This window comes from Pannonibacter indicus, from assembly GCF_001418225.1.
In the GTDB taxonomy this organism is placed as follows: Bacteria; Pseudomonadota; Alphaproteobacteria; order Rhizobiales; family Stappiaceae; genus Pannonibacter; species Pannonibacter indicus.
Map to the genome: position 1 here is coordinate 1 of NZ_LIPT01000011.1, position 57,671 is coordinate 57,671.

46 protein-coding genes, 2 tRNA genes and 1 pseudogene (1 of these 49 running past the window's edge) are annotated in these 57,671 nt (G+C 63.1%); 23 read left to right on the forward strand and 26 right to left on the reverse strand.

Translation table 11 applies throughout. From position 1 onward, the window contains the following. Positions 1 to 16: 16 nt before the first annotated feature. The 10 genes and pseudogenes from ASC48_RS14465 to ASC48_RS14510 form a co-directional block, all read right to left on the reverse strand. Positions 17 to 226 (reverse strand): annotated as a pseudogene (locus ASC48_RS14465) (transposase); the annotation flags it as partial. Further along, positions 166 to 963: an alpha/beta fold hydrolase gene (locus tag ASC48_RS19995; protein ID WP_244270069.1), complete on the reverse strand. Its 798-nt coding sequence runs from the start codon at positions 961 to 963 to the stop codon at positions 166 to 168. The pseudogene ASC48_RS14465 and the gene ASC48_RS19995, both read right to left, overlap by 61 nt. A 338-nt stretch (positions 964 to 1,301) precedes the next feature. Then, a tRNA-Val gene (locus ASC48_RS14475) sits at positions 1,302 to 1,377 on the reverse strand. 504 nt (positions 1,378 to 1,881) lie between these two features. Further along, a complete protein-coding gene (locus tag ASC48_RS14480; protein WP_019964686.1) occupies positions 1,882 to 2,157 on the reverse strand; it encodes an HU family DNA-binding protein in 276 nt (91 codons plus the stop codon). A gap of 185 nt (positions 2,158 to 2,342) precedes the next feature. Beyond that, positions 2,343 to 4,781 carry an endopeptidase La gene (gene lon, locus ASC48_RS14485; protein WP_409841296.1) on the reverse strand — a complete coding sequence of 813 codons (2,439 nt, stop codon included), beginning with the start codon at positions 4,779 to 4,781 and terminating at the stop codon, positions 2,343 to 2,345. A gap of 345 nt (positions 4,782 to 5,126) precedes the next feature. Further along, positions 5,127 to 6,392 carry an ATP-dependent Clp protease ATP-binding subunit ClpX gene (clpX, locus tag ASC48_RS14490; RefSeq protein WP_019964688.1) on the reverse strand — a complete coding sequence of 422 codons (1,266 nt, stop codon included), beginning with the start codon at positions 6,390 to 6,392 and terminating at the stop codon, positions 5,127 to 5,129. Between the two features lie 226 nt (positions 6,393 to 6,618). Beyond that, positions 6,619 to 7,254 (reverse strand): ATP-dependent Clp endopeptidase proteolytic subunit ClpP, encoded by a 636-nt coding sequence (clpP, locus tag ASC48_RS14495; RefSeq protein ID WP_055456450.1) that lies wholly within the window; start codon positions 7,252 to 7,254, stop codon positions 6,619 to 6,621. Positions 7,255 to 7,479: 225 nt separating this feature from the next. Continuing rightward, positions 7,480 to 8,844: a trigger factor gene (gene tig / locus ASC48_RS14500; RefSeq protein WP_055456451.1), complete on the reverse strand. Its 1,365-nt coding sequence runs from the start codon at positions 8,842 to 8,844 to the stop codon at positions 7,480 to 7,482. 171 nt (positions 8,845 to 9,015) lie between these two features. Continuing rightward, positions 9,016 to 9,100: transfer RNA gene (locus ASC48_RS14505), tRNA-Leu, on the reverse strand. Between the two features lie 200 nt (positions 9,101 to 9,300). Continuing rightward, complete coding sequence (locus ASC48_RS14510; RefSeq protein WP_055456452.1) at positions 9,301 to 10,842, reverse strand: NAD(P)H-hydrate dehydratase; 1,542 nt, start codon at positions 10,840 to 10,842, stop codon at positions 9,301 to 9,303. A 362-nt stretch (positions 10,843 to 11,204) separates the two neighbouring features. On the opposite strand from ASC48_RS14510, the gene ASC48_RS14515 reads away from it, so the two are divergent. From ASC48_RS14515 to tyrS, 3 genes are all read left to right on the forward strand, one after another. After that, positions 11,205 to 11,543, forward strand: a complete 339-nt coding sequence (locus tag ASC48_RS14515) for a P-II family nitrogen regulator (protein WP_019964692.1) — start codon at positions 11,205 to 11,207, stop codon at positions 11,541 to 11,543. Between the two features lie 132 nt (positions 11,544 to 11,675). Next, positions 11,676 to 13,085 (forward strand): type I glutamate--ammonia ligase, encoded by a 1,410-nt coding sequence (gene glnA, locus ASC48_RS14520; RefSeq protein ID WP_055456453.1) that lies wholly within the window; start codon positions 11,676 to 11,678, stop codon positions 13,083 to 13,085. A gap of 177 nt (positions 13,086 to 13,262) precedes the next feature. After that, positions 13,263 to 14,516 carry a tyrosine--tRNA ligase gene (tyrS, locus tag ASC48_RS14525; protein WP_055456454.1) on the forward strand — a complete coding sequence of 418 codons (1,254 nt, stop codon included), beginning with the start codon at positions 13,263 to 13,265 and terminating at the stop codon, positions 14,514 to 14,516. Positions 14,517 to 14,616: 100 nt separating this feature from the next. On the opposite strand, the gene ASC48_RS14530 is transcribed toward tyrS, so the two are convergent. After that, positions 14,617 to 17,853 carry a YhdP family protein gene (locus tag ASC48_RS14530; protein WP_055456455.1) on the reverse strand — a complete coding sequence of 1,079 codons (3,237 nt, stop codon included), beginning with the start codon at positions 17,851 to 17,853 and terminating at the stop codon, positions 14,617 to 14,619. Between the two features lie 220 nt (positions 17,854 to 18,073). On the opposite strand from ASC48_RS14530, the gene ASC48_RS14535 reads away from it, so the two are divergent. The 3 genes from ASC48_RS14535 (at position 18,074) to ASC48_RS14545 (ending at position 20,921) form a co-directional block, all read left to right on the forward strand. Next, positions 18,074 to 18,541, forward strand: coding sequence for a peroxiredoxin (locus ASC48_RS14535; RefSeq protein WP_055456456.1), 468 nt, complete (start codon positions 18,074 to 18,076; stop codon positions 18,539 to 18,541). A gap of 69 nt (positions 18,542 to 18,610) precedes the next feature. Further along, the gene (locus ASC48_RS14540; RefSeq protein WP_055456457.1) at positions 18,611 to 19,447 is read left to right on the forward strand and encodes a ferritin-like domain-containing protein; all 837 of its coding nucleotides are present in this window, start codon (positions 18,611 to 18,613) and stop codon (positions 19,445 to 19,447) included. A 118-nt stretch (positions 19,448 to 19,565) separates the two neighbouring features. Beyond that, a complete protein-coding gene (locus ASC48_RS14545; RefSeq protein WP_072242643.1) occupies positions 19,566 to 20,921 on the forward strand; it encodes a M23 family metallopeptidase in 1,356 nt (451 codons plus the stop codon). Between the two features lie 84 nt (positions 20,922 to 21,005). Here the strand turns inward: ASC48_RS14545 and prfB are convergent. The 3 genes from prfB to ASC48_RS14560 form a co-directional block, all read right to left on the reverse strand. Further along, positions 21,006 to 22,137, reverse strand: a protein-coding gene (gene prfB, locus ASC48_RS14550) for a peptide chain release factor 2 (protein ID WP_141658972.1) whose coding sequence is annotated in 2 segments (ribosomal slippage) — positions 21,006 to 22,067 and positions 22,069 to 22,137 — 1,131 coding nt in all. Because the reading frame shifts where the segments join, the coding sequence is not laid out codon by codon here. Positions 22,138 to 22,276: 139 nt separating this feature from the next. After that, positions 22,277 to 24,727, reverse strand: a complete 2,451-nt coding sequence (locus tag ASC48_RS14555) for a penicillin-binding protein 1A (RefSeq protein ID WP_055456460.1) — start codon at positions 24,725 to 24,727, stop codon at positions 22,277 to 22,279. A 172-nt stretch (positions 24,728 to 24,899) separates the two neighbouring features. Next, the gene (locus tag ASC48_RS14560; RefSeq protein WP_244270070.1) at positions 24,900 to 26,231 is read right to left on the reverse strand and encodes an N-acetylmuramoyl-L-alanine amidase; all 1,332 of its coding nucleotides are present in this window, start codon (positions 26,229 to 26,231) and stop codon (positions 24,900 to 24,902) included. 878 nt (positions 26,232 to 27,109) lie between these two features. Between ASC48_RS14560 and ASC48_RS14565 the strand changes: the two genes are divergently transcribed. Beyond that, a complete protein-coding gene (locus tag ASC48_RS14565; protein WP_055456462.1) occupies positions 27,110 to 29,743 on the forward strand; it encodes an Rne/Rng family ribonuclease in 2,634 nt (877 codons plus the stop codon). A gap of 90 nt (positions 29,744 to 29,833) precedes the next feature. Here ASC48_RS14565 and ASC48_RS14570 read toward each other — a convergent pair whose 3' ends face one another. After that, the gene (locus ASC48_RS14570; RefSeq protein ID WP_208975746.1) at positions 29,834 to 30,946 is read right to left on the reverse strand and encodes an aminotransferase class I/II-fold pyridoxal phosphate-dependent enzyme; all 1,113 of its coding nucleotides are present in this window, start codon (positions 30,944 to 30,946) and stop codon (positions 29,834 to 29,836) included. 246 nt (positions 30,947 to 31,192) lie between these two features. On the opposite strand from ASC48_RS14570, the gene ASC48_RS14575 reads away from it, so the two are divergent. The 6 genes from ASC48_RS14575 to aat all read left to right on the forward strand — a co-directional run bounded on the left by ASC48_RS14575 (position 31,193) and on the right by aat (position 36,669). After that, positions 31,193 to 32,626, forward strand: coding sequence for a M48 family metalloprotease (locus tag ASC48_RS14575; protein WP_055456463.1), 1,434 nt, complete (start codon positions 31,193 to 31,195; stop codon positions 32,624 to 32,626). Positions 32,627 to 32,680: 54 nt separating this feature from the next. Then, a complete protein-coding gene (locus tag ASC48_RS14580; RefSeq protein ID WP_055456464.1) occupies positions 32,681 to 33,448 on the forward strand; it encodes a DsbA family protein in 768 nt (255 codons plus the stop codon). A 137-nt stretch (positions 33,449 to 33,585) separates the two neighbouring features. Continuing rightward, a complete protein-coding gene (gene aroQ, locus ASC48_RS14585) occupies positions 33,586 to 34,029 on the forward strand; it encodes a type II 3-dehydroquinate dehydratase (protein WP_019964708.1) in 444 nt (147 codons plus the stop codon). Positions 34,030 to 34,052: 23 nt separating this feature from the next. Beyond that, a complete protein-coding gene (gene accB / locus ASC48_RS14590) occupies positions 34,053 to 34,523 on the forward strand; it encodes an acetyl-CoA carboxylase biotin carboxyl carrier protein (RefSeq protein ID WP_055456465.1) in 471 nt (156 codons plus the stop codon). 10 nt (positions 34,524 to 34,533) lie between these two features. Continuing rightward, positions 34,534 to 35,880 carry an acetyl-CoA carboxylase biotin carboxylase subunit gene (gene accC / locus ASC48_RS14595; protein ID WP_055456466.1) on the forward strand — a complete coding sequence of 449 codons (1,347 nt, stop codon included), beginning with the start codon at positions 34,534 to 34,536 and terminating at the stop codon, positions 35,878 to 35,880. Between the two features lie 90 nt (positions 35,881 to 35,970). Further along, positions 35,971 to 36,669, forward strand: a complete 699-nt coding sequence (gene aat, locus ASC48_RS14600) for a leucyl/phenylalanyl-tRNA--protein transferase (protein ID WP_055456467.1) — start codon at positions 35,971 to 35,973, stop codon at positions 36,667 to 36,669. 225 nt (positions 36,670 to 36,894) lie between these two features. On the opposite strand, the gene ASC48_RS14605 is transcribed toward aat, so the two are convergent. The 8 genes from ASC48_RS14605 to ASC48_RS14640 form a co-directional block, all read right to left on the reverse strand. Continuing rightward, entirely contained in the window at positions 36,895 to 37,674 is a 780-nt protein-coding gene (locus tag ASC48_RS14605) for an L-fucose dehydrogenase (protein ID WP_055456468.1), read from the reverse strand. After that, a complete protein-coding gene (locus ASC48_RS14610) occupies positions 37,674 to 38,951 on the reverse strand; it encodes an L-fuconate dehydratase (RefSeq protein ID WP_055456469.1) in 1,278 nt (425 codons plus the stop codon). Before ASC48_RS14610 ends, ASC48_RS14605 begins: the two co-directional genes overlap by 1 nt. After that, positions 38,948 to 39,802, reverse strand: a complete 855-nt coding sequence (locus tag ASC48_RS14615) for a fumarylacetoacetate hydrolase family protein (RefSeq protein ID WP_055456470.1) — start codon at positions 39,800 to 39,802, stop codon at positions 38,948 to 38,950. Before ASC48_RS14615 ends, ASC48_RS14610 begins: the two co-directional genes overlap by 4 nt. Before the next feature lie 131 nt (positions 39,803 to 39,933). Further along, a complete protein-coding gene (locus tag ASC48_RS14620) occupies positions 39,934 to 40,878 on the reverse strand; it encodes an ABC transporter substrate-binding protein (protein WP_055456541.1) in 945 nt (314 codons plus the stop codon). A gap of 65 nt (positions 40,879 to 40,943) precedes the next feature. After that, positions 40,944 to 41,951, reverse strand: coding sequence for an ABC transporter permease (locus ASC48_RS14625; RefSeq protein ID WP_055456471.1), 1,008 nt, complete (start codon positions 41,949 to 41,951; stop codon positions 40,944 to 40,946). Next, complete coding sequence (locus ASC48_RS14630) at positions 41,948 to 43,468, reverse strand: sugar ABC transporter ATP-binding protein (RefSeq protein WP_055456472.1); 1,521 nt, start codon at positions 43,466 to 43,468, stop codon at positions 41,948 to 41,950. The genes ASC48_RS14625 and ASC48_RS14630 overlap by 4 nt, the downstream gene beginning before the upstream one ends. Continuing rightward, positions 43,465 to 44,325, reverse strand: a complete 861-nt coding sequence (locus tag ASC48_RS14635) for an amidohydrolase family protein (protein WP_055456473.1) — start codon at positions 44,323 to 44,325, stop codon at positions 43,465 to 43,467. The genes ASC48_RS14630 and ASC48_RS14635 overlap by 4 nt, the downstream gene beginning before the upstream one ends. A 55-nt stretch (positions 44,326 to 44,380) precedes the next feature. Next, complete coding sequence (locus ASC48_RS14640; RefSeq protein ID WP_055456474.1) at positions 44,381 to 45,118, reverse strand: SDR family oxidoreductase; 738 nt, start codon at positions 45,116 to 45,118, stop codon at positions 44,381 to 44,383. 183 nt (positions 45,119 to 45,301) lie between these two features. Here ASC48_RS14640 and ASC48_RS14645 point away from each other — a divergent pair, with 183 nt between their 5' ends. Further along, a complete protein-coding gene (locus ASC48_RS14645; protein ID WP_055456475.1) occupies positions 45,302 to 46,066 on the forward strand; it encodes an IclR family transcriptional regulator in 765 nt (254 codons plus the stop codon). A gap of 13 nt (positions 46,067 to 46,079) precedes the next feature. Here the strand turns inward: ASC48_RS14645 and ASC48_RS14650 are convergent, their stop codons facing one another. The 3 genes from ASC48_RS14650 to ASC48_RS14660 all read right to left on the reverse strand — a co-directional run bounded on the left by ASC48_RS14650 (position 46,080) and on the right by ASC48_RS14660 (position 48,692). Continuing rightward, the gene (locus ASC48_RS14650; RefSeq protein ID WP_055456476.1) at positions 46,080 to 46,514 is read right to left on the reverse strand and encodes an RbsD/FucU family protein; all 435 of its coding nucleotides are present in this window, start codon (positions 46,512 to 46,514) and stop codon (positions 46,080 to 46,082) included. A gap of 352 nt (positions 46,515 to 46,866) precedes the next feature. Next, a complete protein-coding gene (locus ASC48_RS14655) occupies positions 46,867 to 47,976 on the reverse strand; it encodes a Gfo/Idh/MocA family protein (protein WP_141658973.1) in 1,110 nt (369 codons plus the stop codon). Positions 47,977 to 47,987: 11 nt separating this feature from the next. Then, positions 47,988 to 48,692: a GntR family transcriptional regulator gene (locus ASC48_RS14660; RefSeq protein ID WP_055456478.1), complete on the reverse strand. Its 705-nt coding sequence runs from the start codon at positions 48,690 to 48,692 to the stop codon at positions 47,988 to 47,990. Between the two features lie 120 nt (positions 48,693 to 48,812). On the opposite strand from ASC48_RS14660, the gene ASC48_RS14665 reads away from it, so the two are divergent. The 9 genes from ASC48_RS14665 to ASC48_RS14705 form a co-directional block, all read left to right on the forward strand. Then, on the forward strand, positions 48,813 to 49,970 hold the full coding sequence (locus ASC48_RS14665; RefSeq protein ID WP_055456542.1) for an LLM class flavin-dependent oxidoreductase: 1,158 nt from the start codon (positions 48,813 to 48,815) through the stop codon (positions 49,968 to 49,970). Next, positions 49,970 to 50,863: an aldo/keto reductase gene (locus ASC48_RS14670; protein ID WP_055456479.1), complete on the forward strand. Its 894-nt coding sequence runs from the start codon at positions 49,970 to 49,972 to the stop codon at positions 50,861 to 50,863. The genes ASC48_RS14665 and ASC48_RS14670 overlap by 1 nt, the downstream gene beginning before the upstream one ends. Beyond that, positions 50,863 to 51,393 carry a flavin reductase family protein gene (locus ASC48_RS14675; RefSeq protein ID WP_055456480.1) on the forward strand — a complete coding sequence of 177 codons (531 nt, stop codon included), beginning with the start codon at positions 50,863 to 50,865 and terminating at the stop codon, positions 51,391 to 51,393. The genes ASC48_RS14670 and ASC48_RS14675 overlap by 1 nt, the downstream gene beginning before the upstream one ends. Positions 51,394 to 51,455: 62 nt before the next feature. After that, a complete protein-coding gene (locus ASC48_RS14680; protein WP_055456543.1) occupies positions 51,456 to 52,046 on the forward strand; it encodes a TRAP transporter small permease in 591 nt (196 codons plus the stop codon). Continuing rightward, complete coding sequence (locus tag ASC48_RS14685) at positions 52,046 to 53,335, forward strand: TRAP transporter large permease (RefSeq protein WP_055456481.1); 1,290 nt, start codon at positions 52,046 to 52,048, stop codon at positions 53,333 to 53,335. The genes ASC48_RS14680 and ASC48_RS14685 overlap by 1 nt, the downstream gene beginning before the upstream one ends. 24 nt (positions 53,336 to 53,359) lie before the next feature. Further along, a complete protein-coding gene (locus ASC48_RS14690; protein ID WP_055456482.1) occupies positions 53,360 to 54,418 on the forward strand; it encodes a TRAP transporter substrate-binding protein in 1,059 nt (352 codons plus the stop codon). A gap of 446 nt (positions 54,419 to 54,864) precedes the next feature. Then, positions 54,865 to 55,920: a YeiH family protein gene (locus ASC48_RS14695; RefSeq protein ID WP_055456483.1), complete on the forward strand. Its 1,056-nt coding sequence runs from the start codon at positions 54,865 to 54,867 to the stop codon at positions 55,918 to 55,920. A 104-nt stretch (positions 55,921 to 56,024) separates the two neighbouring features. After that, positions 56,025 to 57,440 carry a sigma-54-dependent transcriptional regulator gene (locus ASC48_RS14700; RefSeq protein ID WP_055456484.1) on the forward strand — a complete coding sequence of 472 codons (1,416 nt, stop codon included), beginning with the start codon at positions 56,025 to 56,027 and terminating at the stop codon, positions 57,438 to 57,440. Beyond that, positions 57,433 to 57,671: the 5' portion of a cache domain-containing protein gene (locus tag ASC48_RS14705; RefSeq protein WP_055456485.1), read on the forward strand. Its footprint extends 1,825 nt past the window's final position; 239 of the gene's 2,064 nt are visible here — the first part of the coding sequence; the start codon lies at positions 57,433 to 57,435; its stop codon lies off the right edge, out of view. Before ASC48_RS14700 ends, ASC48_RS14705 begins: the two co-directional genes overlap by 8 nt.

Consider the following 57,671-nt stretch of genomic DNA (forward strand, 5'->3'; position numbering starts at 1 on the left):
GAGGGGCTCAGAAGTTTCCCCGCGCAGCCTCCGTCAGGATCAGCTTGTCCAGCGTCAGATCCGCCACCGCCTTGCGAAGCCGTTCGTTCTCCTTCTGGAGATCCTTCAACTGCCGAAGCTGGTCACGGCTCATGCCGCCATATTGCTTACGCCACCGGTAGAACGTCAGCTCGGAAACGCCGATCTGGCGAACGGCATCCGCCATCGCCATGCCTTGGCCGCGCAAAACCTCAACCTGCCGAAGCTTCGTGACGATCTCGTCGGGCTTGTGTCGCTTGTTTGCCATTGTGGTCCTCCTTCAGGGTCAAAACCATACTTCAAGGTGGACCCGTTCAATGGGGGTGGATCACACTGGATGACCAGAGCCGGCGTGGTGACAGACGCCAGATCGCTGCGATTGTCACTCCAGAACGTCAGGGCTGCAAAATGCTGTGCGACATCGGGATCCGTCCGGCAGAAGCTCTCCTCCAGCACCTCCGTCAACTCCGGGCGTTCCGGATTGCCCATGATCAGCGGCGCAATCCCTTTCGTCCAGCCGAGATAGTTCGACCGCATCGCCTCGATCAGGCCTTCAATGTCCGCCGCATTGAAGCCTCCCTGATACGCGCCATCATTCACATAGCACGGGGACGGCCCGATCAGCACCAGCTGCCTGAACAGATCCGGCCGCTTCCCGGCCGCCAGAACACCAATCATGGCGCTGACGGAATGGCCAACGAATATGACCGGCTCGGAACAGACATGCTCAATCAGCTCGATACAGTCATCCGCATAATCGGCAAGCGACTGATACCGTTCATAGCTGAAGCAGCTGTGATCCGAATTGCCGAACCCGATCAGGTCAAACAGAATCACCTGGCTGGACGCTTCAAAGGCGGGAGCCACATCCTTCCACATGGTCTGATCACACCCGAGGCCATGGGCAAAGACGATAGGAACGCCGCCCTTGCCGCGCAGCGTCACCGCATATTTCCTTGAAATGTCCTGCACGCTCATACAGCGATCCTCACAACCAACACCCTGCAGTTTAAGGACCTGCAATTAGGCAGGAGTAAAAATTTACCTGCAAATGCACAATAACCCATAATAAGATTATAAAACAATGACTTGGCAGGCAAGGCAACCCAATAACACTGACGCGCCGAAGCCGCACGGAAACAACACGCCTTGACGCTCTGAAGCCGCTGCACCTGCGCAGCAAAGGCCAGACCGGCTGATTGTCAGGGATTTGCTCAAGCCCGTGCGCCGCTTGAGCCTTTTCAAGGCGTGATGCGTCGGCAGCTCGGCGGCTTGGTACAAGATGGTGGGCGGTGAGAGACTCGAACTCCCGACATCCTCGGTGTAAACGAGGCGCTCTACCAACTGAGCTAACCGCCCGGCACTGATGGCCAGCCGGATCTTGGCGATCCGGAAGCCCGTCTTTTAGGGGCAATGATCCGGCTTGGCAAGGGCCAAGGGGCCTTCAAGCGCTTTTCCTGAAGACTCTGGATAACCTGTTGATGGCGGCGCAGCAGACGCGATGCCGGTGGCGGAAAACCGTGGCTTTATGCCTTCCCGCAATCAACTTCCCTCATTGCGCCCTGCTCAAGCCCTTGCGGCGCTGGAACATTTTCAGGGCGGGATACGCAGGCACCGCAAGACCTGGCTTTACAGCCGCCGGTGCCAGCCGCGGGTACCCGCCTCCCCCTGCCCGCTTCCCTCTTGCCCGCTTCCCTCTTGCCCGGCGGAACGGAAAAACCCGCGTATGGAGACCATACGCGGGTTTTCGGGCGGGTTGAGCACCAGGCTCCGGATGCAGATGCTGCCGGGCACGGCGGCTCAGCGCCGCACGGGCCTTACCGCGCCGCCCAAAGGCGGCCCGGTAAAGGCTCCGGAACTGCCTCAGGCGTTCACCGCGTCCTTGAGGCCCTTGCCGGCCTTGAACTTCGGCGTCTTGGAAGCCGGGATCTGGATCGTTTCGCCAGTGCGCGGGTTGCGGCCTTCGGTGGCTGCACGCTCGGAAACCGAGAAGTTGCCAAAGCCGATGATGCGGACTTCGTCACCGCCCTTGAGCGCCTGGGTCACGGCGTCGAACGTGGCGTCGACGGCTTCACCGGCCTGAGCCTTGGTCAGGCCAGTCTTCTCAGCCACGGCCGCGATCAGATCGTTCTTGTTCATAGCAGTCCCTTTCTACAAAACGGCGGAAAGCAGGCGATTCTCGCCAAAGCCGCTGGCCGGAAATTCGTGCGAAACAGACGGCAAAGCAAGCCATTTTTTCGCAGAAAACCGCCGTTTTCACCCGATTCTCCAAGAAAAAAGCCCCGGCACAGGCCGGGGCTTCCATTATTTCATGCATTCACGCTTCAATGGGCAATCAAACCGGATGCATCATCGTCGCTGGCACGCTGATCAGAAGTTGCAGACGCTTGGGCCGCCTCATCCCACTCGATCGCTTCCGGCATGCGCAACAGGGCGGTCTTCAGGACCTGCTCCATGTTGGAAACCGGGATGATTTCCATCCCGTTCTTCACGCTGTCCGGAATATCCGCCAGATCCTTGGCGTTGTCTTCCGGGATCATCACGGTCTTAATACCGCCGCGCAGCGCGGCCAGCAGCTTCTCCTTCAGCCCGCCGATCGGCAGGATGCGGCCACGCAGGGTGATCTCGCCCGTCATCGCCACATCACGGCGGACCGGAATTCCGGTCATGACCGAGATGACGGCGGTGGCCATGGCGATGCCCGCAGACGGGCCGTCCTTCGGCGTCGCGCCTTCCGGCACGTGCACGTGGATGTCGCGCTTGTCGAACAGCGGCGGCTGAATGCCGAAGTCGACGGCACGCGAGCGGACATAGGACGCGGCGGCAGAGATGGACTCCTTCATCACGTCGCGCAGGTTGCCCGTCACCGTCATCTTTCCCTTGCCGGGCATCATGACGCCTTCGATGGTCAGCAGTTCGCCGCCCACTTCCGTCCAGGCAAGACCGGTGACCACACCGACCTGATCCTCAAGCTCTGCCTGGCCATAGCGGTAGCGCGGCACGCCGAGATACTTCTCGACCAGTTCCTCATCCACAGCAACCGTCTTCACGCCGGTCATGAGGATGTCCTTTACCGCCTTACGGGCCAGCGTTGCCAGTTCGCGCTCAAGATTACGCACGCCCGCCTCACGGGTGTAGCGGCGAATCACGAAACGCAGGGCCTCATCGCTGACGGAGAACTCGCCGTCCTTCAGGCCGTGGTCCTTTTCGGATTTCGGCAGCAGGTGGCGGCGGGCGATCTCCAGCTTCTCATCTTCCGTGTAACCGGCGATGCGGATGATCTCCATACGGTCCATCAGCGGGCCGGGGATGTTCAGCGTGTTGGCCGTCGTCACGAACATCACGTCCGAAAGGTCATATTCGACCTCCAGATAGTGGTCCATGAAGGTGCTGTTCTGCTCCGGATCCAGCACTTCCAGCAGCGCCGAAGACGGGTCGCCACGGAAGTCCATGCCCATCTTGTCGATCTCGTCGAGCAGGAAGAGCGGGTTGGAGCGCTTGGCCTTCTTCATCGACTGGATGATCTTGCCGGGCATCGAGCCGATATAGGTGCGGCGGTGGCCGCGAATCTCGGCTTCGTCGCGTACGCCGCCCAGCGAGATGCGCACGAACTCGCGTCCCGTCGCCTTGGCGATGGACTTGCCGAGCGAGGTCTTGCCGACGCCCGGAGGGCCGACGAGGCAGAGGATCGGCCCCTTCAGCTTGTTGGCGCGGGCCTGCACGGCGAGATACTCGACGATGCGCTCCTTGACCTTGTCGAGGCCGAAGTGATCGGTGTCCAGCACCTTTTCAGCCAGTGACAGGTCGTGCTTGACCTTGCTCTTCTTGCCCCAGGGAATGCCGAGAAGCCAGTCCAGATAGTTGCGCACCACGGTGGCTTCCGCCGACATGGGGCTCATCTGCTTCAGCTTCTTGACTTCGGCCTGGGCACGCTCGCGCGCTTCCTTGCTGAGCTTGGTCTTCTTGATGCGCTCTTCCAGTTCGGCCAGCTCGTCACGGCCATCCTCGCCGTCGCCAAGCTCCTTCTGGATCGCCTTCATCTGCTCGTTGAGATAGTACTCGCGCTGGGTCTTCTCCATCTGGCGCTTGACGCGCGAGCGGATGCGCTTTTCCACCTGCAGGACGGAGATTTCGCTCTCCATCAGCCCCAGCACGCGCTCCAGACGCTCGGCCACCGAAACGATGGCTAGAATGTCCTGCTTCTCCGGGATCTTGATGGCCAGATGTGAGGCGATGGTGTCAGCCAGCTTCGAGTAATCCTCGATCTGGTTGATGGTACCCAGAACCTCCGGCGAAACCTTCTTGTTCAGCTTCACATAGTTCTCGAACTCAGCAACGACGGAGCGCGCCAGAGCTTCGATCTCGATGTTCTCGCCGTCCTTCTCGGGCAGCACGACAGCCTCGGCCTCGTAGAAATCCTCGCGGCCGGTGTAATTGGTGATCCTGGCGCGGGCACCGCCCTCGACCAGTACCTTGACGGTGTTGTCGGGCAGCTTCAGCAGCTGCAGCACCGTCGCCAGCGTGCCGACCTCATAGATCTGGTCCGTCGCCGGATCATCATCCGCCGCGTTGATCTGGGTTGCCAGAAGAATGTGCTTGTCGGACGTCATGACCTCTTCGAGGGCGCGGATCGATTTTTCCCGGCCGACAAACAGGGGCACGATCATGTGCGGAAACACGACAATGTCGCGCAGCGGCAGCACGGGATAAACCGTCTTGTCCGCCTCGTTGAGGGAGCGCGTTTCAGATTCGCTCATGTCCATTCCTTTCTTGCCGCACGCCTGCGTCCTGGGAGGGGGACCGCATGCAGCGCTTTTGGGATGGCCCTCCGGTCCCGGGGTGGTCCGGATGTGGGCCGGCTGATTCCGCCTCACATGAGCACGAATGTCAGCCGCCAAACCATCGTCATGGTCTATTAGGTGGACACCCGCACCATGGGTGTCAAGGCAAGGCAGCAATATCCCTTCAGCTTGCCTGTTGACGACCGGGCCGCAACCCGCCCTCCCCCGTCAGACGCCGGGAAAAACCGTCATTCCGCGCCCCGGACGAAACAGAAATGCCGCCCGGAGGCGGCACTTCAGAACTGCGTGAACGCAAGGCCGGAAGGCTCAGGCGCTCGTTGCCGTGGTCTCGGCACGGTCCTCGTAGATGTAGAGCGGACGGGCCTTGCCATCCACCACTTCCGGCGAGATGACAACTTCCTTGACGCCCTTGAGGCCGGGCAGCTCGTACATGGTATCGAGCAGGATGGCCTCAAGAATGGAGCGCAGGCCGCGGGCACCCGTCTTGCGCTCGATGGCGCGGCGGGAAATTGCCTTGAGGGCCTCGTCGTGGAAGGTCAGTTCCACGTTCTCCATCTCGAACAGGCGCTGGTACTGCTTGACCAGAGCGTTCTTTGGCTCGGTCAGGATCGTCACGAGGGCTTCCTCATCAAGGTCCTCCAGCGTGGCGATAACCGGCAGACGGCCAACGAATTCCGGGATCAGGCCGAACTTCAGCAGATCCTCGGGCTCCAGCTCGGAGAACAGCTCGCCGATGCGGCGGTCTTCCGGGCCCACCACATTGGCCTTGAAGCCGATGGTGGACTTGCGCCCGCGGTCGGAGATGATCTTGTCGAGGCCTGCAAAAGCACCGCCGCAGATGAACAGAATGTTGGTCGTGTCCACCTGCAGGAATTCCTGCTGGGGATGCTTGCGCCCGCCCTGCGGCGGAACGGAAGCCACGGTGCCTTCCATGATCTTCAGCAGGGCCTGCTGCACGCCTTCGCCCGACACGTCGCGGGTGATGGACGGGTTGTCGGCCTTGCGGCTGATCTTGTCCACCTCGTCGATGTAGACGATGCCGCGCTGCGCCCGCTCGACATTGTAGTCGGCAGCCTGAAGCAGCTTGAGGATGATGTTCTCAACGTCCTCGCCGACGTAGCCGGCTTCCGTCAGCGTGGTGGCATCGGCCATGGTGAAGGGCACATCCAGGATGCGCGCGAGCGTCTGGGCCAGCAGCGTCTTGCCGCAGCCGGTGGGGCCGCAAAGCAGGATGTTGGACTTGGCCAGTTCGACGTCGTTGTTCTTGCTGGCGTGGTTCAGGCGCTTGTAGTGGTTGTGAACCGCCACGGACAGCACCTTCTTGGCGCTGTTCTGCCCGATCACGTAATCATCGAGGACACGGCGAATCTCTTGCGGCGTCGGAATCCCGTCGCGCGATTTCACCAGCGAGGACTTGTTCTCCTCACGTATGATGTCCATGCACAGCTCGACACATTCATCGCAGATGAAAACAGTCGGACCGGCGATCAGCTTGCGAACTTCATGCTGGCTCTTGCCGCAGAACGAGCAGTAGAGCGTATTCTTGGAGTCGCTGCCGCTGGCCTTCGTCATCTATTCAACCCCGCAGGTTCCGGAAGGGGCACGCCCCTTCCTTTCTGTCTCCCGAAGCTGGCCGGTCCAGCCGCTCCGGTTCCGGTCCGAGACCGCATTTCCGGCCTTTACGAACAAACATGCTCCATGCTTCGCCCGTAAAGATCAATATTCGTTTAAGCCGGTCATCCAAACAATGACCTGTTCAAGGAAGAGGAGCCGGCAAAGCTCCCTCCTCTCATACCCCTCAGGCGCTTTCGCCGCCAGCGAGGCTGTTGCGGTCGGCAATCACATTATCGATGATGCCAAATTCCTTTGCCGTATCCGCCGTCATGAAGTTGTCGCGCTCCAGTGCCTCTTCCACCTGGTCGAGGGGCTGGCCCGTGTGCTTCACGTAGATTTCATTCAGGCGGCGCTTCAGGCTCAGGATTTCCTTTGCATGCAGCATGATGTCGGACGCCTGGCCACGGAACCCGCCGGACGGCTGGTGCACCATGACACGCGCGTTCGGCAGCGCAAAGCGGGACCCCTTGTGGCCGGCTGCCAGCAGCAGCGAGCCCATGGAGGCGGCCTGGCCGATGCAGAGCGTCGAAACTTCCGGCCGGATGAACTGCATCGTGTCGTAGATCGCAAGTCCGGCCGTCACCAGACCACCGGGCGAATTGATGTAGATCGAGATTTCCTTCGTCGGGTTTTCCGACTCAAGGAACAGCAGCTGCGCGCAGATCAGCGTCGCCATATGATCCTCGACCGGGCCGGTGAGGAAAATGATGCGTTCCTTCAGGAGGCGCGAGTAGATGTCGAAGGCCCGTTCGCCGCGGCTGGTCTGCTCGACGACCATCGGCACGAGCGTGTTCGTGTAGAATTCGACAGGATCCTGCATACCTCATCCATCTTCTGGCTTTGCCGCCCGCAGGCCACCGGGGCGCGGGCAGACAGCGTTGAAACGCATCTTCGTCAGTCAGGCACCGCACCGTTGCGCGGCCCTTTGAGTCGAAAAAAGCGACACCCATACATAGGGGATGCCGCCAGCAACTCAAGACTGTTGCAGATGCGGCGTGAAGGCAAGGTTAAAACCCCCACGCCGCATCGCCAAGTCCCTATAGGATCAGTTCGAGGCAGCCTCGTCCTCGTCCTCGGCGACGAGCTTCTCCAGCTCTTCCTTGGTGACGGTCTTGTCGGTCACCTTGGCGAGGGAGAGGATGAAATCGACGACCTTTTCCTCATAGATCGGAGCGCGCAGCGAGGCGAGCGCCTGCGGGTTGCTCTTGTAGAACTCGAACACCTGACGCTCCTGGCCGGGGAACTGGCGCACGCGGTCATAGAGCGCACGCTGGACTTCCTCGTCCGTCACTTCGATCTTGTTCTTCTCGCCGATCTCGGAGAGCACCAGACCCAGGCGCACGCGGCGCTCGGCAATCTTGCGGTAGTCGGCCTTGGCAGCCTCTTCCGTGGTGCCTTCCTCTTCGAAGGTCTTGCCGTTGCGCTTCATGTCGGCCTCGACCTGCTTCCAGATGTTCTGGAATTCAGTCTCGAGCAGCCTGGACGGCAGTTCGAACGAATAGGCCTCGTCCATCTTGTCCAGCAGCTGGCGCTTGATGCGCTGACGGGTCATGGCGCCGAACTGGCTCTCGATCTGGCCGCGGATGATGCCCTTCAGGCTGTCCAGCGACTCAAGGCCGAGGCTCTTGGCGAAATCTTCATCGATCTTCACTTCACCGGGAGCGGCAACGTCCTTCAGGACGATGTCGAAGGTGACTTCCTTGCCGGCGAGCTGCGCGGCCGGGTAGTCTTCCGGGAAGGTCACGGAGATGACTTTTTCCTCACCCTGCTTCATGCCGAGGATGCCTTCCTCGAAGCCGGGGATGAACTGGCCGGAGCCAAGCACCAGCTGGCCGTTCTCGTCAGCGCCGCCGTCGAAGGGAACGCCGTCGAGCTTGCCGAGGTAGGAAATGGTGACGCGGTCGCCGTTTTCGGCAACGGCGCCCTCGCCCTTGCTTTCGAACGGACGGTTGCTCTCGGCGATCGAGGAAACCTGCTCCATCACGCCTTCTTCGGAGATCTCGACGACCGGACGCTCGATCTCGATGCCGGAGAAGTCGATGATGTCGAACTGCGGCATCAGATCGTAGCTCATCTTGAAGGCGAGGTCGGCATTGCCTTCCAGGATCGCCTCTGCCTCGTTGTCCGGCAGATCGATCTCGGGCTGCAGGGCCGGGCGCTCGTTGCGCTCTTCAATGGCCTTCTGGCTCGTCTCCTGAATCGTGTTGCTCAGGATCTCTGCCATGGCCTGACGGCCGTACATGCGCTTCAGATGCGCGGCCGGGACCTTGCCCGGACGGAAGCCGTTGATGCGCACCTTGGACTTCAGTTCGTCGAGGTACGTGTCAAGCTTGGCCGCCAGTTCGGTCGCCGGAATAACGACTTTCAGTTCGCGCTTGAGGCCCTCGGAAAGGGTTTCGGTCACCTGCATGGTAGTATGCTTCGTCCTCGGTATGGAACCAGCGTTCCATCTTTCGTGTTTTCGATCAGCCCATGACGGGCCTCTTTAGAAAGGGGGGCCGCTACGCTCTGGACCAGTTCATCTCTGGACCGGCTGCCCAGATCGGCTGCCTGCGGCCGGCACTCCTCAAGACCCATGACTTGGTGCGGGCGGAGGGACTTGAACCCCCACGGCTTACGCCACCAGAACCTAAATCTGGCGTGTCTACCAGTTCCACCACGCCCGCGACGGCCCTGAACATGATGCAGTCAGGCCTTGCGAGCCGGAACGGCAGGATCATGCCCGGGGCATTGAGTCTGGAACGCTTTCCGGACGGCAGGTCACTTCCCGCCGCCAAAAACGCTCAACAGCGCCCGTAGCCAAGGCGGGGCCTCTATAGCACCCGTCCCTGCCGCATCAAAGCAAAAATGGCGGCAGTGGCCATTTCTACGCGGAAAGCTCCTGCACCACATCCTTCAGAGCCGGCAAAAGGTCTTCCGCGATCAGCCCGGCCCCGGCAATCTCCGCCGCGCGGCCATGCATCCACACCCCCATGGCAGCCGCCTCGAAGGCAGGCAGACCCTGCGCCAGGAGCCCGGTCACGATCCCCGCCAGCACATCGCCGGAGCCTGCCGTCGCCAGCCAGGGCGTGCCATTGGCATTGATGGCCGCCCGCCCATCCGGCGCGGCAATCACCGTATCGGCCCCCTTGTATATAATGACAGAGCGGCTGCGCTGCGCCGCGGCACGGGCCGCATCCAGCTTGCCGAGGCCGGACACGGGCGGCGGCAAATCCGGAAAAAGCCGGCCGAATTCGCCCGCATGCGGCGTCAGCACCGGCGGCTGCGCACCGCCGCGCGCCCTCTTTTCAATGGTAACGAAAAGAGGAGTTTCCGTTCCTGCAAAACTCGAAAGCGCACCGGCATCCAGCACCAGCCCCTTGCCGGAAGCCACAAGATCCAGCACCAGCGCCTGCGTCTGCGCCCCCAGCCCTGCGCCAGGACCATAGACAAGCGACGTGATGCGGCTGTCCGACAGAAGTCCGGTCAGCGCCTCTTCCCCGCGCAAGGGGTGCAGCATGACGGTGGTCAGATGGTTTGCCAGAACCATCGTGGCGGAAGGCTCGCAGGCAACCGTCACCAGCCCCGCCCCGCTGCGCAGCGCCGCCATGGCAGACAGGCGTATGGCGCCGGTGGCATGAGCCGGACCGGAGAGGGCCACCGCATGGCCACGGGAGAACTTGTGCCCGTCCACCCGTGGCCGCGGCACAAAGGCACCCCATACATCCGGCCCGTTGTGCCAGCATCCCGGCCCGCCCGCCACCAGAACCGTTTCATTGGTAATACCGATATCGCAAACCTCGATCTGGCCACACAGAACACGGCCCGGCAGCAGCAGATGCCCCGGCTTCATCCGGCAGAAGGTGACAGTGCGCGCGGCCTTGACGGCAACGCCCCTCACCTCCCCCGTCGCGCCGTCAAGTCCGCTCGGCACATCAACGCTTAGCACCGCCAGGCCCGAGGCATTGAGGCCATTGACCAGTTCCAGTTCATATCCACTGACAGGACGGGAAAGCCCTGCACCGAAAAGCGCATCGATCACCAGCGGGGCGCCTGTTCCTGCACTCTCATGAAAGGGATTGGCACCTGCCTCCAGAAACCGGATGCCATCGGCCGCCTCTTCGCCCATGCGGCGCCAGGCACTCCAGGCATCGCCCGAAAGCCGCTCCGGCTGCCCGCACAGAAGCAGCATCACCGGCACGCCCTCAAGCGCCAGAAGCCGCGCGGCAACGAAGCCATCGCCACCATTGTTGCCAGGCCCGCAGAGCACTAGCACGCCCTGCCCCGGTGCCAGCATGGCCCGTGCCGCATCGGCCACACCGCGCCCGGCGCGCTCCATCAGTTCGATCCCCGGCGTTCCCGCCTCGATCGTCAGCGCGTCCGCGCGGCGCATTTCCTGCGGAGTGAGCAATTCAACACCCGGCACCATGACATATCCCCATCCGCCTTCCCTGACGGGCGTCAGAGTTGCCAATAGAAGCCGCACACGCAAGCCTCTTGCCTCGCGCCAATCCACCCTTTCCAGCCCGGCACCAGCACAAGAAATGGCTGACTGCACAATAAGGCATCAACTTGAGCAAAAAACGGGCAGCAAATCCGCTTGGCGGAACCATCAGGATCGGCCACAGTGTCCGCAATGCCCCTTTTTTTGGCGCTTTCGGGTGGTGAGAAAAGTTGGCACGCGTCGTGCAAGAGAGGGGGCAACAACGGGCCTCCCCGATCGCGCGATCCGGACCCCGCCGCAGAAACGTGCCAGCCAATGGCCAACGAAACGGAGAGAGACGCAAGACGATGAAAAAGATCGAGGCGATCATCAAACCCTTCAAGCTCGACGAGGTGAAGGAAGCGCTGCAGGAAGTGGGTCTTCAGGGCATCACTGTCACCGAGGCCAAGGGCTTCGGCCGCCAGAAGGGCCACACCGAACTGTACCGCGGCGCAGAATATGTCGTCGACTTCCTGCCGAAGGTGAAGGTCGAAATCGTCCTCGCCGACGAGATGGTGGAAAAGGCCGTTGACGCGATTCGCAATGCAGCCCAGACCGGGCGCATCGGCGACGGCAAGATCTTCGTCTCCAACATTGAGGAAGCCGTCCGCATCCGCACCGGCGAGTCCGGCGTGGACGCCATCTGAAGCCTCTCAATCCGTTTCGCGGGGATACCCCGCTCCCGAGTTTCGCATCCGCAAAGCCGCTGCGCCCGTGGCGCAGGCCTTCAGGTTGCGAGAACAGCCCACGTGAAAACAGAACACATAGGGAAGTGAATAATGACCACCGCTGCTGATATCCTTAAGGAAATCAAGGACAAGGACATCAAGTTCGTCGACCTGCGCTTCACCGACCCGCGCGGCAAGCTGCAGCACGTCACCATGGACGTTGGCCTCGTTGACGAAGACATGTTCGCTGAAGGCGTTGCCTTCGACGGCTCTTCCATCGCCGGCTGGAAGGCGATCGACGCCTCCGACATGACCCTGGTGCTGGACCCGTCCTCGGCGCACATCGACCCGTTCTTCGCGCAGCCTACCCTCGTCATCCTGTGTGACATCGTCGATCCGCGTACCGGCGAGACCTACAACCGCGATCCGCGCTCCATCGCCAAGAAGGCAGAAGCCTACGTCAAGACCGGCGGCTTCGGTGACACCATCTTCTTTGGCCCGGAAGCTGAATTCTTCATCTTCGACGACGTGCGTTTTGCCTCCGAGCCGTACAACACGGGCTTCAAGCTGGACAGCAACGAGCTGCCGAGCAACCTCGACACCGAATATGAAGCCGGCAACCTCGGCCACCGTCCGCGCGTCAAGGGCGGCTATTTCCCGGTTCCGCCGATCGACAGCTGCCAGGACATGCGTTCCGAGATGCTGACCGTCATGGCCGAGATGGGCGTGTCCGTTGAAAAGCACCACCACGAAGTGGCTGCCGCTCAGCACGAGCTGGGCGTGAAGTTCAACACCATGACCACCTGCGCCGACCACATGCAGATCTACAAGTATGTGGTTCACCAGGTCGCCAACGCTTACGGCAAGACCGCAACCTTCATGCCGAAGCCGATCTTCGGTGACAACGGTTCGGGCATGCACTGCCATCAGTCCATCTGGAAGGACGGCAAGCCGCTGTTCGCCGGCAATCTCTATGCCGACCTCAGCGAAATGTGCCTGTACTACATCGGTGGCATCCTGAAGCACGCCAAGGCCCTGAACGCCTTCACCAACCCGTCGACCAACTCCTACAAGCGTCTGGTCCCGGGCTACGAAGCGCCGGTTCTGCTCGCCTATTCCTCGGGCAACCGTTCGGCCTCCTGCCGCATCCCGTACACCTCTTCGCCGAAGGCAAAGCGCATCGAAGTCCGCTTCCCGGACCCGTCCGCAAACCCCTATCTCGCCTTCTCCGCGCAGCTGATGGCCGGTCTCGATGGCATCAAAAACAAGATCCATCCGGGCGACGCCATGGACAAGAACCTGTACGACCTGCCGCCGGAAGAGCTGGCCGAGATCCCGACCGTTTGCGGCTCGCTGCGTGAAGCCCTGCAGTCGCTGGATGCCGACCGCGAGTTCCTCAAGGCCGGCGGAGTGTTCGACGACGACTTCATCGACAGCTACATCGAGCTGAAGATGGAAGAGAACATGCGCTACGAAATGACCCCGCATCCGGTCGAGTTCGACATGTACTACTCTGCATAAGCCTTTCAGGCAGCAGATGCGGAAAGCCGGGCCTTGCGCCCGGCTTTCTCGTTTCAGGTCCTTCGGCACCCGTCAGTCCGCGCCGGGCAACCTGATACGATTTACAACGGCCGCCGGCCGGTATAGAGCCAGACACACCAAGTCACCTTCCGAACATCCAGCGCGTGGAAACATTACATGAGCGAATACAAGTCCGGCTTTCTGAAGGTCCTCAACGAGCGCGGCTTCATTCACCAGATGTCCGACGCAGAGGGTCTCGACAAGCTGCTCTCGACCGAGACCGTGACCGCCTATATCGGCTTTGACTGCACGGCGCCGAGCCTTCATGCCGGTTCGCTCGTCACCATCATGATGCTCTACTGGCTGCAGCAGACCGGCCATCGCCCGATCGCGCTGATGGGGTCTGGCACCACCCGCGTCGGTGACCCGACCGGCAAGGACGAAAGTCGCAAGATCCTTTCGGACGAAGACATCGAGACCAACAAGGCCGGCATCCGCAAGATCTTCGACAAGCTGCTCACCTTTGGCGAAGGCCCGAAGGATGCCATCATGCTGGACAATGCTGACTGGCTGATGAAGCTGAACTATGTGGAGTTCCTGCGCGATATCGGGCGCCACTTCTCGGTCAACCAGATGATCCAGCGCGACAGCGTGCGCCTGCGGCTGGAGCGCGAGCAGCACCTGTCCTTCCTCGAATTCAACTACATGCTGCTGCAGGGCTACGACTATCTGGAGATCTACCAGCGGACTGGCTGCCGCCTGCAGATGGGCGGCTCAGACCAGTGGTCCAACATTCTCTCCGGCGTCGATCTGTTGCGCCGCAAGGCAGGCGTGGAGGGCTTTGCCCTCACCGCCCCGCTGCTGACCACCGCCTCCGGCGCCAAGATGGGCAAGACGGCTGCCGGAGCCGTGTGGCTCAATGCCGAGCAGCTGTCGCCCTATGGCTACTGGCAGTACTGGCGCAACACCGAGGACGCGGATGTGGAGCGCTTCCTGAAGCTCTTCACCGTTCTGCCGCTGGACGAAATCGCCCGCCTTGCCGCCCTGCAGGGCGCGGAGATCAACGAAGCCAAGAAGATCCTCGCCACCGAAGCCACCGCCATGATCCACGGCCGCGAGGCGGCAGAGGCCGCTGCCGAAACTGCCCGCCGCGCCTTCGAGGAAGGCCAGACGGCCGAGGGCCTGCCGACTGTCGATCTGCCCAAGGCAGAGCTGGAGGCCGGTCTTGGCGTGCTGGCAGCTTTCGTCCGCGCCGGTCTTTGCGCCTCCAACGGCGAAGCCCGGCGCAACATCACCGGCGGCGCGCTGAAGGTGAATGATGAAGCCGTTACCGACGACAAGCGCAGCCTGTCACTGGCGGACCTCACCGGCGAGGGGGTCATCAAACTATCCATGGGCAAGAAGAAGCACGTGCTGCTGCGCCCGGCCTGATCTGCTGCCCCATGGCAATCCAGCAAGGCCCGGCGCGCAAGGTCCGGGCCTTCTGTTTGTGCGCAGCCGCTGTGCCGGAACCTGTCTGGCGGCCGGGCCCTCAACGGAACTCGAACATCTTGCGGAAAATGCCTGGTGCAATGGCCGAGACCGGATTGACCGTGAGCTGCGGCGCGCTGATGTGGCCAGCGAGACGGTAGGTCACGCCAAAAAGCCCTTCGTCCGAACCGCCACCGAGGGCAAAGCCGAGCAGCGGGATCTTGCTGAACAGGTTGTTGAGCGCAAAGACCGGCACATAGGTTCCCGTCAGCGCCAGTGTCCGCTGGCCGAGATCGACCTCGCCCGTCACGGTCCCGCCGACGACTGCCCCCTGCATCAGGCCTTCCTCGACCGTGATGATTTCACCCTTGCGCGAAAACCGCAGGTCCAGCCGGTCAAACGAGGCTTCACCGGCACGCACCGACTGAGTGACCACCACCGCCCCGGAGTCACTGCGCGCGGCAACGGGCAGTTCGGCCAGCTTCCGGATCGCCGGATCTTCAGTGATCGACAGGTTGCGCACGCCGAATGTGCCGAACCATTGGGTCTCCTCCGGCATGGAAATCAGCAAGGTACCGGTTCCCCCGCGCATGCGCGGATAGACGTCCAGAAAGCGCAGGATGGCGCCCGTATCGGCAAAATCGCCGCTGGCAGCGCGTGTGTCGCCCTTGCCGCTGATCTCGAAACGGAAGGCACCGCGGTTGTTGGTGGCGCCCTTCAGCGCCAGGGTTTCAATGCCCTCCGGGCCGCCGGTCACCGTGCCGTCCACATCCGTTGCCACAACCCCATTGAAGCCCTGCAGCCGGCCGGCCTTGATGGCTATGTCGTAGACGGTCTTGTCCTTGCCCCCTGCCCCGCCCTTCTTGTCGAGCAAGGTCTTGATCAGCCCGCGCGCGTCGAACTGGGCTCCGTTGAAAACCACCTTGTACTGGTTGCGGCGCTGCTGGGTGATCTTGAGCGAGGCAGAGTCACCGGGTCTGATCTGGAAGCCGGCGAAATCAGCCTCCCGGAAGCCGCCATCCTTGCCAAGAACCACCTCACCGCCGATGGCAACACCATCGGAGGTCAGCTGAAACTCCTTCAGGCGCCGGGTGTCACCCTGCTCACTCAAGATGAACCTGGCCTTGGCCGGCACGCCTGGCCCCTTTTCCCAGCCGATCTGCTCCAGCTTGACCGAGGTATCCGTCAGGTCGATGTCAAAGGACTGGCCACCCGGTGTTCCAGCCAGCTTCAGCACCATCTGCCCGCTGACCAGAGACCCCAGATCAATGCCGCGCTTGCCGAGTTCTTCGGCGGAGACTTTCAGCTCCACATCCTGACGGCGCTCGCCCTGGCCTTCCTCCACCGGAACCAGCAGATCAATGTTGGCTTCCAGCCCGTCGATACGGCCCTTGCCCTTGACCGCCACCTCCCTGGGATCGGCTTCGATGGCAACGTCCGCGCCGGAAATCTTGTGCCCGCGCACCGGCTGGGTAGAGGAAAATCCGCTCAGCCGGGCCGCAGCCGTCCAGTCCACATCGGCAACCGCAATGGACAGGCGCAGCGGGAAACGGGCCATCACATCGAGCTCTCCGGTGCCGCCAAAGGTTCCGCCACCCATCTGTGCCTTGTCGAGCGCGCGGAACGGCGGCCGGTTGATCAGGGTGCCGAGATCCTGCGCCTCACCTGCAAATTTCAGCGAAATATCTGCAGATTTGATGCTGCGCAGCGCCAGCTGCTGGATCGTGAAGGTGCCTTCCTCTACGGCAACAGGCTTGGCAACGCCCTCGACAATCCTGCCGTTCCGGCCGGAGACGGTCAGAACCTCGTTGTCGATGGTGATCGTCCCATCAAGCCCGGTGATCGGCGGCAAGGTGTCGAGCGGGGCCACATCCACGTCTTCAAACGTCAGATCGAGCCGCACATCGTCAGCCCCCCAGCCCGGATCCGGATGGTGCTCGTCAAAGGCAGAGGGACGAATCGAAACGTCGATGCTGGCCTTGCGGATGAGGCCCGACAGCATGTGCTTGCTGATCCAGGCCCTTGCAGGGGGCGTCAGGGTGATGGGCCAGATCTGTTTCAGCAGAGCCACCGGCATGGCGTTGACCTCGACCGCCAGCGCCAGATAGGGGCCATCATCCTTCAGATCCACCGTGCCAACTGCACTGAGGCTTGCCGGACCGGATTGCACCTGCGCCCTGTCGATATAGAGGCTGTGTGCGGACGGGTCATAATGCGCCTTCAGGTGCACCCGCTCGGCCATGATCGGGTCTTCCTGAACATCCGCAGAACCGAACACCGGATTGTCCGCGCCGATCAGGATCTTCCAGTCGGGCTGCCCGGCCGCAGGCGGCGTCACCACGCCGTCAAAGCTGATGCGTGTATTGCCCCGCACCACATGAGACGGCATCACCTGAATGCGCGGGTCTTCGCCCTCCCAGGCAAGGCCAACCGCCACTTCATCATAGCGGATCGTCGTCGTGCCGATCTGGAACCACCCGTCCACGGCACGGCCCACAAGGGTTGCCCGGTCAAACACCCCGTCCTTGTCCAGCCTTGCCGCGAACTGCAACTCCAGCGGCAGGCCAAGGCCACGGCCGGAGCGCACCTGCTCGTTCAGCGGAAAGAATTCGGCCAGCGACACATCCTTGATGTAGAGCCCGAGTTCCCGGGCGCCGGTTGCCGCATCCGTGCCGCGCCGCAGGGCCAGCTGCCAGGTGCCCATACGCCCCTCGACCGTGCTTTCGGCATAGACGGCACCCGTTGCATCCCGTCCCAGCGAAGCGTCGATGTTGTCGATAAGGCGCGGGGTCGGCCCGGAAATCTCCAGACGCCCGTCTCGGACGCGGATCACGTCAAGATTGCGGCGGCTCAGTTCCTCATCGACCAGAAGCGCAATCCGGTCAACGGCTTCCATCAGGCTGTTCATCTCCGGCATCAAGGCGGGTCCATCCCCGCCTGCCAGCGTAATACGCGGGCGCTCGATATCGAGGCTGCGAAATTTAACCTCACCGGTGAGCAGCGGCGCGAACTGCAGAACGGCTTCGGTGCGCGGCAGGAGAATGCGGCTTTCGACCTCTCCCCTGACCGTCACCCCCGCATCATCGATGACCACCTGAGGGCCGCTGGACGCAAACAGGTCCAGCCGCACCGAGCCGACGGACACATCGGCATTGACCACCCGGACGCGGGCTTCCACCAGTTCCCGTGCAAAAGGTATGGTGACCGGTCCCCAGTAGAGCCGCCCGAGTATCCCTGCAGCGGCGGCCAGCACCAGAATGCAGAGGAAACCGCAGGCACGCTTGAGCTTCCGGCCCAATCCAGACCGGCGCTCTGTCCGTATGACATGAACTTTCTGCGGTTCTTGCGGCGGAGACAGCGTTCAGAGCCTTTTCGTTTTTTCGTCCCGGGACTGCGAATCCTCCGATCCGCTGTGATACTTCATTATGCAACAAAGCCAGCCGCGAGGCGCGCCTCAAGCACCGGCAGCTGAATACCGTTCCGGATAAATCCACCGACTATGACAAGAGGAAGGCAGCATGACCGATTTGACCATTTCAGCCCCCGCACCGGACGTGGACCTGCTGCTTGGCGATGATGAGAAAGTGAAGCTTTCCAGCCTGCAGGGCAGCCCCGTGGTGCTCTATTTCTATCCCAAAGCCGACACGCCCGCCTGCACCGAAGAATGCATTGCCTTCAGCCAGGCAAAAGCTCAGTTCGAAGCGCTTGGTGCAAAGGTCATCGGCATTTCGCCGGACCCGGTTGCCAGGAACGCCAGGTTCAAGGGCAAGCACGGCCTCACCGTCGACATCGCCTCCGATCCGGACACAGCCGTCTGCCAGGCCTTTGGCGTGTGGGTGGAAAAGTCCATGTATGGCAAGACCTACATGGGTGTGGAGCGCAGCACCTTCCTTATTGCAGCCGACGGCAAGATCGCCCAGATCTGGCGCAAGGTGAAGGTCAAGGGCCACGCCGGCGCCGTGCTAGAGGCTGTGCGCGGGCTCTGAACGCAAGGCGCGGGAGCGGCACGTCCGGCGCCCCCGCCTCTTGCGAATGCTGAAAGGGCTTTTTCAGGCATGAACGGCATATTTCCATCCTCCGCGCTGGACACGCTGGCCGGGCGCGCCAATGCCATCGTGCGCACGCCGGATCTTTCGGAAAAGGTCCGCCTTGCCTATGAGACCGCCAAGCTCTGGTATGCCCGCAGTCTTGCCCTCGGCTCGCCGTCTGCGTCCGCCCAGATGCCGGACCGGCCCGGCCGGCCGGAGCGTCCGGTGCTTCTGGCCCCGCGCGACATGCCCAAGCGCAGCATTGGCGGCGAAGCGGGCAGAATCGCCCTGCTGCACTCGCTGGCCCATATCGAACTCAATGCAGTGGACCTGACCTGGGACATCATCGGCCGCTTCGTGCATGTGCCGATGCCCCGCTCCTACTATGATGACTGGGTGCGCGTCGGACTTGAGGAGGCAAAGCATTTCAGCATGCTGGAGGAGCGGCTGCAGGAACTCGGCGCTGCCTATGGCGACCTGCCCGCCCATGACGGGCTGTGGCAGGCCGCACAGGCCACCGGTCATGACTTGACCGCACGGCTTGCCGTCATTCCGCTGGTGCTGGAGGCCCGCGGCCTCGACATCACCCCGCCGATGATCGAGAAGGCCGCTGCCCTTGGCGATCATGCAACAGCCCGCATCCTCGGAATCATCTACCGGGATGAAAAGAATCACGTGGCCTTCGGTGCCAAATGGTTCCGCTTCCTGTGCGACCGCCACGGCGAACGGCCCGAACCGCGCTTCCATGAACTGGTGCGCACCCATTTCAGAGGCCCGCTGAAACCGCCTTTCAACGACCGGGCCCGCTCCGAAGCGGGCCTGACGCCGGGCTTTTACCGCCCTCTCGTCAAGCTCGCGCCTTGAGGAAAACTGTCCTGACGGCAAAGCATGAACGGCAGGAAAGGTGTTTGTTAACCTTAACCGTTTCTAATGATTCCTGACCGGGGCAGAACTCGCCCCTTCCGGATGCATGGAAAACGGCATGTCAGACTTTCCTTCAAGAGCCCGTCAGGGGTTCGGCAAGCGCAAGGCACTGCATCACGTCACCATCAGCAATGGCGAACGCACCAGGACTTTCATCATCCGTCCTTGGCTCGCCGCAGGCACCTGCCTGACCCTAGGCCTCTTCATCACCGGCTATATGGCGGCCGCTGCCTATTTCGTGATGCGCGACGACCTGATCGAAAGCCGCCTGACCCAGCGCACGCAGGAAGCTGCCGTCTACGAGAACCGCATCGCCTATCTGCGTGCCGAAATCGACCGCCTGACCAGCAGCCAGATGTATGAGCGCCGCTCCGTCGAAGGCATGATCGACACATTGCTGCAGCGGCAGAACGAGCTTCTGGATCAGCATGGCAAGGTGGCGGCGGTTCTCGACAAGGCCGCCCGCAGCGGGCTTGATGTGGTCTCCGGCCCTGCCATTCCTGCGGCCAAACCCGAACAGCTCTCGGATGCAGGCGCCTCCAGCAGCCTTCTGGCGGTCGGCGGCCCGGAAGCACCGCTGGACAATCCCTTTGCGGCCCTTGGCCTGCGCGGCAGCAGCGAAAACGTCCTGATGGACAGCCCCCTTTCTGCTTTCGCCCCCCGGCCCGCAGCGCAGGACAGCCTGACGGCCAAGCCTCTGCCGGAGCCGGAAACCTCGCGTGACGATCTGCTGGGCATTGGCGCCGCATTGGACAAGATCAGCGAAGAAAGCAATGCCGCGCTGGATGCCGTGACGCTTGCGGCCGAACATGAAATCAGCCAGCTGGCCTCCGCCGTCCGCCCCTTGGGCTACCGCGTCAGTGATCTTGCAGGCAGCATGGAAGCCGCCGGCGGCCCCTATGTGCCGCTTGCCGCGGCCACCCTGGACGACAAGATCGAGCGCGCCGAAGCAGCTCTTGATCTGCGCAACAAGGTCCGCAAGTCTGTCGGCGCCATCCCCCTCGCCCGCCCGATCGCCGCAGCGCAGATCACCAGTGATTTCGGCCCCCGCATCGATCCGTTCCTGGGTGGCCTTGCCATGCACACCGGCATCGATTTCCGCGCCCCTTACGGCACGCCCGTGCGCGCCACGGCTCCGGGCACGGTGATCACCGCCTCCTATCAGGGCGGCTATGGCCGTCTGGTGGAAATCGAACATCCGGACGGGCATCTGACCCGCTACGCCCACATGAGTGCCATCACCGTCGCCGTGGGGGATGAGGTGCGCGCCGGCGATCAGGTCGGCCGCCTCGGCAACACCGGCCGATCCACCGGTCCGCATCTCCATTACGAAGTGCGGCGGGACGATGAGGCACTTGACCCCATGACCTTCGTCCGCACCGGAGACAGGGTCTCCAAGCTGCTGAAGCGTTAGTCTCCACCTCCTCGCGATATCAACAAAAACCCCGCCGGACCATGCCGGCGGGGTTTTGCAGTCTTGCAGTCCGTATGAATCGGCTCAGTCGATGTCCGAGACCTCGGCATCCTTGCCGCCGAAGACACGCTGCGCGAGAGCGGCTTCGATGAAGTCATCGATCTTGCCGTCGAGCACATCCTGCGGCGAGGAGCTTTCCACGCCCGTGCGCAGGTCCTTCACCATCTGATAGGGCTGCAGAACGTAGGAGCGGATCTGATGGCCCCAGCCAATCGAGGTCTTGGTAGACGCCTCGGCGTTGGCCGCCTCTTCGCGCTTCTGCAACTCGGCCTCATAGAGGCGCGCCTTCAGCATCGACCATGCGGTTGCGCGGTTCTTGTGCTGGGAGCGGTCGTTCTGGCACTGCACGACGATGCCGGTCGGGATATGCGTGATGCGCACGGCCGAGTCGGTGGTGTTGACGTGCTGGCCGCCGGCACCGGAGGCACGGTAGGTGTCGATGCGGCAGTCGCTTTCGTTGACCTCGATATCGATCGAGTCATCGATCACCGGATAGACCCACGCGCTGGCAAAGCTGGTGTGGCGGCGCGCCTGACTGTCATAGGGCGAAATGCGCACCAGACGGTGCACGCCCGATTCGGTCTTCAGCTTGCCATAGGCGTTCTCGCCCTTGATGAGCAGAGTCGCCGACTTGATGCCGGCTTCTTCGCCATCATGGTATTCGAGAAGCTCTACCTTGAAGCCACTGCGTTCCGCCCAGCGGCGGTACATGCGCAGGAGCATGCTGGCCCAGTCCTGACTTTCCGTGCCGCCGGCGCCCGAGTTGATTTCCAGATAGGCGTCATTGCCATCGGCTTCGCCGGACAGCAGCGATGCCATCTGCAGCTTCATCACCTCGGCCTTGAGGCCGCGCATTGCCGTTTCGGCTTCCTCGACCACGGCATTATCGCCATCCGCGCTGCCAAGCTCGATCAGCTCGATGTTGTCTGCAAGATCCGATTCGAGGCGGCGCACGCCGGTAATGCTATCTTCCAGCTGCTGACGCTCACGCATGAGCTTCTGCGCCTTGGACGGGTCATTCCACAGCGTGGGATCTTCAGACAGGGCGTTCAGTTCATCCAGACGGACCAGAGCGTGATCCCAGTCAAAGATGCCTCCTCAGCAGGCTTATGGCCTGCTTGATTTCGTCGACGATGCCTTCCATCTCGGCGCGCATCGGATACCTCTCAAAGCTGGTTCAGGAATGTCGCGGCCACCGCCTCGTTGCCGGGGCAGTGGCCGCAAATCGGGGCGGAGACTAACGGCGCAGGCAAGCCATGTAAACAGCTAGCCGCGCAGGCAGATCTCCGGAAGGGTCAATAAAGCCCGCCAGTGCCGGTCATAACGGCAGCGCCTGCCTCCGGAGAAACGGTGCGCGGTACGCCCATCTCGTCCTCGAAGCCGATGACCGAGTAAGTGTCCGGCGGGGCAGTGCCCGGCTTGAAGGACTCCAGAATGGTGCCTTCGGCCCCGGCAACCGCACGCATGCCGGTGTGCCGGTTGATCGGGATCAGCTGCAGACCCTTCGGAACACGGAACTCGACCGGCGGGCTGCCCGCCAGCGCTTCCTTCATGAACTCGGTGAAGATCGGCGCAGCGACAAGGCCGCCCGTCGCACCGCGTCCCATCGGCCGCGGCTGGTCGTAGCCGATGAAGACGCCGACCGCGAGATCCGGCGTATAGCCGACGAACCAGGCGTCCTTTTCCTCGTTGGTGGTGCCGGTCTTACCGGCAACCGGGCGGCCAACTGCACGCACGCTGGTGGCGGTGCCGCGCTGAACCACGCCTTCCATCATCGACGTGATCTGATAGGCCGTCATCGGGTCGAGCACCTGCTCGCGCTCGTCGATCAGCTCAGGCTCGGCCTGACCGGTCCAGTCATCGGCATCACAGGTTTCGCAAATGCGGCTGTCATGCTTGTAGATGGTGCGGCCGTAACGGTCCTGGATGCGGTCGATCAGCGTCGGGGTCACCTTACGGCCGCCATTTGCAAGGATCGAATAGGCCGTGACCATGCGCAGCACGGTAGTCTCGCCTGCGCCCAGCGACATGGAGAGAACAGGCATCATGTTGTCGTAGATACCGAAACGCTTGGCATATTCGGCCACCAGCGGCATGCCCATGTCCTGCGCAAGGCGGATGGTCATGAGGTTACGTGACAGCTCGATACCCGTGCGCAGGGTCGAGGGGCCATAGAACTTGCCGCCATAGTTCTGTGGGCGCCAGGTTGCCTGCCCGGCTTGCGCCAGCTCGATGGGGGCATCCAGAACCACGCTGGACGGGGTGTAGCCATTGTCGAGTGCCGCCGCATAGACGAAGGGCTTGAAGGACGAGCCGGGCTGGCGCCAGGCCTGCGTCGCGCGGTTGAACTCGCTCTGGGCAAAGCTGAAGCCGCCAACCAGCGCCAGTACGCGGCCGGTGAACGGGTCCATCGCGACCAGCGCACCCGAAACACGCGGAATCTGGCGCAGCTGGTAGCGGCCGCCGTTCTTCGGAATTTCGACGTAGACCACGTCACCCGGGTTGAGCACGTCATTGACCGAGTTGGGGGCGCGGCCGGACACGCGTGCCCACTTCATGTCATCCAGCTGCAGCGTTGCCGTCTCGCGCTCCGGCTCAAGGGCACCGCTGACAAGCCTGCGCGGCTGCAGGCCAACCTGCGCCGTCTTCTGACCAGCCTCCAGCACAACAGCAAGACGCCACTCCGGCAGATCCGAAAGGGCTTCCACCTTGCCAAGCTCAACGCCCCAGTCACCTGCGACAGAGATCGTCGTCACCGGCCCGCGCCAGCCGCCGCCGCGCTTCTGGTCGAAATCCAGAAGGCCGTTCATCAGCACCTTGCGGGCTATCACCTGCATCTTCGGGTCCAGCGAGGAGCGGACCGAGAGACCGCCTTCGTAGAGGCTGTTCTCGCCATAGATCGATGCGACCTGGCGCCGGACCTCTTCCGTGAAGTATTCCGCAGCAAACAGCTGGGAACCGGTTTCACGCGGCTTCACCGTCAGGGGCTTTGCCTTGGCAACCTCGGCATCGGCCGCGCTCACATAGCCGTTCTCGACCATACGGTCGATCACCCAGTTGCGGCGCTCGATGGCGCGCTCGCGGCCACGGAAGGGATGGTAATTGTTCGGCGCCTTCGGCAGCGCCGCCAGATAGGCGACTTCCTCAAGGCTCAGCTCATGCACCGACTTGTCGAAATAGACGAGCGAAGCTGCCGCCACACCATAAGCGCCAAGGCCAAGGTAGATCTCGTTGAGATAGAGCTCAAGGATCTCGTCCTTGGTGTAGGCCTGCTCGATGCGCAGCGACAGGATCGCTTCCTTGATCTTGCGGTCGACCGACAGTTCGTTGGTCAGCAGGAAGTTCTTGGCAACCTGCTGCGTGATCGTCGAGGCGCCTTCAGGGCGGCGGCCGGAGCCGAAATTCTGCACGAAGCGCACCACGGCACGGGCAATGCCCTCCGGGTCGATACCGACGTGGCTGTAGAAATTCTTGTCTTCCGCCGAGATGTAGGCTTCCTTCAGGATGTCCGGCATGGCCTGGATCGGCAGGAAGAGGCGCCTCTGCTTGGCATATTCGGCCATCAGGCTGCCGTCGGCAGCATGCACGCGGGTCATCACCGGCGGTTCATAGTTCTTCAGCGCCGTATAGTCCGGCAGGTCTTCGCCCAGCTTCTCCAGATAGATCCAGACGCCGGCCGCGACCAGCAGTCCCAGCACCGTACCGATGCCGAACAGATAACCGAAGAACTTGATCAGAAATTTCATGCCTTGGGCTCGCTTCTTCCCGGCCAGAGTGCCGCTGCCGGTCCCCCTACCACATTCCGGGCAGGCAGGACACAGGAGCAGACACAAATCCGGGTTTACCTCGGGACCTTAGTCGTCGAGCAATATGGCGATGCTGAGGCACCGGCAAGCGCAGGCAGGCCCTGCGGCGCAATTACTTGACCTTTGTCCCCGCCGCAGTCTCTCCAGCCGCCCCCTTGTCCATCGCAAAGCGCGGCTGGAAGAAGGCCTCGATCGCGTCCGCAACAGCGGTTGCCGTGCGCTCACGCCACTCCTGCGAAATCAGCAGCTTCTCGTCCTGCTCGTTGGAGAGATAACCAAGCTCCACCAGAACGGACGGCACGTCATGGGCTCTGAGCACCATGAAACCGGCGGAGCGCTGCGGATTGTTGATCAGCTTCACCGCGCTTCTCAGCTCTTCCACGAGGATCTTCGAGAAATGGCTTGAAAAGATCTTGGTTTCCCGCCGGGCGAGATCGACCAGAATATCGGCGACTTCAGCGGGCTCCTCACTCAGTTCCACCCCGGCCAGTACATCCGAATGGTTTTCCGAGGCTGCAATCTGGGCTGCCAGCGTATCCGACGCCTTTTCGGAGAGCGTGTATACCGTGGCGCCGCGCACCTCTTCCTTGTAACTGCGCACCGAGTCCGCATGGATCGAGACAAAGAGATCGGCGTTGTGGCCGCGGGCAAACTGCACCCGCTTGCGCAGCGGCACGAAAGTGTCGTCCTCACGGGTCATGAAGACCGTGTAATGGCCTGTGTCTTCCAGTTTCTTTTTCAGAACCTGCGCAAAACTCAGAACCACTGCCTTCTCCAGCGTGCCATGCACGCCGATGGCGCCCGTATCAATGCCGCCATGGCCAGGGTCCAGCACAACGACAGGCTTGGTCTTGCCCGCCGATGAGGTCAGTTTGTTTGCCTTGGGCGCAGCCTGCTGGCCATCCGCCACCAGAGCGCTGAGCGGCTGATGGGTGCGCTCGGCCTCGGCGAGAAATTCCTCACGGCTGGTCTTCACAAGATCGACAACAAGCCGGGCCGGCTGGTCTTCAATGGCTTCCAGAACGAAACTTTTGTCCACCTTGGCCGGTTCGGTAAGGTCCAGCACGATCCGCGCCTTTCCCTTGGCGAACACACCGTAGCGCCAGCTCCGGATCAGACCGCGCCCGTCCGTGCCCGAACCTTCGGGCAGCTTGAACTCCATGGAAGGCAGATCAATGATAACCCGGTAGGGATCGGCGAGGTTCGAAACGATGAAAGGCACCTGCCCCTGCAGATCCAGAACGAATCGTGTCCGTGTTTCGTCCCCGGCAATCCGGGCATCCGTGGCAGCAGAAGACAGATCCGGGGCAACCGGCAAGGTCTCCGCCCGAACCGGAGCGCTTGCGGCCACGGCAGGCAAAGCCAGAGCGGCGGCAAGCATCACCCTCGCCGCGGCACGGCGCAGCGCAGGCAATACAAAATCGCGCAAACCTCTGCGGGCCACGGGCGCCTTCCGCTCGCGGCCTGGCAGAAAGACAGGCAAACTCTGCTGCAATCTGACTGGCAATCCTCTACTCCGGTCCTGTTTGCGGGCTCGGATGCGGCACCTGCCGCGCTCTTTAATCCCTCCGGTGGCGTGCCGTCAAAGGACGGATCCTGATGCAATGACCCTGCCGGCGGATGGTTAACTCCGTGCTAACGGCCCTAGCCGCCACTTGCAAGCTGGCAGAGATGATTTCCGTTGCTTGCCAAGGCGCTTGCTGACCCGTAAAAGAAGAATACGGATTTCGGTTTGCAGCCGATACTGCCTCAGATGATGGGAAGAACAGTCTTTCCACATGTCTTGGCGGCTTTGCCGGACGCGCGGCGCGGAGTGGAGGCCATTTGCCCCGGCCGCGGCGCCCGGCGTTAAGAGACGGCGAAGCATTGGGCGGTATTAGGTGTGACGGGTGCGGGCTGTCCCTGGACAGTCTGGAATTGGCCGGACCAGAAGGCAGTGAGCAGGCTTCTATCCTGCACGCTCCGCCCGAAGGGTGACCAGAGTGACCTGTCATGGTTCAGGCCCCAAGGCCGGGCTGCATGCCCCATCCGTGAAAACAGAAGCGCCTCGCAGGCGGCCATCGGGCCTCTTGCGGCAGCACTTCGCGGTGACAACAGTTTAATCAAGGGCAGGCGTTGCCTTGAAGCACAGCGCGATGCAGGCGGAAATGACACAAACGGTGTCCCCGGTTTTGCGGGACAGCCGGTCCGCAGGCATAGACGCGCGCACGCCAGCTCTTTCGTCTTTCCATCCAAGTGACAAGAAAACGGTCTGCCGGACCTTCAGCCACGGAGCGCGTCAGCCGCGCCCCGGGCGTCCGGCTGCCGTGGAGACCTTCATCAATGGCAAACAAGATGCTGATCGACGCGGCGCACCCGGAGGAAACCCGGGTCGTCGTGGTGCGCGGCAATCGAGTTGAAGAATTCGACTTCGAGGCAGCTAACCGGAAGCAACTGCGCGGCAATATTTATCTGGCGAAGGTGACGCGGGTCGAACCCTCCCTCCAGGCCGCATTCGTGGAATACGGCGGAAACCGGCATGGTTTCCTCGCTTTCAGCGAAATCCATCCCGACTATTACCAGATCCCCGCCGCTGACAGGCTGGCGCTGATCGAAGACGAGCGTCACGAGGAAGAGCGGCGCGAAGCTGCGGAGAACGCCCGTCATGCCGCCCGCGAGGCTGCGGCCTCGGAAGCAGCAAAGGACGGAGACGACAGCGACGACGATGACGATCACGAGGATTCGGACAAGCCGTCCTCCGACGGCGACGATGATGCCGACCACGTTGAATCGGTCGGCGCCGAAGATGCCATGGAAGAGGTGCCGGAGCGCCGCACCCGCCAGCGCAAGCAGTACAAGATCCAGGAAGTCATCAAGCGCCGCCAGGTGCTGCTGGTCCAGGTCGTCAAGGAAGAGCGCGGCAACAAGGGCGCTGCCCTGACCACCTATCTGTCGCTCGCCGGCCGTTACTCGGTGCTGATGCCGAACACGGGCCGTGGCGGCGGCATTTCCCGCAAGATCACCCAGCCTGCCGACCGCAAGCGCCTGAAGAAGATCGCCTCCGAACTGGAGGTGCCGGAGGGCATGGGCGTCATCTTGCGCACGGCCGGTGCCAGCCGCACCAAGGCCGAGATCAAGCGCGACTTCGAATATCTGATGCGCCTGTGGGAGAACGTGCGCGACCTGACGCTGAAGTCCAGCGCGCCCTGCCTCGTCTATGAGGAAGGCAGCCTGATCAAGCGCTCGATCCGCGATCTCTACAACAAGGACATCGACGAGGTTCTCGTCGCCGGCGAAGACGGCTACCGCGAGGCCAAGGACTTCATGCGCATGCTCATGCCGAGCCATGCCAAGAACGTCCAGCCCTACCGCGAGGCCTCGCCGATCTTCACCCGCTTCGGGGTGGAGCCGCAGCTCGATGCCATGTTCTCCCCGCAGGTGACCCTGCGCTCGGGCGGCTACATCGTCATCAACCAGACGGAAGCCCTGGTCTCCATCGACGTGAACTCGGGCAAATCCACCCGCGAGCACAATATCGAGGACACCGCCCTCCAGACGAACCTTGAAGCCGCCGAGGAAGTCTCGCGCCAGCTGCGCCTGCGCGATCTGGCCGGCCTCATCGTCATCGACTTCATCGATATGGAGGAGAACAAGAACAACCGGACGGTGGAGCGCAAGCTCAAGGACTGTCTGAAGAACGACCGCGCACGCATCCAGGTTGGCCGGATATCGCATTTTGGCCTCATGGAAATGTCGCGCCAGCGCATCCGCACCGGTGTTCTGGAAAGCTCCACTACGCCCTGCCCGCATTGCCATGGCTCGGGCATGATCCGCTCGGTCGAATCGGTTGCCCTGCATGTGCTGCGCTCGCTGGAAGACTTCCTGCTGAAGGGCGTCACCCACAATCTGATCGTGCGCACCAATACGCCGGTTGCGCTCTACATCCTCAACCAGAAGCGCCGCAACCTGGGTGACCTTGAGGCCCGTTTCGGCCTCGAGATTGCCGTGGTCGCGGATGAGGTGGGCCATGGCCAGCATTACGTGCTGGAGCGCTCGTCCCTGATCGACCGCGACAAGATCCCCCTCCCCGCCCCGCCGCAGGTTCAGCCGCATATGGTCGAGATCGAAGAGATCGACGATATCGTCGAGCCGGAAGAAGAGGACGAGGATGACGTCGGGGAGGAACTGGAAACAGCCTCGGCACGTCCCTCTGCCCGCGAGCAGTCCGAAGACAGCGAGCGCCGCAAGCGCCGCCGCCGCAAGCGCCGCCGCAGCCCGGATGCAGGCGGTGACCGCCAGGCCGGCCCGCGCCAGAACGAAGACGGTTCGGACGCTGATGCCGGCGATGACGCAGAAGGCAGCACCGGCGAAAGCGAAGACGGTGAAGCGTCTCAGGGTGAAGGCGCCCAGGGCGATGGTTCCGACGAGCCCAAGCGCAAGCGCCGCCGTGGCCGCCGTGGCGGCCGGCGCGGCCGCCGCAATGGCGAGCGCGAGGACGGCGGGGAGGGCAGCGACGGCGGCGAGGATGCTTCCGGTGAGGATGCAGACGCAGCCGCTGCTTCGGAAGATCTGACCGGTGCCGTTGAAGGGGACGAAGCCGCAAACGGCGGCTCCTTTCCAGAAGCAGCCGAAGCCCCCGCTGCTGCAGAGATTGACGCAGACGCTCCTGCCCGGGTGGAAGCAGCTCCGGCAGTGGCCGAAACCGCTGAGGAAGCCGTAACGGCCGCTCCCGAGGCAGCGCAGGAAGCCCCGGTGGCTGAAACTCCGGCAGCAGAGGCACCGGTTCTGGAAACCGTTGCCGCTGAGGCTGCCCCGGCGCCTGAAGTTGAATTGCCCGCAGAACCGGCAGCCCCGGCCCGCCCGAAGGCACCGGCAACGCCGGTCGTCACCAGCCAGACCACCGGTGACGGCGAAGGCCCGGATGACGAAGGCAAGCCCAAGCGCTCCGGCTGGTGGCAGCGCCGCTCCTTCTTTTGATCCCCTGATCAGAGACTAAAAAAGACCCCCTCCGGAAGGCTGCTTCCGGAGGGGTTTTGTTTTCTCTCTCTTCGGCGAAGTCCTGCGCCCTCAGCGGCCTTTCAGCCATCCGTCCAGACGCCGCACGGCCTCTGCAATATCCTCACCGGACCCGGCGAAGGAAAAGCGGGTGTAGCTGACACCGTGAACGGGATCGAAATCCGCCCCGGGCGTTGCCGCAACGCCGGCTTCCTGCAGCATGGCGCGCGTGAAATCGAGGGAACTGGTGGTAAAGCGGCTGGTGTCGGCATAGACATAGAAGGCACCATCCATCGGCAGCAGCCGGTCAAAACCGATCTTCGGCAGGGTCTCCAGCAGCAGCGCCCGGTTGGCGGCATATCCTGCCTTGATGACTTCCAGCTCCTCGGTTGCCTCGAAGGCCGCCGCAGCAGCGATCTGCGACAGCTCCGGCGCCGAGATATAGAGGCTCTGGGCAATGCGCTCGGACGGACGCACAAGGCTTTCCGGCAGCACCATCCAGCCAATGCGCCAGCCCGTCATGCAGTAATATTTGGAGAAGCTGTTGATGATGATGGCATTCTGCGAGGTCTCCAGCGCGCAGGCCTGCTTCCCGTCATAAACGAGCCCGTGATAGATCTCGTCGGAGATGAACCAGATGCCCGCATCGTCACAGAAGCGGGCAAGACCGGCGAGGGCTGCGGGCGTCATCATCGTGCCGGTCGGGTTTGCGGGGCTCGCCACCAGAACGCCCTTGACCGGGCCATCCTTCAGCGCTGCTGCGATGTGATCCGGCGTCAGGCTCCAGCGGGTGTCCGGCCCCACCTCGATTTCCACCGGCACCAGCCCCAGCGCCCTGATGATGTTGCGGTAGGCCGGATAACCGGGTGCCGTCAGAACGATCCGGTCACCCGGATCGAAGGCGGCAAGGAACGACAGGTTGAAGCCCGCAGAAGAGCCGGTCGTCACCATGATCCGGCTTTCAGGCACCTCGACGCCATAGGTATCGCGGTAGTGGCGCGCAATGCGCTGGCGCAAGGGCACGATACCACGCGCTTCCGTATAACCGAGGCGCCCGCCCTCCAGCGCTTGCCGGGCGGCGGCAAGAACGGTGGACGGGGCCGGTGCGCCGGGCTGGCCCACTTCCATGTGGATGAGATGCCGCCCTTCGGCTTCCAGCGCACGCGCCGCCGACAGAACATCCATGGCCAGGAACGGGTCCACGGCACTGCGGACGGAAGGGATGGTCTTTTGGCTGGTCACGGCGCAAATCCTCACGATGGCTGTTGCCACGCGGTTTACAGCGTTGCCCGCTCTTATGCCAGCCGCCGCTTTGGCGGGCTAAGTACACTCAGCACACCAGAGCGTGACCGGATGCGGCGGCCCGGCCTGTTGACCTGCCCCGGATGCCTCCCCTACTTTCTCCAGCAACATGCAGAAGAGGAAGCACCCGTGCGACACATTTCCACCGTTCAGGAACCCGGCGGCGGCAAAGCCGCCGCGCCTGTCCTTGGCCGGATTCTGCGCAAGGCCGGCACCCTGTTCATGGCAGCGGCGATTGCCTTGCCCTCGTTGACCGCACCATCGGCGGCCCAGGGGCGGAAGATTCCGGTTGTGCGCGATGCAGAGACCGAAGAGCTCTTGCGCGACTATGCGGCACCGATCTTCAAGGCTGCCGGGCTGCCGCAGGGACAGGTGGAAATCATCCTCGTCAACGAGAACACCTTCAACGCTTTCGTTCCCGATGCCCGCCGCATGTTCATCAATGTGGGCGTGCTGATGGAAGCCGAGACACCGGGCGAGGTCATCGGCGTGATCGCCCATGAGGCCGGCCATATCGCGGGCCGCCATCTGGTGCGTCTGCGCACCGCGCTAGCCAATGCGCAGATTATGACCGTTGTCGGCATGGTGCTGGGTGCCGGTGCCATGGCGGCAGGTGTCTCCAGCAATTCCTCCGGAGCGGCGGGGGGCGGTGCGGCCATTGCCATGGGCGCGCCGGGCATCGGCCAGCGCTCGCTGCTGGCCTATCAGCGCGGCGAAGAGGCCGCTGCCGACAAGGCGGCCCTGCGCTATCTGGAAATGACCGGCCAGAGCGCCAAAGGCATGCTGCGCACCTTCGAGCGCTTTGCCGACCAGCAGCTGTTCTCGGCCAAATACACCGATCCTTATGCCCAGAGCCATCCGATGGCGCGCGAGCGTTACAATGCGCTTGAGGAGCAGGCCCGCAAGAGCAAGTATTTCGACAAGCCCGCCCCGCCTGCCCTTCAGGCGCGCCATGACATGGTGCGGGCCAAGCTGACCGCCTTCACCAGTCATCCCAACGCGGTCGCCCGGCTCTATCCGCGCTCGGACACAAGCATGCCCGCTCAATATGCGCGCGCGGTTGCGGCCATGCGCAGCAGCGGCCGGGCTGCGGTGAAGGACATTGACGCGCTGATCGCCAAGCAGCCGGACAACCCGTATTTCCATGAGCTGAAGGGCCAGGCCCTGCTGGAATCAGGAAACCCGAAGGCGGCCATTCCCTCCTTCCAGCGCGCCGTGCAGTTGCGGCCCAATGAGGGCCAGTTCCTGATCTGGCTTGGTTATGCCATGGTCGGCGCCAATGAGCCCTCGCTCCTGGCTGAGGCGGAACGCATCCTGAAGAACGGCATCCAGCGCGACCCGAATTCCGGCATCGCCTTCAGCCAGCTGGCCATTGCGCAGGGGCGCCAGGGCAAGCAGGCAGAGGCGGATGTCTCCACAGCCCAGGGCATGATGATGGCGGGTGACTTCCAGGCGGCGAAACGATATGCCGCACGTGCTCAAAAGAATTTGAAGCCCGGAACCCCTGCATGGATCCTGGCAGATGATATCCTGACCTACACGCCGCCGGCCCTGAACCGCTGAGCTGCAGCAATCCGTTTCCGCACCACGCGCGGCATACGCGCAGGAGTTTTTTGAATGAACCGCTTTTTCCGCTGTCTCGCTGCACCCGTGCTGGCGCTTGCCATTGGCACCCTGGCTCCCGTGACAGCTTCGGCCCAGTCCCCCGCCCCCGACAAGGCGCAGGTGGAGCAGATTGTGCGGGACTATCTGCTGCAGAACCCCGAAGTCATCCGCGACGCTCTTGTCGAACTGGACCGCCGCGACAAGGAAGCCGAAGCCACCCGCGTCAGCGCAATGCTGGCCGACAAGGACGGCGCCCTGTTCAATTCCCGCCATCAGGTGGTGCTGGGCAATCCGGAAGGCGATGTCACCATGGTCGAGTTCTTCGACTACAACTGCGGCTACTGCAAGCGCGCCATGGCTGACATGGAACGTCTGCTGGATGAGGATCCGAACCTGCGCGTCGTGCTGAAGGAATATCCGGTTCTGGGCCAGCCCTCCTTCGAGGCCGCACAGATTGCCATCGCCGTGAATGCGCTGGCGCCGGACAGGTATCGCGAATTCCACGTCGCCATGCTGACCATGCGCGGCAAGGCCGATCAGGCCAGCACGCTGAAGGTCGCAGAGGCGATGGGCCTTGCCCGTGACGATCTCGCCCGCGCGGTCACCAAGGACGATGTGCGCGCCAATGTGGAAGAAGTCTATGATCTGGCCGACCAGCTCGGCATTTCCGGCACGCCGTCCTACGTGATCGGCGATGCGGTGATCAAGGGCGCCTATGGCTATGACACGCTGAAGGCCGCCATTCAATCCATGCGCAAATGCGGCAAGGCGAACTGCTGACCGGATCCCACAGGCCACGGACATTTCCGTAATTTCACAAAGACCCTGGGGGCGGCCACGGCGCTGCCCCAATCAGGGCTTTTCCTCCCGCGCGCAAATCCCTATAAGGATGCGGAAATCGCGGCGACGGAGAAGGAATGCCCGCCACCTTTTTCATTTTGAACGGCCCCAATCTCAACCGGCTCGGCAAGCGCGAGCCGGAGACCTATGGCCGTACGACCCTCGCTGATATCGAGGCCCAGGCACGCGCAACTGCCGCGCGGCTCGGCTACGACATCGTCTTCCGCCAGACCAACAGCGAAGGGACGCTGGTGGACTGGATTCACGAAGCTGCCGACACCGGCGCTGTGGGGATCATCATCAATCCTGCCGCCTACACGCACACATCCGTCGCCATTCATGACGCGATCCGTGCCGTGGCGCTCCCCACGGTGGAAGTCCATCTGTCCAACGTCCATGCACGTGAGGCCTTCCGCCACCACTCCTATGTCTCACCGGTTGCGGCCGGCGTGATCTGCGGCTTCGGCGCCAAGGGCTATGACCTGGCGATCGAGGCCCTGGCCCACAAGCTCGGCGCCTGAACGACTACAGAAAGCACTTTGAGATGACCAAAGAAAACAACGGTTTCGACAAAAACCTGATCCGTGAGCTGGCGCTCCTGCTCGACGAGACCAACCTGTCCGAGATCGAGCTGGAGCAGAAGGATTTCCGCATCCGCGTTGCCCGCGAGCTGACGATCCAGGCTTCCGTTGCCTCTCATTATGCTCCGGCTCCGGCTCCGGCCGCCGCCCCCGTGGCAGCAGCTGCCCCTGCCGCAGCACCGGCAGAGCCCGCCAAGCATCCGGGCATGGTGCCCTCGCCGATGGTCGGCACCGCCTACCTTTCGCCCGAGCCGGGCGCCCGCGCCTTCGTGGAAGTCGGCGCCGCCGTGAAGGAAGGCCAGACGGTCCTGATCGTCGAGGCCATGAAGACCATGAACCAGATCCCCGCTCCGCGCAGCGGCGTGCTGAAGCAGGTGCTGGTCACCGACGCGCAGCCGGTGGAATACGGCGAACCGCTCTTCATCATCGAATAAGGGGCGCCCCATGTTCACCAAGATCCTGATCGCAAACCGCGGCGAGATTGCCCTCCGGGTGCTGCGGGCCTGCAAGGAGCTGGGCATTTCCACCGTGGCGGTGCATTCCACTGCCGACGCAGATGCCATGCACGTGCGCCTTGCCGATGAAAGCGTCTGCATCGGCCCGGCTCCGGCCCGTGACAGCTACCTCAACATCCCGGCCCTCATGGCTGCCTGTGAAATCACCGGCGCCGATGCAGTGCATCCGGGCTACGGCTTCCTGTCCGAGAACGCCCGCTTTGCGGAAATTCTCGAGGCTCACAACATCACCTTCATTGGCCCCACGTCGGATCACATCCGCATCATGGGTGACAAGATCGAGGCCAAGCAGACCGCCAAACGCCTCGGCATTCCGGTGGTGCCGGGCTCTGATGGTGCCGTGACGCCGAAGGACGATGCCCACGCCATTGCCCGCGAGATCGGCTATCCGGTGCTCGTCAAGGCAGCAGCGGGCGGCGGCGGACGCGGCATGAAGGTGGCGCTGACCGAGGCTGACCTCGACAACGCCCTTTCCACGGCCCGTTCCGAAGCCAAGGCCGCCTTTGGCGATGATGCTCTCTACATGGAGAAGTATCTCGCCAAGCCGCGCCACATCGAAATCCAGGTTCTGGGTGACGGTCAGGGCAACGCCATCCATCTTGGCGAGCGCGACTGCTCCTTGCAGCGCCGTCACCAGAAGGTGCTGGAAGAGGCTCCCTCCCCGGCGCTCAACGCCAGCCAGCGTGCGGAAATCGGCGAGATCGTTGCCGATGCCATGCGCAAGCTGAAGTACCGCGGCGTCGGCACGGTCGAGTTCCTTTATGAAGACGGCCAGTTCTATTTCATCGAAATGAACACCCGCCTGCAGGTGGAGCACCCGGTGACGGAAATGATCACCGGCTTCGACCTCGTCAACGAGCAGATACGCATTGCAGCGGGTGGCACGCTCAGCCTCAAGCAGGAAGACGTGCTGTTCGAGGGCCATGCCATCGAGTGCCGCATCAACGCGGAAAACCCGCGTAGCTTTGCCCCCTCGCCCGGCACGATCACCTATTACCACCCACCCGGCGGCCTTGGTGTGCGCGTCGATTCCGGTGTGTATCAGGGCTACAAGATCCCGCCGCACTACGACAGCCTCATCGGCAAGCTGATCGTCCATGGCCGCAACCGCGTGGAATGCATGATGCGCCTGCGCCGTTGCCTGGACGAATTCGTGGTCGACGGCATCCAGTCCACCATTCCGCTGTTCCGGGATCTGGTGGACAATCAGGACATTGCCAACGGTCAGTATGACATTCACTGGCTGGAGAAGTATCTGGCTGCCAAGGAGCAGTAAGATACCGCAGAAAAGTTCTCCGCCCGCATGGCCGGGCGGAGACTGCATCCAATCAGAGCTGTCGCAAGACCGGACCTTACAGGCCTCGGGATGGCACGCAAGAACAACGACGACGCCGTTCTGGAAATCACGCCGCAGCTTCTGCTGAAGGCCTATGCCTGCGGCATCTTCCCAATGTCGGAATCAGCGGACGACCCGCATCTGTTCTGGATCGAGCCGGAACACCGCGGCATCCTGCCCCTCGACGGCTTCCACCTGCCCCGCCGTCTTGCCCGCACAGTGCGATCGGACCATTTCGAGATCCGCGTGGACAGCGATTTTAAGGGCGTCATCAACGGCTGCGCCGAACCGGCACCGGGCCGGTACAACACCTGGATCAACACGGAAATCCGCCGCCTCTACGGCGAACTCTTCGAGCTTGGCCACTGCCACACGGTGGAGGCATGGCGTGAGGACAAGCTGGTGGGCGGGCTCTACGGGGTGAGCATCGGCGGCGCCTTCTTCGGCGAAAGCATGTTCGCCCGCGAGCGAGACGCCTCCAAAGTGTGCCTCACCCATCTGGTGGCCCGGCTGATTGCGGGCGGCTACTGCCTGCTCGACACCCAGTTCACCACCAGCCACCTGGAACGCTTCGGCACCATCGAAGTGCCCAAAGCGGAGTACACGCGGCTTCTCGAAGACGCCATGCGCTGTGACGCCAGCTACTTCACCCTCCCCCCCGATGCCACCGGCGAAATGGCGCTGGCGGTTCTGGACGGGGCGAAAGGGTCAGGGAAGCAGAAGGCGTGAGGCGGCGAGGATATGCGAGCGCTCGGCGCCGGGATTGCGAAAGACTATCCATCTTCGTAAAGACGTTCCACCGCCGCAAAGTCTCTCCACCTTCGTCATGCCATGACGAAATTGGTTGTTTTCGTAAAAATAATCAGCTCAACAACGCTTTCGCAGTTTCACGAAATGAAAAAGCCGGAAACTGATCCCAGTTCCCGGCTTCTTTCTTTCAACGCTCCAGCCCCCTCACCCGCGCAGGGCGCGGTCGAGGTGGGTGTAGCCGCCGTCGGGAAAGACCCACTGGCCCGTCGTGTGGGACGAGCGGGCAGACAGCAGGAAGACCACTGTGTCGGCAAGCTCCCGGGGTGTCGTCATGCGCGCCCCGAAGGGAATGCGCGCCTCGATTTCCGCAAGCCGCGCCTCCGGATCCGGGAAGGACTTGAGCCAGTTTTCGTAGAGCGGTGTCATCACCTCGGCCGGCAGCACGGCATTGACCCGCACCCCGTCCTTGGCAAGCTCCGCAGCCCATTCCCGCGTCAGGCCCAGCTGCGCCGCCTTGGCCGCCACATAGGCCGAGGTATTCCCCTGCCCCGTCACCGCCGTTTTGGACGAGACATTGACCACGGCCCCTTTCGAGGCCTTCAGGTCAGCCAGGGCATGATGCATCAGCGCGTAGTAATGCACCAGATTGCGGTCGAGCGAAGCGCGGAAGGCTTCCGGTCCGGCATCAAGGCCGACGCTGTCATTGGCGCCGGCATTGTTGACCAGCCCGTCGATGCGGCCATAGCGCGCCCGGCAGGTGGAGATCACCGCCGCGCAATCCTCATCTCGCGACAGTTCCGCCTGAATGAAGGAGGCTTCAGGCGACAGGGCAGTGATCCGCGCCATGAACGCCGCCTCCGGTTCCCGCCGCGTGGCGATGACCGGAATGGCCCCCTCCTCGGCGAGAATTTCGGTGACGGCAGCCCCGATGCCCGAAGCGCCGCCCGTGACGATGATGACCTTGCCCTTGAGCCCCAGATCCATCAGTTTGCTCCGAACCGGTAGGCCGCGATGGAGGCCGGTTTCATCTCGATGGAGAAGCCCGGAAGCTGCGGCGGCATGTAGGCTGCATCACGGATGAGGCAGGGCTCGACGAAGTGCTCATGCAGGTGATCCACATATTCGATCACCCGGCCCTCATAGGTGCCTGCAATGCACAGATAGTCGATCATCGACAGATGCTGCACATATTCGCAGAGCCCCACACCGCCCGCATGCGGGCAGACCTTGAGGCCGTACTTGGCCGCCATCAGCATCACGGCGAGGATCTCGTTGACGCCGCCAAGGCGGCAACTGTCGATCTGCACCACGTCGATGGCGCCGCGCATGATCAGCTGCTTGAAGATGATACGGTTCTGGCACATCTCGCCGGTGGCCACCTGAATGGGGGCGACCGCTTCGCGGATCTTGCGGTGGCCTTCGATATCGTCCGGGCTGGTCGGCTCCTCGATGAACCATGGACGGGCAAAGGCAAGCTGCTTCACCCAGTCAATCGCCTGATCGACCTCCCACACCTGATTGGCGTCGATCATCAGGTTGATGTCCGGGCCGACCGTTTCGCGGGCAATCGTCAGACGGCGGATGTCGTCGGCCAGATCGCGGCCCACCTTCATCTTGATGTGGCGGAAACCGGCATCGACCGCCTCACGGCACAGTCGCCGCAGCTTGTCGTCGCCGTAGCCGAGCCAGCCAGCCGAGGTGGTGTAGCAGGGATAACCGGTGGCTTCGAGCTTGGCCCGCCGCTCCGCCTTGCCTTCCGCCTGTTTCGTCAGGAACTCCAGCGCCCATTCCTGTGTGATGCAATCTGTCAGGTAGCGGAAGTCGATGCAGCGCACCAGCTCTTCCGGGCTCATGTCAGCGACGAGCGCCCAGACCGGCTTGCCCTCGATCTTGGCCCACAGGTCCCAGACCGCATTGACGGCGGCGCCGGTTGCCAGATGGATGGCGCCCTTGTCGGGGCCAATCCAGCGCAGCTGGCTGTCGGAGGTGATGTGCCGCCAGAAGCGGCCCATGTCTTCGGCAACCCAGGCCATATCGAGCCCCACGACCAGCGGACGCAGGGCCTCGATGGCGGCAACGCAAATCTCATTGCCGCGCCCGATGGTGAAGGTCAGACCGTGGCCCTCGTGAGGGCCATCGGTCTCCAGCACCACATAGGCTGCCGAGTAGTCCGGATCCGGGTTCATCGCATCCGAACCATCGAGATGCTGGCTCGTGGGGAAACGCAGGTCCGCCGTGCGCAGACCGGTGATTCTGGTCATGCCCGCACCACCTTCTGGGTCTGCTCGCCGAGACCCGCGATGCCGAGGCGGATGGTCTCACCGCCCTTGAGGAACACCGGCGGCTTCTGGCCGAGGCCAACGCCCGGAGGCGTGCCGGTGGAGATGACATCGCCCGGCTGCAGCGACATGAAGCGGCTGAGGTAGGAAACGATATGGGCCACGCCGAAGATCATCGTCGCGGTGGAGCCGTCCTGATAGCGCTTGCCGTCGACTTCCAGCCACATGTGCAGGTTGCCCGTATCGGCGATCTCGTCGCGGGTCACCAGCCAGGGGCCGATCGGGCCGAAGGTGTCGCAGCCCTTGCCCTTGTCCCAGGTGCCGCCACGCTCGATCTGGAATTCACGTTCGGAGACATCGTTGACGACGCAATAGCCGGCCACGTGGTCCAGCGCGTCCTTTTCCTCGATGTACTTGCCGCCCTTGCCGATGACGATGCCCAGCTCCACTTCCCAGTCGGTCTTCTGCGAACCGCGCGGGATTTCGATGTCATCATCCGGACCGGAAATGGCCGAAGTCCACTTGTTGAAGACGACAGGCTCTTTCGGGATGTCGGCCCCGGTTTCAGCGGCATGGTCGGCGTAGTTGAGACCGATGCAGATGAACTTGCCAACGCGGCCAACGCAGGCGCCAAGGCGCAGGTCCTGCTGCGGTGTGCCCGGCACCACCGGCAGGGACGCCGGATCAATGGCGGCAAGACGCGCAAGGCCTTCCGGCGTCAGGTGGCTGCCGGCAACGTCATCAATGACGCCGGACAGATCACGCACCTTTCCGTCCTTGTCGAGAAGGCCCGGCTTTTCCTGGCCATTGGGGCCGTAACGCAGCAACTTCATGTCAATCTCCGTGGGTATGAAAGGGACCGGGCAGTCTGCCCGGCCCCGGAAGTCAAAGCTGGATTTCCTCAAGCCCGTGCAGCGCTTGGGACTTCCAGGACGTGATGCACAAGCATCCCGGCGCCTTGAGATCAGTCGTAGAGAACGGCAGCAATTTCCGGCGCGTCGATGTTCGACTTGTCGTAGTAGTAGAAGCCGGTGTCGATGTTCGGCACCACCGGCTCACCCTTTGCAGCGGCAACAGCGGCCTTGACGGTTTCATAGCCGATGCCGACCGGGTTCTGGGTGATGGCACCGGCCATCAGGCCGTCGCGGATCGCCTGCTTCTGGGCAGCGCCCGAGTCATAACCGATGATGACCACCTGACGGCCCATCTCGCGCGCGCCGTTGACGACCCCGATGGCTGAGCCTTCATTGGCACCGAAGATACCCTTCAGGTTCGGGTTGCCCTGCAGGATGGCCTTGGTGATTTCGGTGGACTTGAGCTGGTCGCCACCGCCGTATTCGATGGCAACGATCTGGATCTTCGGCTTGTTCATGGCCATCCACTCGACAAAGCCGTCGCGGCGGTCAATGCCGGTGCGGCTGGTCTGGTCATGCACCACCAGCGCCACGTCGCCTTCATCGCCGATCAGTTCGGCCATCTTCTCGGCCGCCAGTGCGGCTGCAGCCTTGTTGTCGGTGGCAGCCGTTGCAACCGGGATGGAACTGTCCACGCCGCTGTCGAAGGCAATAACCGGGATACCGGCTCCTTCCGCCTGCTTCAGCAGCGGAATGGCGGCCTGGCTGTCCAGCGCGGCAAAGCCGATTGCAGAAGGCTTCTTGGCAAGGGCTGCGGAAAGCATATCGATCTGCCGGTCGACCATGGTCTCGTTATCCGGGCCTTCGAAGGTCACTTCCACGTTGAACTCGGCGGCCGCCTTGTCGGCGCCTGCCTTCACGGCCTGCCAGAACTGATGCTGGAAGCCCTTGGAAATCAGCGGGATATACATCTTCTCCTGTGCCATCGGCATGGAAGCCGAGGCAACGAGAACGGCGGCACTGAGCGTGCCCAGCAGCATACGGCGTGTAATCATTTCCATTCCTCCACTTTCAAGGTTTCAAAGATACCGGGGCATTTGCGCCCTCTTCTTTCCTGACCTCAGCTGCGCTCCCTCCGCAGTTGATCGGCATAGACGGCAAGGATGATGATCCCGCCGGTCACAACGGTCTGCCACTCGGGCGCGACCGAAAGAATGCGCAAGCCATTGGTGAGCACGGCCATGATCAGCGCGCCGATCAGCGTGCCAAGCACCGTGCCTCTACCTCCGGCCAGCGACGTGCCGCCGATGACGACGGCCGCAATGGCGTCCAGCTCGTAACCAAGGCCAAGGGCCGGCTGGGCCGAGTTGAGACGCGAGGAAATGAGAATGCCCGCGATGCCGCAGATGCCGCCGGCCAGCGCATAGACGGCCATCTTCCAGGCACGGGTGTTGACGCCGGACAGGCGCACCGCTTCCTCATTGGAGCCGAGCGCATAGGTGTAGCGGCCGAGAACGGTGCGTGAAAGCACCCAGGCCATGCCCCCCGCCACAACAAAAAGCACAAGCACGCCATTGGGGATAGGCAGCGCCGGAAAGACCATGCCGATCAGCGAGCCCTGCGAAATGTCGGTATAGCCCGGCGTATCATTGAAATAGATCGGGCGGGCACCGGTGATGATCAGCGACAGGCCCTTGAGCATCAGCATCATGCCCAGAGTGGCAATGAAGGGCGGGATCTTCATCTGCGCCACAAAGGTGCCCGAAGCGAGACCGCAGAGCGCGCCCGTGCCGATGGCTGCAAGGATGCCAAGCGGCAGCGGCATGCCGCCCCATGTCAGCACCACACCGGCGACGACGGCACAGAAGGTCATCAAGGTGCCGATGGACAGGTCGATGCCGCCCGTCAGGATGATAATCGTCGCCGCCACGGCCAGCACACCGTTGACGGAGGTGGCCTGCAGGATGGCCATGATGTTGCTCACCTGAAAGAAATTCGGTGAGGCAAGGCTGAAGCCGATAACAAGGATGATCAGACTGGCAAAAGCCAGAAGCTTCTGCTGGGCTGATGCAGATTGCTGCACGAAGCTTGCACCCGTTGCGGCCTTGGACTTGTCTTGTGCTGTCACGCGGGTTCCTCCTGACGCGTGGCTTGCCGGGCTGTGGCAAGGTGCATGATGTCTTCCTGGGTGGTGCCGGCCCCGCCGGGCAGCGTGCCGGTCAGCCGGCCTTCGCACATGACGGCGATGCGGTGTGACACACGCAGGATCTCCGGCAGTTCCGAGCTGATAACGATGATGGCCTTGCCCTCCGCAGCAAGGTCCGCCAGCAGCTTGTAGATTTCCGACTTGGCGCCAATGTCGATACCGCGCGTCGGCTCATCGAATATGAGAATATCGCAGTTGCGCAACAGCCATTTGGCAATGACAACCTTCTGCTGGTTGCCGCCGGACAGAAGCCGCACTTCCTGCCGCTCGGACGGGGTGCGGATGCCGAGGCTCCTGATGAAATCCCGTGCCGTCTTGCGCATGGCTTCATCCCTGACCTGCCCGAGACCGCCGGTGAAGCGGTGCATGCTGGCCAGCGCCACGTTGTCGGCCACGTCCATGCCAAGGGCAAGGCCGAAGTGCTTGCGGTCCTCCGACAGATAGCCGATCCCGGCCCGCACCGCGTCCACCGGCGAGCGGATCTCCATCTTGCGGCCATGCACGGTGATCTCGCCGCTGTCCCGAGGATCGGCTCCGAAGATGGCCCGGGCGACTTCCGTGCGCCCGGCGCCCATGAGACCGGCAAAGCCAAGCACTTCGCCCTTCTTCAGCGAGAAGCTGACATCGCGGATTTCGCGCCCCCGGTTCAGGCCCTTCACTTCAAGGGCAACTTCTGCGCCGGACAGATCAGGGATCGAGACCACCTCATCGCTCAGCGTGCGCCCGACCATCATCGAGATGATCTGCGAGATCGGTGTTTCCTTCGCCCCCACCGTGCCGACATATTCGCCGTCACGCATCACGGTCACCCGGTCGGAAATGCGGCGGATCTCGTCCATCTTGTGGCTGATGTAGACGATACCCACGCCATCGGCCTTCAGCCGGGCGATCATGGCAAAAAGCTCGTTGATCTCGCTGTCGGTGAGCGCCGCCGTCGGCTCGTCCATGATCAGCACGCGCGAGCGCGCCGACAGGGCCTTGGCGATTTCCACCATCTGCTGGCGGGCGATGGAGAGGCCCTCCACCTTGCGGCGCGGATCGATGTTGATGTTGAGGACACGGAACAGCGCCTCGGCATCGCGGATCATCTTTGCATCATCGACGCGGCCGAAGGACAGGCGCGGCTCACGGCCGATGAAGATGTTCTGCGCGACCGTCAGATCCTTCATCAGGGCGAGTTCCTGATGGATGATGCCGATGCCCTGATCCTGCGCCGCGCGCGGGCTGGGCAAGGTCACTTCCCGGCCCTCGACCAGAATGCGGCCCGAATCCGGCTGATAGACGCCGGAGAGGATCTTCATGAGGGTCGATTTGCCTGCGCCATTCTCGCCCATCAATGCGTGAACCTCACCTTCCTGAAGGCCGAAGCTCACGCCTTTCAGCGCATGGACACCTGGAAAGCGCTTGTCGATACGCTGCATTTCCACGAGGGTCTTCATGCGCCAGCCTCCTCCAGACCGTAGAAGCGGATGGCGGTGCCGCCCAAAAGTGCCGCTCGGTCATCAGCCGAAAGGCCGCCGGTCAGCCGCTCCGTCACCTCTTCCCAGAAGCCGTGCGAACCCGCCAGCGTCAGCACCGGCCAGTCCGATCCCCACATCAGCCGCTCAGGACCGAACCACTCAAGCAGATGATCCATCACCGGCTGCAACAGGGCGGTGGCAGCCTGCACATCCTGCGGGCAGGACGGGCGGATTTCGGTCAGCAGGCCGGACAGCTTGCAGACGATGCGCGTGTCCGCCGCCAGCGCCTTCATGTGGTGCTTCCAGTGGGCGCTCAGGCCTTCCGCCACCGCCGGCTTGGCGGCATGGTCGATCACCAGCGGCAGGTCCGGGCAGGCGGCGGCGAAGCGGGTGATGGCGGCAAGCTGCGGTTCCTTCACCAGCGCATCGAAGCGCAGGCCAAGGCGCACCATGGCAGCGATCACGCAGGCCTCGGGCGCGGTGAGGATCCAGTCCGGATCGGCAATATCCTGCAGCATCGGGCGGATGCCCTTGAGACGCTTGTCCGCCGCCATGCGCGCAAGCCGGTCTTCCGCCAGCGGATCGGTCAGATCCACCCAGCCGACGACGCCGGCGATCTGCGGCGCGTCTTTGGCAAGCTCCAGCAGGAACAGGGTTTCCGCCTCGGAGGGCGCGGCCTGCACCACGACAACGCGGCGGTTGCCGTTGAGGCTGGCGAGATCGGCAGGCAGGAAGTCACGGCGCAGCGGGTCAAGAGCGGGACCGCCCTCCTCCAGCCAGCCATAGTCTCCGCGCGCCGGGCGCCAGAAATGGCAATGAGCATCAATTCGTTCCATCCGGCGGCCTCCCGTCCGCGTGTGATGGCTGCGGGCCTCGACCGGCCCGCAAGGCTCAGATCGTGACGCCGCCGTCCACCAGAACGGCCTGGCCGGTCATGAAGCGGCTTTCGTCGCTCAGAAGATAAAGCACCAGCGGCGTGATATCGTCCACGGTCGCCAGACGCCCCATGGGCTGGCGGGCAATGAAGTCCTTCTCCGCCTGAACCGGATCAGCAGCAGAGGCGATGCGGCCCCGCAGCGAGGGCGTATCCACCGTGCCGGGGCACAGGGCGTTGCAGCGGATGCCCTGCTTCACATAATCGGCCGCCACGGCCTTGGTCAGGCCGATCACCGCCGCCTTGGTGGTGCCATAGGCGGTGCGGTTGACAAATCCCTTGATGGAAGAGGCCATCGAAGCCATGTTGAGGATGGATGCAGAGCCGGTCTTGCCGGCCCGTTCCAGCATCCCCGGCAGGAAAGCCCGGATCATGCGCATCATGGAGGTTACATTGACCGCCAGTGCCTGTTCCCAGTCCTCGTCAGTGATGTCGAGTACCGTGCCGTTGTGCACAATGCCTGCGCAGTTGAACAGACCATCCAGCGGCCCAACGTCCCGCGCCAGCGCATCAATGGCGGCCCGGTCCGTCACATCCAGCTTCAGCGTTTCAAGGCCGGCGAGGCCGCCTAGCAGAGAGGCATCACGGTCCGTGGCAATCACCCGTGCGCCTTCTGCCGCCAATGCCAGAGCCGAAGCGCGGCCCATGCCCTGACCGGCAGCCGTCACGAGAATAGTCTTGCCTGCAAGGCGCATCGCAGTCCTCCCAGATCCCGGCCCGCCTGACGGCCGCCGGTTTTTTCCTCCACCAGCCGCTCTTTGTGGCGGCCGTTCATATACGAACACCCTATTCACAAATGAACTGATATGCAAGACTGTAGATCAAGAGAACAGAATATCCCTGCGTCAGATACTGCGCAGGACCGGGAGGACTGAAAGATGAGCGACACGGAGACTGGCTCTGAGCGCTACCGCGCCCCTGCGCTGGACAAGGGGCTCGATATTCTCGAATTGCTGTCGGAGCAGTCCACCGGCATGACGCGGGCGGAAATCGTCAAGGCCATGGGCCGCAGCCCCTCGGAAATCTACCGCATGCTGGAGCGGCTGGTAGCGCGCGACTATGTAGTGCGCTCCTTTGGCGGCGACCGCTACGCCCTGTCGATGAAGCTGTTCGTTCTGGCAAACCGGCACCCGCCGGTGCGCCGCCTGGTGGCACAGGCGACGCCGAAGCTGGATCTGTTCGCCCGCGACAGCCGCCAGTCCTGCCATCTCGCCGTGCCGGAACGCGCCGCTGCCGTTGTGGTGGCGCAGGCAAGCCCGATGGACAGCTGGGAATTCCGGGTGCGCATCGGCGCAAGGCTGGATCTTCTGGACACCGGCTCAGGCATCGCCCTGCTTGCCTTCCAGAACCCGGAGCGGCGTGCCGAAACGCTGGCCACCTGGGGCAGCAGCACCCAGACCGCCCGTCTGCATGAGGTGGAAGAGGAACTCGAACGGGTGCGGGCGGCCGGTTACCGCATTGCCGAAAGCGGCCAGCTTCTCGGCGTGCAGGATATTTCCGTGCCCGTGCTGGCCCCGGACGGCGACGCCATTGCCGTCCTCACCTGCCCCTACCTCGGCCGCCCCGCCAGCGACCCTTGCGCCAGCATCAGCGAGGTTCTGGACCGGCTGAAGGGTCTGGCGGGGGAACTCTCCCTCGCCTGATCCTCACTTCACATCACCCGAAGATCACGCCCTTGCGGATGATGAAGTTGCCATAGGCGCGCAGTTCGGTGGTGAGGACCACCGCATAACATTCCTTGGCACGGGCGTAGAAATCATAGCGCTCCAGCGAGGCCATGGACGCTTTTTCCGCGTCGAACAGGGGCTTGGCCTCGGCCACGACCGGCGGAATGGCCGCAGCATCACCCACCACCTGCATGGTGAAAACCGGATCGCCATCGAAGGTATCCACCGGCAGCAGGGTGAGAATGGCCTCCACCGCTTTCACCGCAGGGCAATCCATGCGCAGCGGCACCCCATGCACCGTGTGGCGGGCGGTCGATTCGGCCGGAAAATTGGCATCGACGACGGCAATCTCGTCGCCATGCCCCATGGCGGCCAGAACCATCAGCAGTTCCGGGCTGATGAGCGGATGAATGCCCTTGAGCATGACGGAAATCCTCCCTGCCCGCAGAATTGGAATCTCTATGCAGCTGCGCGGGCGCGCGGCAGATTAGCGGGATGCGGGATGAGGTCAACGGGGACGCGGTGCAAGACAGCAAGAGGAACTGCTAGGCCTTCAGTCCACTCCGCGCCGCCCCGGCCTCGCACCGGAGTCTGCCGGGCTGCCATCATCCTTGCTGAATTGGGCAAGGCTTCCGCTCGGCATTTGCCCCAGAAAAGCAGCGGCCCTGCATCCCTCACAGGTCCCCGCACAGGGCGGGGACGGCGCGGTGTGTGTGTCTTCCTACCGGGCAGCGCAGGATCGCCTCCTTTTCAGAAACAAACCACCGCACACCCGCTCACCCCGGCGTGTAGGCGAGGCCTGCAATGTCCACGGCCTTGCCGGTCATGGCGGATTGCTGGGCGGCGAGGCCCATGGCGACGGCCCACCAGCCGTCATTCAGCGCCACTTCCACCGGCGCACCGGCGGTGACGGCCCTCTGGAAACGCTGGTGCTGGTAGAAGGTGGAGCCGTTGTGGTCGCCGGCATCCAGCAGCTGCGGATCGACGGGCACTTCCAGCACCACCGGCCCCTGCGGCTGGCGGGGCGAGACGATGACCTGCGGCACCGGCGGTTCGCCCAGATGCTCCGGCCAGAAGCGGCCCGGACCCGGAACGAGGCATTCGATCTTGCCCTTCGGCCCGACAGCGGAAATCTCCTCCTGATAGCGCGAGCCTTCCGCGAACATGCAAAGCTCCAGCATGGCCCGGGCACCGGAGGCGAAATCGACGATCACATACGCATGGTCCCAGATGTCGGACCGCTCGCCCGCATAGACCTCGTCCAGATGGTTCACCGCCTGCCCGCCGGAGGCCATCACCCGCACCGGATCGGATTTCAGGATGTGCCGCATGAGATCGAAGAAGTGGCAGCATTTTTCCACCAGCGTGCCGCCGGTGTTGCGGTTGAAGCGGTTCCAGTCGCCGACCTTTTCGAGGAACGGAAAGCGGTGCTCGCGGATCGTCAGCATGCGGATGCCGCCGGTCACCTTGTCCGCTTCCTCGATCATCTTTGCGACCGGGGGCATGTAGCGGTATTCCATCGCTACCCAGATGGGCGCGGGATAGGCAGCGCGCAGGGCGGCAAGGCGCGGGGCATCTTCCGGGGCGGTGAACAGCGGCTTTTCCACGATCACCGGCAGTGGCCGCAGGGAGGCGATTTCCTCGAGCTGGCTGAGATGCAGGAAATTGGGACTGGCGATCAGAAGGCAGTTGATCTGCTGCACCTCCAGAAGATCGGCGACCGAGTCCACCATCCGGGCGCCGGGCACGGCTGCGGCGGCACGGGCGCGCATGTCTGCATCGGGCTCGTAGATTGCTGCAACAGACGCCCCCTCCAGCAGGGCAATGTTGCGCAGATGCTCCTGCCCCATCATGCCGCAGCCGATGATTCCATACGTCAGGCTCAAGGTATTTCCCCCTATTTCAGACGCGCCACGTAGCGCGCCACGTTATGATCGAACCAGGTGCGGGAGACCTCCGCCCGCTGCCCGTCCTGTCCATGACTGATGCGAAGGATGTGCGGCACCGGCGCACCCGGCGCGTGGCCGAAATTGGCCGGCGCCCAGTCCGGCACATGATCCAGCCCCACCTGATCCTCGGCCTTGACGATCCACAGGCCGAGCCGGGTGCGGTAGAAAAGATAGAGCGACTCCGACAGCTCTTCTGCCGTCACATGCTGCACATAGGAGCCGTCGAGCCAGATCTCTTCGACAGCCGCAATCTGCCCCGAAAGACGGCGCAGACGGCGGATGCGGTGCCCTTCACTGCCCTGCCCGAAAGGCGGCAGGTAATCCGGCTTGGCCAGCCGGGTGACGGACAGAACCTCCGCGGTCGGCAGGCCGCCGCCCTTGATCAGTTCCAGCCGGAACATGGCGTAGAGACTCTTCGGGTCACTCACCGCCCGGATGTAGTTCCCCGAGCCCTGAACGCGCTCCAGCAGCCCGCGATTCTGTAACTCTGCCAAGGCCTTGCGCAGGGTTCCGACAGCAATGCCCATCTCCGCCGCCATGTCCCGTTCCGGCGGCAGGCGCATGCCGTCGATCAGCCGTCCGGCAGCAATATCGCGCACCAGCAATTCGGCGATCTGCATGTAGACCGGAAGGCTGCCCTTGCTCTGTATCATCGTGTTCTGGCCATGGGATCAGGCGCCCGAAGGGACGGCCCGAAGAAAATTGATACACTATTGATTTACATCAATGCAGATGTTACGCAAGTGGAAACTGCGGCTCAAAAGGGGAGTATGATGACCGTTGTTCCCGTAACCTCCGCCGATCTCGACGCATCCGAAGTGTCCTGGTTTGCGGCTCTTTGTTCCGATGATTACGCCTATCTCGGCGTGCCGGACGGCAGCCTGCGCTCCAGCTGGGAGCACTGCTCCTCGATCGTGCAGAAGGCGGAAAGCCTCGGCTTCCGCAACATCCTGTGCCCCTCATCCTATCAGGTCGGGCAGGACACGCTGAGCTTCGTCGCCGGCTGCGCCCCCATCACGGAGCGCATCAACATGCTGGCAGCCATCCGCTGCGGCGAGATGCAGCCGATCATGCTGGCGCGCACGGTGGCAACGCTCGATCACATGCTGAAGGGCCGCCTGACGCTCAACGTCATCAGCTCCGATTTCCCCGGCGAAGTCGCCGACAGCGCCTACCGCTACAAGCGCAGCCACGAGGTGGTTCAGATCCTGCGGCAGGCCTGGACGCGCGAGACCATCGACCATGAGGGTGAGGTCTATCAGTTCAAGGGCGTGTCGACGGAACCGGCCCGGCCCTATCAGCAGAACGGCGGCCCCCTGCTTTATTTCGGCGGATACTCGCCGGATGCGCTGGAACTGTGCGGTGCGCAGTGCGACGTCTATCTGATGTGGCCCGAGACGAAAGACCAGCTGGCCGAGCGGATGAAGGCCGTGCATGAACGCGCCGCTGCCCATGGCCGCACGCTGGACTATGGCCTGCGCGTCCACATGATCGTCCGTGACACCGAAGCCGAAGCGCGCGAATATGCCGAGCATCTCGTCTCGAAGCTCGATGACGAATACGGCAAGCTGATCCGCGGCCGCGCCCACGACTCCATCTCGCTGGGCGTTGCCCATCAGGCCCGCGCCCGCGAACTGGCGGACAAGTTCGGCTATATCGAGCCGCATCTGTGGACCGGCATTGGCCGGGCCCGCTCAGGCTGCGGGGCGGCGCTCGTCGGCTCCACCGATCAGGTGCTGTCGGAAATCGAATCCTACCGGAAGATGGGCATCCGTGCCTTCATCTTCTCAGGCTATCCGCATCTGGAGGAAGCCAGTCACTTCGGAACCAAGGTCCTGCCGCAGCTCAAGACCTGTTCCCTGCCCCATGAATATGGCCGTGTGCCAAGCGAAACGCCCGCCACTCCGCTGGGCGTGGGAGAACGCCGCTGATGAACCGCATTCATCTCACCAAAGACCTGAGCCTCAGCCGCATCGTCTATGGCATGTGGCGCATCGGTGATGACAGCAACACCAGCCCGGCGCATGTTCAGGCCAAGATCGAAAGCTGTCTGGCGCAGGGCATCACCACGCTGGATCAGGCCGATATTTACGGCGGCTACACGGCAGAGGCCATCCTGGGCGGTGCGCTGAAGGCGTCCCCGCAGCTGCGCGACAAGGTGGAACTCGTCACCAAGTGCGGCATCGTCGCCCCGGCCGGCCGCTATGCGGACCGGCGCGTGAAGTACTACGACACCACCGAAGGCCACATCACCGCTTCGGTCGAAGCCTCCTTGCGTGACATGGGCACGGACCGCATCGACCTCCTGCTGATTCACCGCCCCGACCCGCTGATCGATCACGAGGAAACCGGCAAGGCACTGGACGGCCTCATCGCGTCGGGCAAGGTGCGCAGCGCCGGCGTCTCCAACTTCCGCCCCTGGGATTTCTCGCTGCTGCAGTCGGCGATGAGCAGCAAGCTCGTCACCAACCAGATCGAGATCAGCCTTGTGGCACCTGAGTGCTTCATCAACGGCGATCTGGCCTATCTGCAGGAACGCGCGATTGCGCCGATGGCCTGGTCACCGCTGGGTGGCGGTTCGCTCTTCGGCGAGGACAACCGCCAGCTTCTGGCGGCGCTGGAGCGGATCGGCGCGGAGCAGGGCGTTGATGCCACCGCTGTTGCCGTTGCCTGGCTGCTGCGCCATCCGGCGCGGATCATCCCGGTGATGGGCACCAACAACATGGGGCGGATCAGCAAGATCGGCGAGGCAGCCAAGGTGGAGATGGACCGGCAGACCTGGTTCGAGCTCTACACCCTCGCCATCGGCAAGGACGTGCCGTGATGATGGCAGCAAACGGACACCTCTCCGGACGGGATGAGCGGCTGTTCGTGCCGGGCACGGAAACATCGCGCGAGTTCCGCACTGCACTGAGCACCTTTGCCACGGGCGTCACCGTGGTGACGGCGATGGGCGATCAGGGCCCCATGGGCATGACGGCCAACAGCTTCACCTCGCTGTCACTGGACCCGCCGCTGGTGCTCTGGTCGCCGGCAAAAAGCTCATCCAAGCACGGCGGCTTCACCACCGCCGCGCATTTCGCCATCCATGTGCTGGGTGAGGAGCAGGACGGGCTCAGCACCAGCTTCACCCGGGGCGGCACCGCCTTCGACGGGCTGGCATGGCAGTTCAATGCGGAAGGTGCGCCTGTCATCCCCGGCACGCTCGCCCGCTTCGAATGCGCCCTGCATGCCGTACACGATGGCGGGGACCATTCAATTGTCATCGGCCGGGTGCTACGCGTGGCACAGCGCGATGGCGCTCCGCTTTGCTTCTCGCAGGGTGCTTTCGGACGGTTTGCCCGAATGACCTGAGACTTCAGATCATTCGGGTTTGGCAGCCGCGCCGGGAGACCGCGGCTGGTGGGAGGAAAATGATGGCGTTCATTCTGGCACTTGCCAGATACCTCAGCCTTGTCAACGGCGCGGCGCTGGCCGCTGGCCGCTGGATCGGGGCAGGCTGCGTCGGGCTGATGGTCATCATCATCCTGATCCAGGTGTTTTTCCGCTACGTGCTCAACGACGCCCCCGCATGGACGGAAGAGGCAGCACGTTTCCTCATGCTCTGGATGACCGGTCTGATGGTGCCCACGGCCTTCCGCCGGGGCGGCTTCGTCGGCATCGACATGCTGGTGATCCTGTTGCCGCGCCTCGCGGCCGGAGTGCTCAATCTCGTTCTGCTCCTCCTGATTGCCGGCCTCCTGTTCTACGCCACACGGCTGGGCTGGAAGGAGGTGACCGGTATCGGCGGACGCTTTGCAATGGCGGCGATTTCCGTGCCCGCGACGCTGGACCTCTCCGTATGGATGAAGGTGCCCCGCGCGTGGATGATGGCCTCGCTCGCGGTTGGCTGCACGGCGATGTTCGCCGTCTGCATCGAACTGATCCTGCGCAGCCTCATCACGCTCATGGGCGGTGAACGCCAGCTTGTACCGATTACCGAAACTCAGTCTCTGGGAGCGGAGTGATGCTCAGCCTTTTCCTGCCGCTCTTCCTCCTGCTGCTGTTCGTCGGCCTGCCCGTGGTCTTCGGCCTCATCATGGCACCCGCCGCCCTGCTCTGGGCCAATGGCCAGGAGCGTGAGATCGCCCTGCTCTACCGCAATGTCTACAACGGCATGGACAGCTTCCCGCTGATGGCGATCCCCTTCTTCATGCTCGCGGGCGAGCTGATGAACCGGGCTGGCATCACCATGCGCCTCGTGGAATTTGCGCAGGCCATGATCGGCCATCTGCGCGGCGGGCTGGCGCATGTGAACATCATGTCCTCCATGCTCTTTTCCGGGCTTTCCGGATCGGCGGTGGCGGATGTCTCGGCGCTGGGCTCCATGCTGATCCCGGCCATGGAAAAGCAGGGCTACACCCGGCGCTTTGCCGCAGCCGTCACAGCCGCCTCCTCCATCATCGGCCCGATCATTCCGCCCTCCGGCATCATGATCATCTATGCCTATGTGATGAACCAGAGCGTTGCCGCCCTGTTCCTTGCGGGCATCGTGCCGGGCATTCTCATTGGTCTCAGTCTGATGATCATCGTCTGGCTGCAGGCGGACCGGGAAAACCTGCCCGCCGCCACCGCCCGAGCCTCGTGGGGCGACCGGGGCCGCGCCAGCCTCTCGGCCTTCTGGCCGCTGCTGACGCCGGTGATCATCCTCGGCGGCATTCTGGGTGGCGTCTTCACGCCGACGGAAGCCTCGGCCGTAGCGGTAGGCTATGCCTTCTTCATCGGCCTCTTCGTTATGCGCACGCTGAAGCTGCGCGAGATCCCCGACGTGCTGACCCGCGCCGGCATGACCTCCGCCGTGGTATTGCTGCTGGTGGGCGCCGCCATGGCCTTCAAGACCGTGGCAAGCCTTGCCCACACGCCGGAACTGCTGGCGGATATCATCCTCGGCCTCAGCAACAACCCGCTGGTGCTGCTGTTCCTGATCAACGTGCTGCTGTTCATCGTCGGCATGTTCCTCGATGCGGGCCCCGCCATCATCATCCTCGGGCCGATCCTCGGACCCATCTTCACCTCCATGGGCGTGGACCCGATCCATTTTGCCATCATCATGGCGGTGAACCTCACCGTTGGCCTTCTCACCCCGCCCATGGGCCTCGTGCTCTTCGTCACCTCGTCCGTCTCGGGCCTGAGGGTGGAGACCATTGCCCGGGCAACACTGCCGTTCCTGGCGGCGGAAGTGGCCGTGATCTTCCTGATCACCTACTTCCCCGCCATCTGCCTCACCGTCCCCCGCCTTTTGGGGTTCGTGAACTGACTTGAGTGAAAGGGAGGAACTGGAATGCTCAAGGCACTTATGAAGACCGTGCTGCTGGCCAGCACGCTGTCCATGGCAACCATAGCGCAGGCCGCAGACATCACCCTGCGCGCCACCGCCAATTCCAACGAGAATGACGAGGACTATGACGGCCTCGTCGTCTTCAAGAACTACGTCGAGAATGCCTCGAACGGCGCGATTGCCGTGGAGCTGTTCATCGGCACCCAGCTCTGTGCCACCGGCGAGGAATGCCTTCAGGGCGTCGCCGATGGCAACATCGATATCTACATCTCCACCTCCGGCGGTGCGGCGGGTCTCTTCCCCTATATCCAGGTGCTGGACCTGCCCTATCTGATGAGCGATGACCGGGTGGCCGAAGCCGTTCTGACCGGCCCCTTCACCCGCGAATTGCGCGCCAAGGCGCTGGCCGATAGCGGCAACAAGATCCGCCTGATGACCATCGGCAATACCGGCGGCTGGCGCAACTATGCCAACACCAAGGGCACGGTGAAGACCCCGGCAGACCTCAAGGGTCTGAAGATGCGCACCGTGCCGGCCGACCTGCCGCAGCAGGTGGCTACCGCCGTCGGCGCCTCTCCCACGCCCGTTCCGTGGCCGGAACTCTTCACCGCCCTGCAGACCGGCGTTGTCGAGGGCACGGCCAACGGCATCACAGACATCATGAACATGAAGTTCACCGATGCGGGTGTGAAATACATCACCCTGGATGGCCACTCCTACATGGGCGCCTTCTGGTGGATGTCGAACGAGCGCTTCCTGTCGCTGACACCGGAACAGCGCACGATTGTGGCCGATGGCTTCGCCGCGCTGCAGCAGGCCACCTTCGCCAGCCCGAAGCGCAAGGAAATCGCCGCCTATCAGGACTTCCTGAAAGCCGGCGGCGAGATCTATGTGCCGACGGCTGAAGAAAAGGCCGCCTTCAAGGAGGCCGTCACGCCGGTGTTCGACTGGTTCAAGACCAAGGTCACGGGCGGCGAGGAAGTCTTCGCCATGTTCACCACCGCCGTGGCCGAAGCCGAAGAACAGGTCAACGCCGAGCGTGCCGCCGAAACGGCCGACTGATAGTGAATCCGGCAGGACGGAGCCCGCTCCGTCCTGCTTTTGGGCAATGCATTCAGCTATGGCTGGAGCGCCCTCTCCTCTGAAGGAGGCAGGTCTTCCATATCAGTTGCAGAGAGAAGCCCACAGATCCGCGTCTGGCAGGATGGCAGTGCGCTTCCGCCCCCTCGTGGGGAGGCGGGCGGAAACGCCTTGCAGAAATGACCAGCACGCACCCTTTCCTCAAACCGCAACCGGGGAGCCTGACTGGCTGTCTGTTGTAAACAATGCCGCCCAAGAGGGAGGGGGCTGAAACGCCTTGCCGTAGATACCAGCCACAAACAGGCCCGGATAAGATATCCTTTCATCTGCACTGAAACAAAATTTCCTGCCCGAAAAACAATGGCTCTCAAGACAGGTACCGGAACGCCGGTGCGTCTCTTTTGCGCCCAATCCTGAAGGTTCACGCCATGGCCACTCCAGATCAGGCCTTTCCAGCCGAAAAGGGCGGGGAGACTTCGCTTGCCGCGCGCATGCGCCTGCGCTTCCCCGGCCTTTCCATCGCAGTGCTGATCGCGCTCGCCTCGGCCTTCCTGTCGGAGCATTACGGCGCGCCGGCCATGCTGCTGGCAATCCTGATCGGACTGGCGCTGCATTTCCTCTCAGATGATCCGCGCATGCTGCCGGGGCTGGAATTTGCCGCGAAAAGCCTCCTGCGCGCCGGGATCACGCTGCTCGGCCTCAGGATCAGCCTTGGCATGTTTGCCGATCTCGGGCTGCCGATGCTTCTGGTGCTGGCAAGCGCCGTTGCCTTGACCATCGGCTTCGGTATGGCCGTCTCGCGCCTCTTTGGGCAGGAAAGCCGCTTCGGCCTGCTCACGGGCGGTGCCGTCGCCATCTGCGGGGCGTCAGCCGCCATGGCCATCGCCGCCGTGCTGCCGCGCAAGTCTGCCCATGAGGCCGAACGGGACATGGTGTTCGCCGTCTTCGGCGTGACCATGCTGTCCACACTCGCCATGATCGGCTATCCTATCCTCGCTTCCGCTCTGGGCATGAGCGATCCGGTCACCGGCGTCTTCCTCGGCGCAACGATCCATGATGTGGCGCAGGTGGTCGGCGCGGGCTTCTCCGTTTCCGACACAACCGGCGACATGGCCGTGCTGGTGAAGCTGATCCGCGTCACCATGCTGGCCCCCGTGGTGCTGCTGATCGCCCTCGCCTTCCGCCGGTCCGTGCCCTCCGATGCCAAGCGCCCGCCACTGGTGCCGCTGTTCGTCCTCGGTTTTCTGGCACTCGCCATTCTCAATTCCCTCATCGAAATCCCGGCTTTCGTCGCAGAAGGCGCCAATGCGGCCTCCCGCTGGGCGCTACTGGCGGCCATCGGCGCGGTCGGCGTCAAGACCTCCCTGCCCAACATCATGAGCGTCGGCCGCCGCGCCATTGCGCTGCTGGTCGCCGAAACCGTGTTCCTCGCAGGCTTCATCCTGATCTGCGTCGAGTTCCTGCCGCTCGACCGGCTGCATTAAGGCTCTCCGCCCTTGCCCTTCCTTGCCAGTTTTGCGAGGGTCGGACACTGCTGCTTCATGGGGTGCGAACATGACACCGCAAGCAGGCAGCATGGGAGGGGAGAATGAACACCAGCACGGCACTGGCCAGCGCTGCGCCGAGGACAGGCTTTGATGAGGCACTGGGAGAGGCCTCGATCCTCGTCATCGATGACGAGCCGGGCATGCGCAACTTCCTTGACCGCACCCTGCGCCCGCGCTGCCGCCATCTGGATCTGGCGGCAAGCGTCGAAGAGGCCGCAAGCCTGCTGGATGCAGCACATTTCGATATAGTCATCCTCGACAATATCATGGCCGGCAAGCGCGGCGTGGACTGGCTGGCCGAGCAGCGCGACACCGGCTTTCTGCCCGCCGCCATCCTGATCACCGCCTATGCCGACCTTGAGACGGCCATTCAGGCGCTGCAGGCGGGCGCAGCGGATTTCGTGCTGAAGCCTTTCCGCTCCAACCAGATCCTCAATGCGGTGGCCCGCTGCCTCGACCGGATGCGGCTGCAGCGGGAGAACACGGTGCTGCGCCATGAACTGAAGGCCAGCTCCGACCTCATTCTCCTGCGCGACAAGCTGATCGGCGAATCTCCCGCCATCGAAGACATCCGCGCCACCATCGCCCGCGTTGCCCCGCTCCCCTCCTCCGTGCTGCTGACCGGCCAGTCCGGCACCGGCAAGGAAGTGGCGGCGCGCATGATCCATGAGCTATCCGGCCGGGCGGCCAAGCCCTTCGTACCCGTCAACTGCGCGGCCATGCCCTCCGATATGGTGGAAAGCGAGCTTTTCGGCCATGTGAAAGGCGCCTTCACCGGTGCGCAGAATGGCCGTGAGGGGCTGCTCCTGCATGCCCGCGGCGGCACGCTGTTTCTGGACGAGATCGGCGATCTGCCCCTTCAGACCCAGGGCAAGCTGCTGCGCGTGCTGGAAGACCGCAAGGTGCGTCCCGTCGGCGCCGAGCGGGAGCTGCCGGTCGATCTGCGCTTCGTCTTTGCCACCAATGTGGATCTGGAAAAGGCGGTGGCGGAAGGGCGCTTCCGCGCCGATCTTTTCTTCCGCATCAACATCGTCAGCCTGCACATGCCGCCGCTGAAGGAGCGCGGGCGTGATGCGCTCGATCTGGCGGACCTGTTCATGCAGAAGCTGTCGCTGCAGCTCGGCACCCCGCCGCTGCCGCTCACCGAAGAGGTACGCCAGGCAATTGCCGGCTATGACTGGCCGGGCAATGTGCGCGAGCTGCGCAACTTCATAGAGCGCAGCCTGATCCTTGGCCGCTTCCCGCCGGATTTCCTGCGCACCGCGCAAACGCCCCTTGGCGGCGGGCAAGCCAGCGCGGCACCGCAGGCCGATGGCACGCTGACGCTGGCGGATATGGAGCGCAACCATATTCTGGGCACGCTGGAGCGCTGCGGCGGCGACCGGGATGCAGCCGCAAGCCTTCTTGGCATTTCCCGCAAGACCATCGACCGGCGGCTCAGGGACTGGAATGTCTGACCCTGCCGCGCCGCTGGAGCGCGTCCGCCCGTCCCGCTCCGTCCGCTTCCGCCTGCTGGCAATTGCGCTTCTGCCCATGCTGGTCATCGTGCCGCTGGTGGCCGGCGGCATCATGCTGCGCTGGAATGCCAAGTTCAGCGAGGTCCTGATCAACAAGGTGAGCGCCGACCTCACCATCGCCCGGCAGTATCTCGCAAGGCTGATGGAAACCAACGGCGAGCGGCTGACCGC

What these genes read in the sequence shown, in the direction of transcription:
- ASC48_RS14480 (WP_019964686.1), bottom strand. Translation starts at nt 2,157, where the DNA reads ATGAACAAGAACGATCTGATCGCGGCCGTGGCTGAGAAGACTGGCCTG.
- lon (WP_409841296.1), bottom strand. Translation starts at nt 4,781, where the DNA reads ATGGACATGAGCGAATCTGAAACGCGCTCCCTCAACGAGGCGGACAAG.
- clpX (WP_019964688.1), bottom strand. Translation starts at nt 6,392, where the DNA reads ATGACGAAGGCCAGCGGCAGCGACTCCAAGAATACGCTCTACTGCTCG.
- clpP (WP_055456450.1), bottom strand. Translation starts at nt 7,254, where the DNA reads ATGCAGGATCCTGTCGAATTCTACACGAACACGCTCGTGCCGATGGTC.
- tig (WP_055456451.1), bottom strand. Translation starts at nt 8,844, where the DNA reads ATGCAGGTGACCGAAACCCTTTCCGAGGGCCTCAAGCGCGAACTGAAA.
- ASC48_RS14510 (WP_055456452.1), bottom strand. Translation starts at nt 10,842, where the DNA reads ATGGTGCCGGGTGTTGAATTGCTCACTCCGCAGGAAATGCGCCGCGCG.
- ASC48_RS14515 (WP_019964692.1), top strand. Translation starts at nt 11,205, where the DNA reads ATGAAAAAGATCGAGGCGATCATCAAACCCTTCAAGCTCGACGAGGTG.
- glnA (WP_055456453.1), top strand. Translation starts at nt 11,676, where the DNA reads ATGACCACCGCTGCTGATATCCTTAAGGAAATCAAGGACAAGGACATC.
- tyrS (WP_055456454.1), top strand. Translation starts at nt 13,263, where the DNA reads ATGAGCGAATACAAGTCCGGCTTTCTGAAGGTCCTCAACGAGCGCGGC.
- ASC48_RS14535 (WP_055456456.1), top strand. Translation starts at nt 18,074, where the DNA reads ATGACCGATTTGACCATTTCAGCCCCCGCACCGGACGTGGACCTGCTG.
- ASC48_RS14540 (WP_055456457.1), top strand. Translation starts at nt 18,611, where the DNA reads ATGAACGGCATATTTCCATCCTCCGCGCTGGACACGCTGGCCGGGCGC.
- ASC48_RS14545 (WP_072242643.1), top strand. Translation starts at nt 19,566, where the DNA reads ATGTCAGACTTTCCTTCAAGAGCCCGTCAGGGGTTCGGCAAGCGCAAG.
- ASC48_RS14555 (WP_055456460.1), bottom strand. Translation starts at nt 24,727, where the DNA reads ATGAAATTTCTGATCAAGTTCTTCGGTTATCTGTTCGGCATCGGTACG.
- ASC48_RS14565 (WP_055456462.1), top strand. Translation starts at nt 27,110, where the DNA reads ATGGCAAACAAGATGCTGATCGACGCGGCGCACCCGGAGGAAACCCGG.
- ASC48_RS14570 (WP_208975746.1), bottom strand. Translation starts at nt 30,946, where the DNA reads ATGGATGTTCTGTCGGCGGCGCGTGCGCTGGAAGCCGAAGGGCGGCAT.
- ASC48_RS14580 (WP_055456464.1), top strand. Translation starts at nt 32,681, where the DNA reads ATGAACCGCTTTTTCCGCTGTCTCGCTGCACCCGTGCTGGCGCTTGCC.
- aroQ (WP_019964708.1), top strand. Translation starts at nt 33,586, where the DNA reads ATGCCCGCCACCTTTTTCATTTTGAACGGCCCCAATCTCAACCGGCTC.
- accB (WP_055456465.1), top strand. Translation starts at nt 34,053, where the DNA reads ATGACCAAAGAAAACAACGGTTTCGACAAAAACCTGATCCGTGAGCTG.
- accC (WP_055456466.1), top strand. Translation starts at nt 34,534, where the DNA reads ATGTTCACCAAGATCCTGATCGCAAACCGCGGCGAGATTGCCCTCCGG.
- aat (WP_055456467.1), top strand. Translation starts at nt 35,971, where the DNA reads ATGGCACGCAAGAACAACGACGACGCCGTTCTGGAAATCACGCCGCAG.
- ASC48_RS14605 (WP_055456468.1), bottom strand. Translation starts at nt 37,674, where the DNA reads ATGGATCTGGGGCTCAAGGGCAAGGTCATCATCGTCACGGGCGGCGCT.
- ASC48_RS14610 (WP_055456469.1), bottom strand. Translation starts at nt 38,951, where the DNA reads ATGACCAGAATCACCGGTCTGCGCACGGCGGACCTGCGTTTCCCCACG.
- ASC48_RS14615 (WP_055456470.1), bottom strand. Translation starts at nt 39,802, where the DNA reads ATGAAGTTGCTGCGTTACGGCCCCAATGGCCAGGAAAAGCCGGGCCTT.
- ASC48_RS14620 (WP_055456541.1), bottom strand. Translation starts at nt 40,878, where the DNA reads ATGATTACACGCCGTATGCTGCTGGGCACGCTCAGTGCCGCCGTTCTC.
- ASC48_RS14630 (WP_055456472.1), bottom strand. Translation starts at nt 43,468, where the DNA reads ATGAAGACCCTCGTGGAAATGCAGCGTATCGACAAGCGCTTTCCAGGT.
- ASC48_RS14635 (WP_055456473.1), bottom strand. Translation starts at nt 44,325, where the DNA reads ATGGAACGAATTGATGCTCATTGCCATTTCTGGCGCCCGGCGCGCGGA.
- ASC48_RS14640 (WP_055456474.1), bottom strand. Translation starts at nt 45,118, where the DNA reads ATGCGCCTTGCAGGCAAGACTATTCTCGTGACGGCTGCCGGTCAGGGC.
- ASC48_RS14645 (WP_055456475.1), top strand. Translation starts at nt 45,302, where the DNA reads ATGAGCGACACGGAGACTGGCTCTGAGCGCTACCGCGCCCCTGCGCTG.
- ASC48_RS14650 (WP_055456476.1), bottom strand. Translation starts at nt 46,514, where the DNA reads ATGCTCAAGGGCATTCATCCGCTCATCAGCCCGGAACTGCTGATGGTT.
- ASC48_RS14660 (WP_055456478.1), bottom strand. Translation starts at nt 48,692, where the DNA reads ATGATACAGAGCAAGGGCAGCCTTCCGGTCTACATGCAGATCGCCGAA.
- ASC48_RS14665 (WP_055456542.1), top strand. Translation starts at nt 48,813, where the DNA reads ATGACCGTTGTTCCCGTAACCTCCGCCGATCTCGACGCATCCGAAGTG.
- ASC48_RS14670 (WP_055456479.1), top strand. Translation starts at nt 49,970, where the DNA reads ATGAACCGCATTCATCTCACCAAAGACCTGAGCCTCAGCCGCATCGTC.
- ASC48_RS14675 (WP_055456480.1), top strand. Translation starts at nt 50,863, where the DNA reads ATGATGGCAGCAAACGGACACCTCTCCGGACGGGATGAGCGGCTGTTC.
- ASC48_RS14680 (WP_055456543.1), top strand. Translation starts at nt 51,456, where the DNA reads ATGGCGTTCATTCTGGCACTTGCCAGATACCTCAGCCTTGTCAACGGC.
- ASC48_RS14685 (WP_055456481.1), top strand. Translation starts at nt 52,046, where the DNA reads ATGCTCAGCCTTTTCCTGCCGCTCTTCCTCCTGCTGCTGTTCGTCGGC.
- ASC48_RS14690 (WP_055456482.1), top strand. Translation starts at nt 53,360, where the DNA reads ATGCTCAAGGCACTTATGAAGACCGTGCTGCTGGCCAGCACGCTGTCC.
- ASC48_RS14695 (WP_055456483.1), top strand. Translation starts at nt 54,865, where the DNA reads ATGGCCACTCCAGATCAGGCCTTTCCAGCCGAAAAGGGCGGGGAGACT.
- ASC48_RS14700 (WP_055456484.1), top strand. Translation starts at nt 56,025, where the DNA reads ATGAACACCAGCACGGCACTGGCCAGCGCTGCGCCGAGGACAGGCTTT.